A 57,671-nucleotide genomic window follows, 5' to 3' on the forward strand; every position below is an offset into this window, starting at 1 on the left:
GAACAGCGCCGCTCCGGCGAGGAGGAATATCAGGAGTTCCTTCATGCCCACTTCGTATTCCTCGATGATGAAGTTGAAGAGGAACACGGCGAGCCACACCGCGCCGAGAGTGCCCAGGTGGATTCCGGGGACGAAGGAGAGACCGAAGAAGAGCAGCGAGAGGATGACCGTCGGAGCATAGATGATCTTGCTGGTCCAGCCGAATATGACGAGCCACTCGCTTATCTCGGAGTCCTTCTTTAGCTGCGAGTCCATCTCGATGCGGGTCCGCATGGTCCTGCGCATCAGAAGCCAGGCCCCCGCGAGCAGGGCCAGCATCAACGCCGGTGCCAGGATCACTATCAGTCTGACGATGTCCATCCGATCCTCCAGACGGTTCTTTCCGAGTCCTGCCTGCGTTCCGTGATCCGCGGCCCGATCATGACCCGGGCGCCGGGGACATGGCCGGCTCGTCTTCGATCAGAGCCTTCTTGACCGCTTCGAAGAGCTTCGCGGCAGAGAAGGGCTTCTGAAGGAAACCCGCGCTCCTGCCCCTGCCGGCTTCCTGGGCCAGCTCCCCCGGGTACCCGGAGATGAAGAGTATCCTGATCGACGGATCGATCCGGCAGACCGCATCCGCGACCGCCTCACCGTTCATGCCGGGCATCACCATGTCAGTGACCAGAAGGTCGACCCTGCCGGCGGCCGAAACCTCGACCGCGGCCCGCAGGGGATCCTCCACCTCGATCACCCTGTATCCGGCATGCCTCAGGAGCCCGCAGACAAGCCCCCGTACGGCCCGGTCGTCCTCGACCACCATCACGACGGGGGCGGTCCCGGCCACATCGCCGGCGGGCTCGGGAGCTCCGGAGACATCGCCGCCCTTCCCGGCCGTTTCGGGGAGTGAAACCGTGAACATGGCCCCTTCACCGGGCCGGCTTTCCACCCTGATCTGGCCGCCATGCTGGTTCACGATCCCGTAGACCGTGGAAAGGCCCAGACCGGTGCCCTTGCCCGTCTCCTTCGTGGTGAAGAAGGGCTCGAAGAGATGGGCGAGTGTCTCCTCGTCCATCCCGGTGCCGGTGTCGGATATCGACAGCTCGATGAAGCGGTCGCCGTTTCCGCTCCCGGCGGAGCGGCGCGTGGAGATGCCGATCGTACCGCCATAGGGCATCGCATCCCTCGCATTCACGGCCAGATTCATTATCACCTGCTCGATCTGGCCGGGATCCGCCATCACGCTCCCGATGGACGGGTCGAGATCCGTCTCTATCCTCACATCCTCGCCTATCAGCCTCGTCATGATGCTCGAGAAACCGCGGATGACCTCGTTGAGGTCGACCTCCTTCATGACGAGGACCTGCCTGCGGCCGAAGGCAAGGAGCTGCCATGTCAGGTCCCTCGCCCTCTCGCCGGCCTTCCGTATCTCGACAAGGGAGGAGCGGATGGGGTGCGGGCCCGGGGGGGAGCTCTCGAGGGCCAGCTCTACGTGGCCGAGGATGACCGTGAGCAGGTTGTTGAAGTCGTGCGCGACCCCTCCCGCCAGGCGGCCCACCGACTCCATGCGCTGGGAGAGGTTGAGCTGCTCACGGAGGCTGGCCTCCCGCCTCTCGGATTCCACCCTCTCGCTGATGTCCCTCGAAACTCCGAGGATTCCAGGCACTCCCCCGCCCGAGTCCTCGAGCGGCGTGAGCCAGGTGCCGATCCAGCGCATGCCGGTCGGGAATCCCGTCTCGCCCTCGAAGTATGCGGGTCTGCCCTGGGACAGGACTCCCCTCAGGGATGCCTGCTGCTGCGAGGAGATGCCTATAGAGAAGAACTCCTCCCTTTTCCTGCCGATGATTTCATCCGGACGACTTCCGAGCGCTCTGGCCGCCGCTCCATTGACGTATCGCACGATGTCTTCCTTGTCGATCACGAAGATCAGGTCGTTGGAGGACTCGGCGAGCGTCCTGTACCGGCCCTCGCTCTCCTTCAACGATGCCTCGGCCGCCTTCCGCTCGCTCACGTCCTCGGTGAGGATCACGACCTTGTCGACGCTTCCGTTCTCGCCGAGGATCGCATAGAAGTGCTGCGACACCCATGAAGCCGAGCCGGGCCTGCTCCTGTTGGTCCTCATGTCGGGGATGTGGAGCGAGCCGCCCTTCTCGTAGATCCTCCTCAGCTCGGAGGTCCATTCGCCTAGATAGCTGTCCTTGTCGTCGAGGGTGAGGGCCTCCCTCTCGGTCTCGAAATCCTTCTGGACCTCCTCGCGCGACATCCCCCAGATGTTCTGCCACGCGCGGTTGCATGAGAGGAGCCTGCCCGTGCGGCTGCGAACCGATATGCCGATGGGGGATTCGGAGATGATGGCGTTCGAGAACTGCTCGTTGCTCAGGATGCTGTCCCCGTTCTTCAGCCTGCCGGTGATGTCGCGCGAGTGTTCGACGACGCCCGTGATCTCGCCCGTCCGGTCGTCCCTGAGGGGATGGCAGGTGACCTCGATCCAGGAACCCGGAGGACAGCCGGGGAAGGACTCCTGGAAGACCCCGGACTGCATGAGACCGGTTTCGATGGCCTTCCGTGAGGGGCAGTCCCTGCAGGCCTCAGGATGAACCCGGAATACTTCGCGGCAGGGCTTCCCCAGGGCTTCGTCGGTGAGCCCGAACCATCTCCTGATCGTTTCGTTGAGTCCGGTGACCCTGAGATCCCTGTCGAGGATCGTCACGCCGTCGTCAAGGGTTGAGAAGAGGCCTTCCAGGAGCCTTTCGGATTCGCTCTCCGCGGCACCCGGATTCGTGGAGAACTCCGCCCGGGCCGGAGAATCCCCATCCGCCGTTCCGCCGGTCCTCCTGCTCGTGCCCATGCTGCACCGTCCCGCGAGTGGTTGGAGTCCGGTAAGCATACAGGTTCGATTATTGCAGAACGGGATGCCGGGGTCTATCTCGGATGGGCGCCGCACATGCGGGCGCGCCGGCGCTCCGGGGATCGACATGCACCGCATTCGTACGTACTATCGCCCGGGCGGCGCTCCATGCCGCCGTTTCGTCGGAGGACGGCCGTGTCGTTCCTTTCGGGCCTGATCGGGGCCAGGGGCAGGCTTTCGGGATTCTCGCTCATGTCGGCCGGAAACGTGCTGACGGCCCTTCTCACGTACCTGAGGCAGGCCGAGATAGCGCGCGTCTTCGGCACCAGCGGCATGACGGACGCCTACGCCGTCGCCCTCGTGTTCCCGATCCTCGCCCAGCAGGTGATAGCACACGCCTTCGGCTCGAGCTTCGTCCCTGTCTACACCGAGGTCCTGTACAGAAAGGGCCGGGCGGCCGCCGCCGGCCTGGTGAACCGGATCCTCTGCTGGATCGGTATTTCCGGAGGCCTGCTGATACTCGCCCTGCTCGGAGGCAGCAGGGGTCTGGTCACGATAGCGGGACCCGGGCTCGGGGCAGGGAATCTCGACCTCTCCGCAGGCATGCTGAGGATCATGCTGCCCATGCTGGTACTCGTGGCATCCACCGGGATCCTCACAGGGCTCCTGAGCGCCCAGCGGCGGTTTGGTGTCGTTAGCGCGGTCAGCGTCGCGAACATCGCCGTATCGTTCGCGACGGTCGCCCTCTTCCACGCGAGGCTGGGGATCATGGTCCTGCCGGTATCGGGCCTGGCCGGATCGGTGGCGGGATTCGCTGTCTCCGCCGCCTTTGCGGTCGGATCGGGGCATGTCCCGCGGTTCGAGCCCGACCCTCGGGATGCCGACTTTTCACGCCTCCTCCGCCTTTCCGCCCCCGTCATGACCGGGGCCGTACTTGGCTTCCTCGGCCCCATGGCGGACAGGGCGCTCGCGTCGGTGCTGGCAGAGAGCTCCGTCACGGCGATGGACTACGCCGCCAGGATCAGGGACATGGCTCTGGCCGTGCTCTTCCTGCCCATGTCCGCGCTTGCCGACGTGGGACTATCGGAGAAGTCGGCGAGGAAAGACATGCCTGCATTCGGGGAGGAGCTCCGTTCCCTGCTGAACTGGACTTCGTTCCTCATGCTGCCTGCGGCGGCCCTGCTGTCGATGTTCGCCACGCCTGCGGTCTCGGTCCTGTTCATGCGGGGAAGCTTCGACAGGGAGAGCGCGGAGCTGGTGGGGAGGGCGCTGGCGTTCTACGCCCCGTGGCTGGCCCAGTTCGGATTCGGGGCTGTGGTCTCCAGGGGCTTCTACGCGATGAAGGACACCGGGACGCCCGTGCTGATAGGCATCTGGGGCATGGCCGCGAACGTGCTGCTGAACGTGATCCTGATGGAATCCATGGGGATAGCGGGGCTGGCGCTGTCATCCACCCTGACCTCTACCGCGAAGACCATCCTGCTGGTTCACTTCTTCAGGAGGAAGTCGCCGGAGATCTCGTTCCGGCCGGTGCTGATCGAGCATGCCAGGCTCCTGGCCGCGGTTGCCGCCATGGTTCCGGCGGGGCTCCTGCTGAGCACGGCGCTCCCGGTCGGCCTGGATGCCGATTTCGCTCACAGGGCTGCCAACCTGACCCTGGTCACCACCCTGTCGGCGGGTGTCTACTGTCTTGTCTGCCTCCTGCTGGGGGCCGCCCCGGCGAGGCTCGCCGCAGGCCGCCTCAGGCGCGCCCGGTCATCGGGGTAGCGAGGCCAGGATCTCCTCGAACAGCCTCCTCGCGTCCCTGACGTGATGGCGGGCGTATGCGTACTCGCGGTTCCGTCGCCTCACCTCGAGGGTCGAGGCCCAGTCCCCGGCCAGGTCGTCGAGCAGCATGGCCAGCTCGGCGGGGGTGCGGAAGGTCCTCGTGAGCCCGGGGGCGGTCATGGCGAGCTCGGACCAGGGCTGGACCGCCGGGAAGAGGCCGGCGGCCTGGTACTCTGCAACCTTCATCTGGTAGGTGGTGTGCCAGCCCTCCTCGAGGCATGCGACTCCGATCTGGTGGCCGGACAGAAGGCCGGGGAGCTCCAGTCTGGGGACCGGGGGGATCAGCCGCACCCTTCCGCCCGTCCTCCTGCACATCTCCGAGATCTCGTCGCGAAGAGGCCCGTCACCCGCCACGGTCCCCCTCAATCCCGACATCGAGACGCCTTCCACGAAGATGTCGGGCCGCTCGGCCTCCACGAGGCTCGTCGTCAGGAGAGCGGCTTCGGCGTCCGGGGGCTCGGCATACGTGAACCTGTCGAGATCGATGGAGTGTGGCAGGTGGATCGCTCCGGGGAATCCGGGCTGGGCTCCGGTCACGAACAGGGCCGAGGCTGCAAGACTGTCGCGGGTGCCCGAAGGCAGCAGGCCGGGTCTGGAGTGATACCGGATGGCGTACGGGAGGCCTGCGTCGGAGGCTCCCAGCGCGGCCCTCTCGTCCGTGCACAGCACGATGTCGGCCCCCCAGGCGGCGAATGCACCCCTCGTCTCGCGGGCATGGGCCTTCCTCTGGAGGGATTCCTTGACCCTGTTGAGCGCCGGCCATCTGCGGATCATCCGTGCTCCGGCCGACAGGCCCTTGACCTGCACTCCCTCGCACGACCGCATCCCGGCGGGCACGGATGCCCCGATGAAGGCCATCCCGTGGGCCGGGAGCAGCAGGTCGGCGACTGTCGTCCATCCCCCCGAGACGCCCGGGCGGATGAACCAGGAGGACACGAGGAATCTCATGCCCCGGTGCCTCCGGTGATCTCGCGGAAAGCGCCTTCGGTGAGCCTGGCGCAGTTCTCCCAGGTCAGGACCTTCATGGCATGACACTCTCGATCGACCGGTGTGGAACCACGGCCCATGGCGAGAGCAACTGCCGCGGCCTCGGCCGCCGATTCGGCGGAACCAGTCTCGAAACCGACGAACAGCCCGTCGAACAGCTCGACTATCGCGCTGTTCCTGGCAGCCGCGACCGGCAGGCCCTGCCGGATGGCCTCGGCGACAGTGAGGCCGAAGCCCTCGTGGAGGGAGGAGTGGATGTATGCCGAGGCATGGGCGTACAGGGTGGAGAGGGCGTCTTCTCCGACATATCCCGTGAAGTGCACCATGCCGCCCATACCGAGTTCATGCACGAGTGCCCTGGTCTCCTGTGCGCGGTAACCGTCTCCCCCTGCGATCACCAGACCCGGGAACGAGGAGGCGCCGAACCTCTCCGACAGCAGCTTCGATGCCCGGATGGCCGTCGCATAATCCTTCCTGGGTTCCACGGTGCCCACGCTCAGCAGATAGCCGGGGATGACGCCAGGAGGCAGGTCGTCGGGCCCCCCGGGCGGGACGAGCTCGTGGTCGCATCCCAGAGGAGTCGGGTGGCAGCGGCTTCGCGCCTCGGGGAACACCTCGAGGAGATGGTCGAGCGTGGTCATCGAGTTGACGGTGATCGCGGCGCACTCCCTCACCACCCGGGCGGTCCTCCGGCGGTAGAAGTCGCTCATGCCGGGGTCGAGGATGCCATCGAAGAGGAAGGGCGCCATGTCGTGGATCATGGCCGTCCGGGGGGCGCGGCTGGGGAGCAGGTCGCCGTTCGGGAAATGATGCACGTCGATGCGGGCGGTCATGCTCGTGAGCCAGGGCATGACCGCCGGGCCGATCCCGTGGATGTGCGGGAATGTCCTGACCACGGGGCCTGGCCCGAGCCGTTCGCGGAGGCTCGAGCGGAAGCGGTTCCACGTCCAGTACTCGACCTCGTGCCCGAGGCCTGAGAGAGCGCGCCCGAGCTCGAAAGCGTAGCGTGCAACCCCGGTGAGGGGATGTGCCATCACCGCCGCATTCACCGCCACCCTCACGGTCGATCCCTGGTTTCAGATGCTTCAGATGCATTCATTTCTTGTTGCCCTGCTTGCAGATGACAGTCAAGCGCGATATCATGATAGCACATTTATAGGATTGTCAGGCACTACTAGAGACGTTATCCTGCAATCATTGATCCACACCGAGGAGTCTGGTGATCGATGATGGCGCAAGATTCAATTTCCGCGAGATGTCTGCCTTGGATATACCTGCTTCGAACAGAAGCCGGGCAGCAGTTATCCTGGCTGTACTTACGGATCCCCCCTTGGACCGTCCTTTCAACCGATTGCAGTCGATACCGTACAGCTCGCAGACTCGTTCGATGATGGCCTCTACTTCCTCGTGCTCATGGCCTCTGCTCCTGGTCTGCCTTCTTCGATCATCGAGAATGAGTGCTGATTCGACAGCGAATTCCCTGCTTCCCAGAACCGTCCCGACGTAATCATAACGGCGCTGATCCGAACGAGAACCCTTCTCGACAACCACTCCGCTCCTGCCGATTCTGAGGTTGCCCGATTCCAGCAGATCCGATTCTCCGTCCGCGATTCCTGATGACAGATAAGAGAGGTATGCACCCCTGGATATGTCATCATCCATCCCGAAGGCTCCCAGGACGGCATTCACGTCATGCCAGAGATGCTCGGCACCATGGATCATCGCCCTGTGGCTGGTCCAGGGGTAGTCGGCAAGATTCGAGATGCTATCCACCAATCCGGCCCTCAAAGGGTTCAGGTTGATGTATCTGATGAGTTCATAAAGGTATTCGTCTCTACACACAAGGATCGACTTGAAGCGTGACATGAAGACATGCCCCCTGTGACCATGCCGCCGGTTGTAGGATTTACTGAACCCACCGAGAAGACGGTGCATGATCTCATGAAGCTTGTGTGACCCGACCTCGATGAGGAGATGGTAATGATTGGGCATCAGGGCCCATGCGTAGACCCTGAAATCCATCGATGGACCGAGGAAATCCATACGAGCAAGGAAGCTTCCCTTGTCCGCATCGGTTCCAAGCACATACTCGTCCCCCGCACCATGCCCCATCACATGGTGCAACGAACCAGGATGATCCAGCCGCGATCCGACTCTCATACACAGGAGTTTTATCCATTGCGGGATATAATGCAAGAGCAGATACCGGAATTGACGCTATCAACATGCAACAGTTGAAGTTATGGCTGCATCTGAAGCATCTGAAACCAGGGATCGACCGGGCTAGAGGAAGTAGCGGAGCCAGATGTAGAGGGTTGCGACAACGACGGTCAGGAGCATGTACGGGAACCCCGTCTTCGTGAAGCGCATGAACGAAATCGGAGTGTCGTTACCCTCGCCGATCCTCGCGGTCACCACATTCGCCGAAGCTCCGATCAGCGTCCCGTTGCCGCCCAGACAGGCCCCCAGCGCAAGCGACCACCAGAGCGGCATCGCAACTGTATTCCGTATCGCGGCTGCATCCGCGAGACCCATCGCTGTTCCATAGTGCGAGATCATTACCTCGACCATCGGTATCAGCGCCATGACGATCGGGATGTTGTCCAGTATCGACGAAGCCAGCGCGCTGCCCCAGAGCAGGAGCATGCAGGCATAGAAGAGGTTGTCGCCGGACAGGCTGATGAGCTGCTGAGCGAGGAACTCGATAACTCCGGTGTGTTCCAGCGCACCCACCAGGATGAAGAGCCCTATGAAGAAGAACAGCACACCCCATTCGACTTCCTTGAAGAATCCCTCGACATCCACCCTGTTCACGAGCAGGACTATCATGGCTCCGACCAAGGCGATGACCCCCGCCTCTATGCCGAGGACTCCGTGCAGCAGGAAGCCTATCATGGTGAGGCAGACAACGGAGAGAGTCCTGACCATCATACGGCTGTCCACTATCGCCAGGTGTGGTATGGCCTCGCGTATCCTCAGCCTGATGTGCTCCTCGACTGAGAATCTGCTCCGGTTCCTGAAGTAGAGCACCGTGAGGAACACCACCATTATCAGGGTAGTGGCGGGAGTGAGGTGGATCAGGAAATCCAGGAATGTGAGCCCTGCCGCCGATCCGATGATCACGTTCGGAGGGTCGCCGATGAGGGTCGCTGTTCCGCCGATGTTCGACGCGATAGCCTCGAGGATAAGGAACGGTACCGCATCGACTTCGAGGATCTTCGTCACGAGGATCGTCACCGGGATGACGAGGATCACGGTCGTCACGTTGTCGAGGAAGGCGGACAGAAGAGCCGTCGTGCCGACCAGGATGATGAGTATCCTGATCGGCCGCCCGTCGGCGCGCCTCGCAATCGAGATGGCAACCCATTCGAAGAAACCCGTCTGAGCTAGGACGTTCACCTCGATCATCATTCCTACGAGCAGGAAGATCACGTTCAGGTCGACGCAGGCCACGGCTTCGTGGTAGGGCATTATGTGGAAGAGGAGGATCAGTCCTGCGCCGACGAGCGCGGCGATCGTCTTGTGGATCTTCTCCGACGCTATGAAGAGGTAGACGATCGCGAAGATCAGTATCGCAGGAAGCATCAGGCCCCTCCTAGAGCGTCAGGACTCGGTCGATGAGCCTGAAGTTGTCGATGACACCCAGCAGTTTCGAGCCATCCAGGACATAGATCTCGGAGTAGCCCTTCACCGCCATCTGGAAGACCACCTCGATCAGCGTGGAGTCCCTGTCTATGGACCCGCCTGATTCCTGGATGTCGCTGACCTTTATGGTGTGCCTGGATGCGAAGTATTTCTCGAAGGGATCGAGGTTGCGGACGAAGGATACCGTCTTGAGGTTCTGGAAGAACTGAGGCACGCCTACTCGGAACAGGTGTACCGAGGATATGAAGCCCTTGTAATCGCCATTCCCATCGATCACAGGCAGGTTCGAGAGGTCGTTGGAATGCATCAGGTGGGCGGCTTCGCCTATAGACATCCCGGGCGAGGCGGTCACCTTGACCCTGCGCATCAGGTCGTGAGCGAATACCTGGTCTGAGATCTCCAGGCCCGACCGGTCGATGGCCTCCCAGATTTCCTGCGGAGAGGCATTCCTCATGAAATCGATGTTGTCGTCCTTCTCCAGGAACTGGATGAGCACCCGCATGGCCCGGAGCTGTACGTAAGGCTTGGACAGGGAGGAGATCAGGAGGATCACTATGTGAACGAGATCGCCGTCGTGGCTCTCGAACGGGATGCCGTCACGGGAGATACCGATGGCGACCGTGAATCCTTCGAAACCCGCTATCCTTGTGTGGGGACAGGCGACTCCCTTGCCGAGGGCCGTCGTATGCTGCCTTTCCCTGTCCAGAAGAGAGTCCAGGATCGTTTTACACGGGATCCCGGCCTTCGAACCCGCTCCGTTCGGGAACAGCCTGGTCACCATGGACCTTATGGCCTCTTCGCTCGAGGAGGCCTCCAGTCCCGTCAGGATGTGGTCTGATGCGAGACAATCGCTGAGTTTCATCAGCTTTTCCGTACCGCCATGTTGGATTGGATTCGGTGAATGCCTGCCTGAAAAGGGAAGATCGATTATAACATTCTGCGGGCGATGCGAGGCAAGCCCTGTTTCATCGTGTTGTTCTGCTGTTCTATGCCAGCATGCCGCTGCCCGGGGCGGGCCTTCGTCCGGGGAGCTCGACAGGGCCCGGCAGTCCTGGCATCATCACACGCAAGGGGGTTCTTCGGACAAGGAGTGAGACATGTCCGGTTCGGCTTCTCTCGAATCGCTCTCGATATTCATCCCGGTGCTGCTCCTGATCCTCATCGGCGGGGTGCCGATGGCGGTCAGGCTCCTGAAGAGCATGAGAAGGGCCGAGGGGACCATAGTATCGAGCGAGGCCAGGCAGGCAGAAGCCGACACCGGCGGTTCGACGTTCATCCCCGTGATCGAGTACACCTACAGGTTCAACGGGATCGACTACACAGGCTCCACGCTGAACGGCCCGTACAGGGACCAGTACGCCCGGGGCCTGGATCCGTGGAAGACCCCGATGTCATACGAAAGGGCCCTGGCTGTCGTGGCGCAGTTCCCGCCGGGCGGCAGATGCACGGTCTACCCTGACCTCGAGGATCACTCGAGGTCGATTCTGCCCATGCGGTCGGCATCGTCAAGGAAGCTCGCCCTCATCTTGTCGGCCGCCATAGGATTCGCGGCCCTGCTCATCGCCCTTCTGTTCATCCTGGAATCGTCGAAGGGCATGAAGGGCAAGTGACCCTCATCAAGGGAGGATGACTCTCGTCTGACGAGCCCCGGGTCAGCGAAGCAGGACCAGGCTCCCGGTTTCGAGATTCCCCTCCGATGTGATGCAGATCACCCGGTACATCCCCGCGGGAGCAGGCCTGCCGCCGGACGAACATCCGTCCCAGAGCGCCGAGATGCTCTCATCCGTCGAACAGACAGCAGGAACCTCGGCGACGATCCTGCCCGACAGGTCCTCTATCAGGAAGGCTCCCTGAATCCCGGCGCAGCCGTCGAGGCTTATCAGGAACGGCCCATCGTCGGGGTTCGGCGAGATCGACAACCCGACAGCGTCTACCGGGCCAGTCCCGGGCTCGGATACTCCTCCCGGGGTCTGTGCGCTGAACCAGTTCCATGATGCGAGCAGTTCGTCTCCCGTGGCTAGCCCGCACATGCCGCTGACCGGGGATGGATCGACCGCCTCGAGCTGCCAGTACTGCATCGTCGACGGAACGATGATCTCGAGGTAGAGCTGGCTCCCCGTGCATGTCAGGTTGAGCTCGTAGTCGACATAGCCGGGAAAATCGGCCGACAGCGAGTTCAGGATCGTGGACGTGGAGCCGGCGCTCACAAGCCTGATGCGGGCCACGTCGTAGTCCGGGGATACGTATGCATAGATTCCGGTGTCGGGATCGCTCATCCTGGCCACCAGGCCGAATACGTGGGTGGCTGTGCCCGATGTCGACACGAGCACATCCATCGACTCGGGCGTCCACGGGCTGAGCAGCGCACTGCAGGAGTAGCCGGTCGACGCTCTGGCCTGCCCGCCGACGGCATACCATGCGGTCGGCCCGCATGACGGGATCCAGTCGCTTATGTCGTTGTCCTCGAAGTCGTCCATGAAGTAGGAGGCGTGGACCCGGGCACAGAGACCGCACGCGGCGAGAATGCACAACAACCTGCACATGCGCCTCACCTCCGATCCAGTATGTTCTGCCATACTTCGTCCGGCGCGTCAATCGAACCGATTCCACCCGATCCGGGAGCGGCGTAATGTCGGAGAGCAGGAGATCAGGAGAGAAGGGCCGCGGCATGATGCAGGAGGTCTTCGGCGACATGCCCCTGCCCCGCGCGGGCAAGGCCTTCGATACGGGATACGAGGACTACTGGAAGGAGAGGATCGAGACGGGCGTCCTCACCCTGCCGGCCGTCAGGAGGGCCGCCGGGGTGCTGCCGTTCATCTCCGACGGCGACACGGTTCTGGATGTGGGCTGCGGCACCGGAGACACGCTCTCGTTCCTTGCGCAGAGCAGGAACATCAGGGGCACGGGGCTCGACATATCGGAGACGGCTCTCGATGAGGTCAGATCGAAGGGCTTCAGCGCCGTTCACGCCGATCTGACGAGGGATGGAGCCTCGCTGGACGGGCAGTACGACCACATCATCCTCTTCGAGGTCATCGAGCACGTGATCGATGCGGAGACTCTGGCCGGCGCCCTGTCCGGACACTTCCGCAAGGGGCTCTACATCACCACGCCGAACCTCGGCTACATCGCACACCGCCTCAGGCTGCTCGCCGGACGGTTCCCAGTCACGTACATCTCCGACCCGCGCGAGCACCTCAGATACTGGTCGACTCGCGACTTCCGCGTCTGGTGCGAATGGACGGGTCTCGGACGCCCTCAGGTGATCGGGTTGAAGGGTAAGGCGGGATTCCTTGCCAGGATGCATCCGTCGCTGTTCGCGAGCGAGGTCCTCTACAGGATTCTACCCTGATCATCCGCAAGGTTGATGCAGAGGGAGTCTGCACGGTTACGGCTTCCTTCAGACTGCTGAGATGTTGTGGTCCGTCAGGCCGATCGCTTTCTCGTCCTCCCAAGTGGGATCCCTCAGCGTCGGCCCCGCAGCCTCTCCAGAACCTTGTCCGATGCGAGTTCCCGCAGTGCGTCGGTTGCCACCCAGCGGGCGGCCCTCGCGCCGGCATCGCCGCCGCGCTCCCCGCCAGCCCTCGCGTTCGCGGTGTCGAGGATCCTTCCGGCGCACGCAATCGCGGCAGAGTTGAGAGCGGCATTCCGCTTGCCGATGTTCCGGAGTGCCCAGTTCACGGCCTTCTTCACGAAGTTCCGGTCGTCGGAGGCGCCACGCTCGATATGGTCCAGGAGCGTCACGAAATCGTCGTCCGATGCCTTTTTGTCATGCACGGCAAGGCCTGCCATCATCGCGAAGCCCGCCCGCTTCACCCATTCCTCGTCCCGTCCGGCCCACTCCACCGCCTTCCCCCAGGCATTCGGAGTCAGGTCGAACAGGCTGGTGGTCGCCTGGTCGCAGACGTCCCACGAGTCGAATCCCGCCGCCCAGGCCTCCATCTGCGAGGCGGTCACGGAGGCGGGATCGTCGACGAAGCAGGCCAGCAGCCGGGCTTCGTGATTCCCAGTCTCCCAGAGCGCGAGGGCTAGTTCGTGATCGGTTCCGATGCGCGCCGCCATCCGGCGGAGTTCATAGACCGAGACACCGAAGGCATCAGCGGTGTTGATCCCGTATCTCGACATCCCTGCCCGGGCTTCCTCGCTGCCCATGCCCCGAAGTTCCTCGAGAATGCCCTCCGTTCCGCCTTCGCCGGACCGGGCATCCCCAGAGCCTGATCTTCTGTCGTTCTTCATCCCGGACTCCGATCCCATCGGTTCCGAACCGCCCTGCAAGCTTCCGGACGTGCAGCAGTTCACTCCGGCACGAACCGAAGCACCTGAATTCCGATGGACAATATAGGTCTGCCGGACGGAGAGCCGGTCGACTGCACGGCAGATGCCAGCCGGCGACGCCTCCCTGGATAGCGACGCTGCAGCGGCAGTGGTCGAGTCAGGACCGAAAGTCAAAAAGCGGGCTCGTTGCAGCGGTCTTGATGTCGACCGGATTGCCTTTCTGCCGCCGGGTTCGTATCGTGATCCAACATTCCCAGGAGGTGGTGGAGCATGACCGTGAACCGGACTCTTGGATATGTCATCCCGATCCTCGCCGCATTGCTCTCCGGATGCAACGACGATGACTATGGTTACGAAGACCGGACCGAGGTGTTCACCACCGTCCTGCCCCGCAATGTCCAGCAGCTCTTCGACAACGGATACATGACGAGCTTCGACGTCCTGCTCGTACCCTGCGCATCGTCCCCTGACCACTTCTACTTCGTCGAATCCCCGGAGATGCTCGACTCCGTGTTCCATCACATCTACTATCCGGATGAGTATTCCGGCCCGCCTCTGGATTCCCTGTTCCCCGAGGGCGGTTCGCTTCTCGTCCTCGACTTTTCTGCTCTCTGCGAGGATGAAGTCATGGACTACGGACTCAGCTTCTCCGGAGATACCGTAAGGGTGGCGGTCGATATCAGGAACCACGATGGGCTCGTCATGCCTGGAATCCAGGAGGTAGTCTTCCCCATCGGTGTCGTGCTCCAGGACTCAGTCCGCTGATCCCTTCGGACACACCGACCTGAATCGCCGTCCAGCAAGATGGGTTGTCCGCCCTGGACGCTGCGGAAGTGGGTCCGGCAGGTCGAGGATGACAGGCGATCCGGCGAAAATTTCTCGATCTGCTGCAATTTGCCTGTATTCCAGAGGCATTCTGACGCAGTCTCGAGTGGCCATGTTCACGGCTGCGGGGTTCCAGTTCAGGTACTCTCACAGGTTCGGCATGCATAGACGGTGATCGCGACTCCTGTGCATGCCTTTGACATGTCGGTATGTTCTTTCCGCCGGGAGTTCCGGGAGTCATGTCCAAAATGCGCATCAGCGCAGGACAGGAGGCTTGCCATGAGCCCGAGGAATTCATCATCGGCAGCACATGGGCATACACCATTACCTGATAGACGCGGCCGGGGGCGCAGCGACGGCCCTGCCGGCGCCTCGCCCAGCCTGATGCTCCTTCTTCTGCCTGCCTTGTTTCTCTGCGGAACCGCCCGTGCCGTTCCGACACACTTCTCCTCGCTGTCCGAGCCCTGCGGGCAGAGCGGCCTGCTCCCCGATTCGGCGAGCCTCCGCGCGATGCTCGAAATGGCCGAGTCCCTCGGCGAATCCGGGCTGCTGCACGGTGAAGGCTTCCCGCAGCTGCCCGGAGACACCGGGAATCCAGGCCGGGAGAAGGCCTGGACCCTGATGTTCTACGACGATGCCGACTTCTATGGAGCCTTCGACCCGTTCGACGACTTCTGCAGCGAGGCGGCCTCCTCCCCCTGTCTCGACGTGGTCATACTCCGTGATGTCGAGAACGGCCCCGCCGCTCTGTGGTACGTCGATCCCTCGCACGAACCGGTCATGCTACTGAAGCTCGGCGAACTCGACATGGGCGACGGGGCGACCCTCTCAGACTTCATACAGTGGGCAAAGCAGAACTATCCGGCCGACCGGTACATCATGACGATGTACGACCACGGCGGCGGCTGGTGGGGAGCGTGCATCGACGAGACGAGCGGCGGCGACCTGCTCTTCATGGAGGAGATCCACCAGGCCATCTCCGAAAGCGGAGGGCTCGACATCCTCTGCTTCACCGCACCCTGTCTGATGGGCGCTCTCGAGTCGGTGTACGAGCTGCGCGACTGTGTGGATGTCTACATCGGGAGCGAGAACGTCAGCGGCTATCAGTACTGGTTCGATACGATCGTCGATCTCTGTGAAGCGCTGAACAGCCCGGACCCCCTCTCCAACGAGGAGATCGCGTCGATCGTAGTCCAGGCCGTCCTGGACAACGCGCCTCCCGAGTACGAGTCGTTCATGACCATGAGCGCGACGGATCCATCATCCACGGAGGATCTCGTCGCCCACATCGACGAACTGGCCGTATACATGACCGCCCATATCGAGGAACTCGGTGCCGGTGTCCAGACTGTCCGCAACTCGACCTGGGAGATGGGCTCCATCTATTCCGGGGATCTCAACGAAGTCGATCTGATAGACTTTCTTGTGATGTACTACTCCGTGGAAACCGACCCGTTCGTCCTCGGCAAGATAGGAGAGATCCTCTCGGCCTTCTTCCCGGTCGTGACCTGCGAGGTGCACGGCTCGGGCCAGAGCAGGAGCCACGGGCTCTCGATCTCGTTCCCGGAGGACCGGTCGGTCTACCAGGACTATTACACCCTCCTCGATCTGGATTTCGCCGACGACACGTCCTGGGACGAGTTCCTGAACGCCTTCTACGACTTCCAGGAGACAGGCATCCAGGGGAGTGCCGGCCTTGACCGCATCAGGCTTTCCGTCAGCCCCAACCCGTTCACGTCCGTTGCATCCTTCGGGTTCTCGTGCCCGACCGCAGGATCGGTGACGATGAGGGTCCACGACTGTGCGGGCAGGGTTGTCGCGGTTCCGTTCGAAGGCAGCCTCGAGAGTGGTGGACACAGCCTCGTATGGGACGGCACGGGCGGAGACGGAGAACCTCTCCCCTCCGGCATCTATGTCTGCACTCTGGATTCCGGCGGACTGACAGCAGCGGCGGAGGTGCTCATCCTCCGTTGACGTTACGGGTTCTCAGGAGAGTGCATCGCATGCGGCACAGGAGTCGCCGAGGTTGCATATCCGCCTGCACGATGCTTTTGCGTCGTGGGGCCGGACCTTCCTGAATCCGAGGTAACGCAGCCAGGCCCGGTGTGGCGGAATGGGAGCAGCGCATCCGGACCGGGTCAGCTAGAGTTTCACCACCCTGACGGCCGCGATCTCCCCGTCGACCGCGCCCCGCACGAGGTAGGTGCCTGCCGGGACGACGGATCCCGACCCATCCCTGCCATCCCACAGAAACACCGACCCCTGGCGTTCAGTGAGATTCCGGACCAGCCTTCCGGTGAGGTCGAACACTTCCAGTTCGGACGGAATGGATGATCCGGCGCAGGTGACGGCGATCGTCGAGACGAACGGATTCGACGAGGGTCGGAGCAGCAGACCCCCCGATTCGGGACTGGAGCCTTCGATCCCCACCACGCTCGATCTCGGGACGTAGACGATGGTTGGATCAGCGCTTCCATCCTCGAGCCACGCCACGTAATACCCATCCTGAGCGCTGCACGCACCGAGGAACCCGGCACCGATATCGACAGGCTCCTCCGGTGACAGCAGATGGCACCAGTCATTCCACTGCCCGTCGAAGTACCTGCACCAGACATGATCTCCATCGTACCAGGCAAGGAGAGCCCCAGGATCACTTCGGACATCGCTCATGGCCGCGAACAGCGGAGGCTGCCCGTCCGGCCAGGGAGGCATGGCGAGGGTCGTGTCGGGAACCGGCGACGCAGTGGAGCAGATGAACGAATACTGATCCACTCCCTCGTAGTTCTTCCAGATGAATACGGCGCCGGCGGCGCAGCTACCGGCGCAGAAGGCTGTAGCATCAGTAGGACCGCCGTTCCAGAATTCATCCAGGGTGTAGCTGTCGAGTTCTCCGGAGCCGCTGGATCCGCCATATCCGGTCGTCTGAGCTTTGAAGACCGAACCAAAGGGGAGGTAGCTGAACTGAACCCAGCCGGAAACCCAGTAGGAGGAACTCGTCTGTACCGGGGGAATCAAGGGAGAACAATCAATCATCTGGATCGCTGCCGGTTCGCGGAAGACCATCTGCCCGGAGTCTTCGGTGTCCAGAATCGCAGCGCACTGCCAGATGTAGTTCTCGGTCAGGTTTTCACAGTCGGAAAGCGTGTAATTGGTTCTGACGGCGGCAAAGACAATGCAGTCGGTGTCCCCGTCGATGACGCTCTGGGCTTCGAGCTGGAAGACAACTGAATAAGGGTGATTCCTGGCAGGAGGACAGATGGATGCGGAAGGAACGTGTACCGAGCCGAGCGTGGCAAGCGTGGCAGGATCGAGCGAGTAGATCGTCGAGGAGTCATCTCCATAGTATTCAGATCTCGTAACGATCAGATTCCCGGGAACGCCGGGAGTGCTTTCCACTATGGTCAGGCTCGTAGAAGAGCAAGCATTTGGAATGTCCACCTCGGCACCGGAGGATGCACGAACCTCGAGTTCCCAGTCGGAAGTACGCCATGCAACCCAGTAGTCGAGGCCCGATGCCGTGATGTCCAGCGTCGGACAACTTGCACAGAGCACTACGCCGAGCAGGATAGCGGCCATCTCCCCACCCTCCGTTCGTTCGACGACAATAGGATGGGTATCGACCTGTGCTGCGTCAATGCAAATGTGTATGCAGCAATGCCCGGCCGTCGGATCTACAAGTACGAACCGTCGACATCATGAAGACACGGCGCCCCCAACCAGGATCAGGTAGGCCTGCCGCAATCCGGTGATCTGCGCGACGGAGCCGGGAGACGGGATGGGTACGGGCTTGCGGCAGGAATGCGGGTTCATCATCGAGATCCTATTGTTTCGTTATCGAGGCCTGCTGCTACTCCGGGAGGGTTGTCATGATGAGGACCGACCGGCTCGAACTCGGAGCTGTCGCGCTTGGCACCGCCTTGTCGCTTGCAGGCTGTGGCCAGGACGAAGGGCCTCTCTACGAGGAGCAAACCCTGGAGAAGTTGACGATCCTGCCCGGAACCGTACTCGGGGTAATCGACAACGGATATCTGACAGATCCTTACATCGAATACTGCGAGTATTCTCCTGAAGGCTGGTACTTCATCAGCACACCCAGTGCGATAGATACGGTCTTCCCGGGAGCACGATCCCTGCTCGAGTCATACTTCCCGGAAGGTGGCTCCCTTCTGTGCCTTGACCTCTTGCTAGAAAGCGAGGACCACCTGCTCGGATACTCCGTAGGGTTCGCCGGTGATACGGTACGGGTACTGGCCGAGATCAATCACTACGTAGGATCAGGACCGTATATTCCCGGATTCAACGAGTATTTCTTCCCCTTCGGAGTCATCCTGCAGTCCCCGGCCCGGCCGGAGCGATAGACCGGACCGCCTACCTCACCAGCACCAGGCGCGTGGTAGCCTCGAGATCGGCACTGGAGAGCCTCAGGAAGTACACCCCCTGGGCCAGGGCACTCCCGTTCCCGTCGAGGCCGTCCCAGTAGTGGGCCTGTGAGCCCATGGGCAGGGTTCCCAGCTCCTGCGTCCTCACGAGGTGCCCTGCGGCGTCGAAGATATCGAGTTTCAGAGGGGAAGGCCCGGTGCTCCGGAAGGAGAGCTCGATCCCGGATGCCTTGGGGTTGGGAGAAGCATGGAGCGCGCTCGATTCCATTTCCGGAAACGGTTCGATCCCTGTCGTGTCGGGTTCCCATCGGGCGACGTAATCGGCTGGATTGCCCCCGGCCTGGGTGAACCGTCCCCCCGCATACACGTCAGAGCCGTTCACGGCGATGGTACAGACACCATTATTGTCCACACCGTATCCCAGCGCTGACCAGCTGCTGCCGTCCCAGCGGGCGATGTGGTTGGCCAAGTTCCCTCCGGCCTGGTGGAACCCCCCTCCCACATAAACGTCCGAACCGCTCACGGCGATGGTACAGACACCATTATTGTCCACACCGTATCCCAGCGCTGACCAGCTGCTGCCGTCCCAACGGGCGATATAGTTGGCGGGATTCCCTCCGGCCTGCTGTAAATACCCCCCCACATACACTTCAGAGCTGTTCACTGAGATAGCCCAGACAACGCCATCCATGCCGCCCAGTCCAGACCACGAACTGCCATTCCAACTGGCCATTCCATCCACTACCGCCTCACCGGCCCGGCGGAAGTCTCCCCCCACATACAAAACGCCAGAATCGCTGTATTCGATGGCACGGACAACCGCATCCACACCGGTTCCCAGCGGGTACCAGGTGCCATCCAGGTCCTGCCCGACAGGAGGGAGAACTGGTGCGAGGGGTGAGGATTCCTCCTCTACGAATAACGGCTCTCCGTCAGGACCATATTCCATGCTGAATCACGTGGGATCGAAACTCCCAGAAGCCCCCTCCATGATTGCACCATCGGAGCAAAGCACGGTTCCCAGGGAGGGCATCGTCTCGGAAAACGCCATGGAGGAGATCAGCAGAAGAGCAGCTGAAAGATTCCACGCTCTCATGTAATCCTCCTTCGCTGAGACAGGGAGGTATTTGCATGTGCAATATACAGGAACACATGCAGGTCAATGAGCGGTCGAACACCACCGGAGATCGCGAGTTGTTTCCGCGTGGGAGTACACCGACTCTAGGGGGAAGTGGCTCGCTTCGCGAACAAGACTTGAGCTTTCCTGGCGCTCGAGGTTACGCCCGGGATATCGGCGGAGCTGGAAGCTCATGAGCAGGATGCGTTGCGGAAGGGATCGCGGATCAGAGGGAGGCCGACAAAGCCTCCAGGCTGTTCTTCAGTGCAGGCAGGCCTGCTTCGACGACCTGCCAGACCAGTTCGACATCGACACCGAGATAGTCGTGGACCAGGATGTTGCGAAGCCCCGTGATGCCCCGCCACTCTATCTCGGGGTGTCCAGAACGGATATCCTCGGGGACTCTGGAAACAGACTCGCACATGACCTGGAGATTCCGAATCACGGCATCCTGTATCAGCATGGACGACATGAACTCGTCCCTGCCGCTGCTCGTATAGATCAATATACGCTCGATGCAGTCCAACGCATGTCTGATGAACACTCCCGGATCCTTCAAAGGATGACCGCCTCCCGGAGAGCATGCGATCTGATCTCCGGATGCATGGAGTTCTCGGTCAGTACCTGCACCGGCCTTCCGAGCAGATCCTGAAGGTCGAGCAGAAAGGCGCCCAGGTCGAACAGTGTTCCTGTCCCATCGAGATCGGCGATGAGGTCGACGTCGCTATCGGGACCGGCGGAATCCCTGCTCATGGAACCGAACAGCCGCACCCGGCGGACATGATGCTTGCGAGCAAGATCGAGTATCCGAGAACGGTTTCTGACGATGAGCTGGTCCATCAGGCACTCCCCTTCTCAATATCAAGATAGCGCCGGAAGAAGAGGATTTCAAGTAAGGCGCCTGACGGATCGCAGGCCGGTGGCCGGAAACGAACGAGTTCACCGGATATGCATGTCTAGGTGGCAGTTATGTCGATGATAAGTGGCTCCCCGTATCGCTATCAAGGCGAACTTTCCGTGGGCCCGTCCTGAGGATCCCGATCAGCCTCGTTATCCGGCACCACGAACCCGGGATCAGGAAGACCTATCGCAACCCCATGATCTACGCGATCGAGCTTAGGGACAGGATGGCGGCCGAGGGCATCAGCCGTGCCGAGCTGGCCCGGAGGCTGGGGGTGTCGAGAACACGGGTGACCCAGTGGTTCGATCTGCTCGAGTTGCCGGAGCAAGTCATCAAGGACGCCCTGGCGACTGGCGATAACTGGAAGCACCGGCTGGTGACGGAGAGGAAACTGCGAGGATCGAGCAGATAACAGCGCCAGGGTTGCGCTATCTGATCAGAACGACCCTTGCGGTAGCAGATGAAGCCCCGGCCTGGAGCCGGCATAGGTAGACGCTGGAAGGAAGGTCGGATGCATAGAAGACTATTGCCTGAGGATCCGTGTCGAACTCCCCGTCGGCGAGTGTCTCGACGAGCCTGCCTGCTGCATCGAAGACCTGCAACTCGGCAATGCCGGGCTCGGGAAGCTGGAAGATCACCGCAGTCATTGACGAGAATGGATTCGGGAAGGACGCAAGAGTGGCATCTCCGACTGGAGGGGCTGGCTCCTCGGTTACGCCTACCCAGTAGAAGGCTCCCTGGCCACCGTACGCACCCATGTCGTTACGTACTGTTCCAAGGGCAGGCCAGAGAGCATAGCCGGGATTGGCCGGGTCCTCTGGATCGTAGTACGCCGGGGATGGATCTCCGGCATCGATGCAGGGAGACGTCTCCGTATCGAGGTGGTAGTCGCTCATGGGGCCGGCGAAGAACAGAGGATTGGCGTCTATGTTGCCTTCACCCCATACAAGCTGCCCTCCACCCCAGACGTCGATCGAATCCTGGCCTCCTCCGATATCGGACCAGGCGATATCCAAAGTACCTTCCTCTACTGTGGCCTCGTCGTAGAGGTTGCCCCAGAGGATGCAGTTGCGGACTGTGACATAGGTGTCGGAATCGTAGTACAGGTGGAACGCCCCGCCCCACAGGTCGACGATCGTGTTGTAGACGATGGTGTCATTGGTGAAGACAGGATGACCACCTCCGCTACATGTCACCCCGGCCCCACAAAATGACACGTTGCACGCAATGACGTTGTTGTGTATCTGAGCAGATCCGTAGTTGCAGAAGATGCCCCCTCCGAAGGCCGAGTAGGACCCACCGATAGCGTTGTTGTTCAGAATCAGGTTGTTCTCGATGACCGGAGACGGGCCTGACACGTAGATGCCAGCGCCGTAGATGGCTCCCGAGTTATCTATGATGACATTGCCTCTGACGATGGGTGAGCAGTTTTCTATGTAGACACCCCTGCCACCATCGGAGATTTCAAAACCCTCGAGGACTGCACTGGAGGTCTCTCCATTCATGATCTGCACATTTCCATAAGATGAATAGAGGGGACCCCGTCCGATCGAAGTGCAGCCAGGTCCCTGCTCACTAGTGACAACAATGCCCTTCCCAAGGAAATCGATGCCATGGTAGCTGCCCGGGCCTACGAGAACGGTATCGCCATCTACGGCGGAGTCGATCGCATCCTGTATCGATGGATACTCGGCCGGCACATGGAGAGTTGTTGCGATCGCAGCAGATGCGATCAGCAGGCAGGCAGCGGCAAACCTCACGGCAGCCTCCAAGCGGAGGCAGTTCATGCCATCCGCTTATCAAGGATGCCCACGTTACAGACCGGCGTCAATGTGAATGAACATCGGGTTTCATCGCAGTGCGCAGCATCGGCATAATCTGTTGGTTGACAGTGGATAGGACGTGGCTCCCCGGCGAGGACTTGAACCTCGAACCTAGTGGTTAACAGCCACCCGCTCTGCCGATTGAGCTACCGGGGAACCGTGAGGCCCGGCGAAGATAGGACCCGCCGGGCCTCCCGTCAACCAGAAGAACGCCGATTGGTCAGTCCAGCCGCACGATCCTGCAGCTCCCGGAGAGACCTCCCGCCAGGACCCTGACGATGTATGCGCCGTCCGGCACATCACGGCCCCCGGAATCCCTTCCGTCCCAGCAGCACGAGCCCCCTTCGGCCGTCGCGATTCGACGGACGAGCCTGCCGCTGGTGTCGTAGATCTCGAAGAGGGCGGGCGCCGGCACGCCCGATACCGACAGGAGCACCGGCCCGTCGAAGGGATTCTCCGATGGCGAGATGTGGATCACTCCATCGGGCGGGAGCTGTCCATCCCCGATCCCTTGCGGTAAGGGTACGGCCAGAGTGGCGACCGAGCCGGCGGCCAGCCTCACGGCATTCGTCCCGAACGGGAAGTAGGGCATGTAGTTGAGGAGGACGTCCTCGAAGGAGTGTATGTAGATGGATGTCTCCTTCTCGATGAGGAGGACGGCAGGGTATCCCAGCTCGGTGAACGACGAATGATCGGAAGAGCCGCACATGTAGGTCACCTTGAGCAACTCCATGTCAGGGACATAGTTCGAGGCGCAATCCACGACAGTCGCAGCAAGGCCGTTGCAGAAGCTCGAATCGGCGCCTATCAGCAGCGTGTCCTCCAGCCAGAGCGGGGAATAGAGAACCATGTCGAGATCGATGACACCCACGATCTGGTCCCCGGCCTGGAGGCATTGCTGCGCGTAGTACTCGCTGCCCTGATGCCCGAGCTCCTCGGCTCCGTAGAAGACGAACCTGATCGTCTTCTCGAAGCCCGTCTGGGACAGCACCCTGGCAACCTCGAGCACGGCAGCGCAGCCGCTTGCATCGTCATCCGCACCGGGGGCATAGGCGAGAGGGAGATCGGAGTCGCTGTCGAGATGTGCGCAGACGATCAGGATCTGCTCCGGATCGAACTGGCCCGGATACTCGCCTATCACGTTCCAGCAGGACAGGCGGGGATCCGAGTCCTGCAGCTGGAACTCCTGGAGATATGCGGCATAGCCATACGACTCCAGGACGGCCTCGACATGCTGGCAAGCCTCGAGGTACCCGGGCGCCTCGGAGAATCTGGTTCCGAAGTCCTCCAGATCCTGGACAGCGGCCTTGAACTGCTCCTCGTCGACCGCATCGACGAGTGCGGCAACGGCAGGATCCCATTCCAGGCCCTCGACCGCCGACGACAGCAGAGCGACGATCAGTGCAGGCAGTATGCGGTTCACAGTGTCACCAGCCTGCTGCTGAGGATGCTGCCGTCGGGGAGCGAGATCCGGAGCAGATAGATCCCCGGAGGTCCCGTCTCGATCGTCCTGGTCAGGACGGCCCCCTCGAACTGCACGGGCTCGGCGCTGACCACCCTGCCGCAGATGTCCAGGATCCTCACTTCCCCTGCCCCGATGCCCGGGGTATCGATGGATATCTGCCTGAAGCACCCGCGGGAGGGATTGGGGAAAGTACAGGAGGAGCCTTCGCCCTCCGGGCCGGACACACCCAGGGGATTTCATGTCAGATATCTCTTCCATCACCGGCTGGATCCCCGGTTGATCCGATGTCATGCAGAACCGGTACTGGACGTACCTGCATCCGTCCGGGACAGCTCCACCGATCTCCCCCGGCGCGATGAACGGCTCCGACCACGATCCCATCTCTTCGGGATCATTCGACGCACGCAGCTGGACCGCCAGGAAGGCACCCGAAGGGACCTCCGCGGTCCAGCTTACGCTGCCCCATTCCGCCTGGCACTGCGTATCGAGCACCCTCGAAGTCAGATAGCTCTCTTCGAGAGGCGACGGGCTCGCACAGGAACCGACGATCGCGAATTCCTGCGTCTCGGAAGTCGCCAGGAAGTCGGCAATGCCATCTCCGTCGATATCCGAGACATCCAGGCATGATGCCCCATAGAAGCCGGTGAGCAATTCCTGCGAGGTCCAGACCTGGCCAGTCCTCTCGAGCCAGAGGATCGTGCCCGTGGACATGCACGATACGAGCGCGTCGAAGAATGGATCGCCGTCTACATCCGAGATCCGCACGAAGGAAGGCATCGGAAGTGAAGTGCAGATCGCCGTCTCGCTCCACGACAGGCCCGATCCGTCGTTGTTCTCGAGGAGCAGGACGGACGCTCCGCCGGTCGCGGCCACGAGGATGTCCATGTCGCCGTCCCCGTCTACATCACCGGCATCGCAGCACCTGGGCGACTTGATCGGGAATGGGATCTCGTGCAGCTGCCATCCGGTTCCGGAACCGCCGACGTTGTCCCACCAGCAGATCCGGTCCTGGAGGTAATTGACGCATACCAAGTCGATCGAGCCGTCTCCATCGACATCCGAGGCACGGGGGTTCCTGAATCCGATAACGCCGACACAGACATCGACCGGGTTCCATGAACCGCCCTCCCCGTCGGTGTTGAGGCATGCCATCACCAGCCCGGGGGCGTAGTTGCAGGCCACCACGTCAGCGTCGCCGTCGGCGTCGATGTCGGCCGGCAGCACGCCGCTCAGTGAGGGGAAGAGGTCCGGAACGATGGTGCTCTTCTGCCAGTTCATTCCCGATCCGTCAGAGTTCCTGCTGAGCTCCAGTTCATCATCCAAGTTGCCGGTTACGAGGTCCGTGTCGCCATCGCCATCCATGTCGGCAAGACCCGACAGTCTGCTCTTCGCTCCGCACGTACTGCCGTACGAGAATCCCTCCGGGGAGGAGAGATTGCGGAACCACCGTACGGGAGCGTTTGTGCTCATGATGACGGCGTCGGGATACCCATTGCCATCGATGTCGGCCAGCCCTCCGGACGGGTGTGGCGATCCAGTGAAGTTGCTCGAGAGATATGTCACCGGAGAGATCCCCACCTCTCCCGGGGCCGAGATGAAGTTCATGCCGCATGCGCCGAGAAACGTGTTGGTCCAGCTCGTGACGGTGCTCGACTGCATGCCCCCGGACCAGTCGGTCTGCATTGCAGTGTCGGCGGAGACGGCCTGCGTGACCAGCAGAGCGATCACGTAAATCCTCAAGGGCACCTCCTCGTGGGAGTACCTGCATGCATAGAACAATACTCCCTGGATCGGGATGCGCCAATCGACATCCATGCGATGTGATCAGGAATGCAGGACACAAGCTGACACGATCCCGATCGGGCAGGGATGTGCCCTTTCCGGATGTTCGAGGATCGATGCCGGCGTACCGGCCGCCCCGGAATCCCCGGAGCAGGCGACTACAGGAAAGGGTACCGGCTCGTCATACCGAGGCCTGTTCTGCGCCCGCCAGCGGCAGTCGCACCGTCATCACGGAACCATGACCCTCTTCGCTCTCGGCGGAGATGGTTCCTCCGTGTCGCTCGACGATCTGGCGCACGAGAGACAGGCCCAGACCGAGCCCGCCGTCGGGATTCCGGCGCGCCTGCCTGCCCCGGTAGAGGAAGTCGAAGATGTGGGGCAGGTCATCGGCGGGTATCCCGATGCCGTCGTCGGCCACGGTAACGACGGCCATGCCGTCGGTCCCGGCGACAGTCAGATCGATCCTGCCGCCCTCCGATCCGTACTTGAAGGCGTTCATCACGAGATTTGTAACGACGCGCCTGAGGAAGCTAGGAGAGCCCATGACGGTCACGGGTTCGGACGGGATCGTACCCGTCAGGGTCCTGCCCTTCTGGGTGACGAGGGGTTCCCAGAGATGGATGATCCCGCTGCAGAGAGCAGCCAGGTCGATCTTCTCGGACTGCACCTCGTAGAGCTTCGATGCCAGCGTGCCCAGATCCAGGATGTCGTCCACGAGGGGAAGAAGCTCCTCCGCCCTCAGCCGTGCCTTCTGCACCATCTCCCGCGCGCGCACCGGCTCGGAGTCGAGATAGCTGTCGCTCACCGTGGACAGGAGCGCGATCATCGCCGAAAGAGGGCTCTTCAGCTCATGGCCGAGTATCCTGAGTATGTCGGCCGGGGACGGCTCGTCGCTCGACAGGAACTCGTCGAGCATGCCCCGCACCTCGGCGATCCCGGGCACCGAACCGCCGCAGCCCGCCTCGGCTTCTGCCAGCCTGTCCCGAGCCTGACCAAGGAGTTCCCATGGGTCGTCTCTCATCATAGCCTCCCGACCTTGCACAATGGACTCATGGAGCTATTATCGTCATCGGAGGAGCAGATGAGGATTCTCCTGATATCGACTTCCTTCCCCTCGCCCGATGCTGACGGCTCGGAAGCCGCCGGTTCGTTCGCCCTGGACTTCTCGACCTCCCTGTCCAGGAAGGCGGATGTTTCGGTGGTATGCCCTGCCCTGTCGCGGTCTCTGGAGAAAGGGCCGCCCGAAATACGGCGCTTCGCAGTGCCCCGGCTCCCGCTCGGCGACATCAAACCCTCTTCTCCGGCCTCCTGGCCGCGCATCGCCTCGGTTCTGTCGTCGGGTCAGAAGGCGGTCGATGCCGCAGTCGACGAATTCCAGCCGGACCACATCCTCGCACTCTGGGCACTCCCTTCGGGCTGGTGGGCAAGGAAGGCTGCCGGGCGCAGACGGATCGGATACAGCACCTGGTCGCTGGGCAGCGACATATGGTCACTCGGCCGCATCCCGTTCGTGAAGTCGGCCTTGAGATCAGTACTGGCCGGCTCGCAGTGCAGGTTCGCCGACGGGATCAGGCTTTGCTCCGATGTCGAGAAGATCTGCGGCAGGAAGTGCCTGTTCCTACCCAGCAGCAGAGATCTCGGCATCGATACCCCTCCCGCGAAGCGTTCCTCTCCGCCCTACAGGCTCGCATTCCTCGGTCGCTGGCACAGGAACAAGGGCATCGACATCCTCATGGAAGTGCTTGATATGCTTACCGATGCAGATTGGCAGATGATCGAGGAGGTTCGTCTCTTCGGTGGCGGCCCGCTGTGTGATCTGGTGAACTCAAGCGCAGCCGGATTGCAGAGAGCGGGCAGACCTGTCAGAACCGGGGGTTACATCGGGAGGGCGGAGGCAGCCGACCTTCTCTGCTGGGCTGACTTTATCCTCATACCTTCGCGGATAGAGAGCATCCCTGTGATCTTGTCGGATGCACTGCAGTCACGCACGCCGCTGATAGTGAGTACAGCCGGCGATCTCGCCGAGCTGGTCGGCTCATCCCTGCTGGGAGTGGCGGCACACGGTGTCCCATCGCCAGAATCGTTCATCACAGCTGTGCGAGAGGCGCTAGCTCTAGGTCCATCTACTTTCAGAGACGGGATCGAGAGGACTTCGGCATCGTTCGACCCCGACGGGGCATCGGCCATGTTTCTTGAGGAGATTGCTACTTCCGGGCGATGAAGAGGTGTCCGATCGTGCTCTCTGAATAGCTCCTGCCGAGTGACCGCTTCCTGGATGCAGTCCTGAAAAGTGACCTTATCGGGCTCGAAACGATTCCTGTAACAGGTCTGAGAGCCCTCAGCAGCCTCATGTCGAACCCCGTCATGAAACCGATCAGAACCAGTAGATAGTCGCCCCATGGAGCGCAATGCACATCACGGAACCGGGACAAGAGTGCCATGAGTCCTGTCGAGGTGTACCTGGAATGATCGGACGGGCTGCCGTGGAAAGGATAGAGAAAAGGGACATACCCGATGAAGGCGCCTTTCGCCGACAGAGCCCCATGGATTTCTCTCACGGCCGCATGTGGATCCTCCAGATGCTCCAGGACGGAGAAGCAGAGTATCGCATCGATCGAACCCGGCCTGAACGGCAGGAAATGGGCGTCGGCGACAATATCCGGATGCATGTCTGAACACCTGTCCAGCGATAGAACGTTCCTGCATGCGTTACCGCCGATATTACCGGCAAGCCCGGATCCGTCCCCTCCCCCGACGTCCACTGCGATCGGTGCCGAACCGACCAGCCGGGCTGCTTCGTTCAGCAACCTTCGGTAATCGTCCTGCCATCCGGCAACCATCCCGTCAGGCCCTTCGGAAAACGAACATGACGTTGCTGTATCTCCATCTCGAAGCGCCTGATGAGCGGCTGCTCCTCTCCAGTTCGCGGGCAGCCATGCCGGCCGCCAGCCGCCGCGGGACCAGGCCGAGCTGCATCAGATAGTCCGTGAGTCGCCGGGATACTCTCAGCGTGATCCTTTTCTGCAGACTGAGACCTTCCGCGGCAAAGATCCCCGAAACGACCTCCTCCGACACATAGTCTCCGTGTCCGGTTCTGATATTGTCCACGACAACGACATGCCCACCTGGCCGCATGTACCGGCCGATGCCCCTGATCGATTCGAGCTTCCCTACGAGGTGAAGAGGTCTCAGCAGGTTCTGGAGTACTGCGAGATCCGCCGAGCCGAACCTGACCGGGATGTCAGGCAGGGCAGCAGCGCAGTAGAGACCATCCCCCCTGGAGCTGGCGAACTTCAACAGGTCGAGATCGGGGTCGAAACCGACCGCCCGGTAACCGATGTTCTCGAAGATCTTCGACATCCTCCCCCAGCCGCACCCGATATCGATAGCCAAACCCCCGGAGCCACGTGGGATATGCCTCAGGTAGGCTAGCTCCTGCACCATTGTGATGTAGTCGGTCTTCACGCCGAACACGTCGAAGGGATCGGCAAGATTCAGCCCGTTCTTGTCAAACCTTGGTCTTCGCAGCCCGAAACCTCCCCAGGCCCAGAAACACCAGGAACAGAAGGACGTCCACACACATCAGCCACAATCTCACTATCACCGAGACGAGGACCAGTTCGTTGCGATTCGAGACGAAGCCTGCGGTCTCGAGGAACACCAGTTCCCTGATGCCTATTCCTCCCGGAGTTATCAGCGCAAGATAACCAGCAAGCCACGAAACCGTATAGGTAGCACACATCTGCAACGCGTCCAGCCCGCTGGTATGAGCCCAGGACTTTAGCAGGAAATGCCAGGCCAGGATGTAGAAAGCCCATCCGCTGACAGTCACGATGAACAGCAGCAGGCATTTCCCAGCCGGGAGACTTCTTCCGCTTACCCCGTCGATTGCGGACCTTATTCTGGAGCCCTCGTGCAGGAGTTTTTCCGAGACCTTTCGGACAGGGAGGAGATAGTCGTTCCTGAACAGTACCAGGATGATCAGAAAGAGAACCATAAGCAAACCCGGAACTGCGATCCCGGACCAGATAGGTGCCAGGATCAGGGCTGCGGACACCAGGAGGGCGGCCGTAGTGCTGAGGACCATCAGATCGATGTTGGACCTGACGAGCGGACCTGCTCCGACAGTTTCCTTCGCGGCATTGTACTGGTAGACGACACCCCAGAACCGGCCGGGAAGGTAGCGGACGATTTGCCCGGTAAAGAACAGCTCGAAGACGACGGGGAACGGTACTGCCTTCCCCTTCTGTGCCGACAGGAGTATCTGGAAGGATGCGGCGTTGTGAAGGGAGCCCACAGCGCAAAACAGGAATGAAAGCAGGAACATCACCGGCGATCCAGGAACAAGGGAGGCTTCAGTATCATCGACCGCATTCACGAAGAGCACACAGATCCAGGCAACAGCCATCAAGGCGAGAACAAGACCGGTGATCCGCCTCAACCTTCCGAGATTCATCCCGAACCCTTCAGGAGCCGAAGCATCATCCTCGCGACCCAACGGCTCCTGAGCCCCGGTAACCTGAAATCATACATCGCTACGCAGTCGGCATTCTTCAGAAACCCGACAGCGTCACGGATGCGGACGGACCTGTCATGCCCCGCGGCCGCCATCAGAAGGCGCTCGGCGTTGACCCATGTGCATCCCGCCGCTGCGTGTGAAGAGGAGGCAGGCTCCGCTCCCAGAAGAGCCCTGTAAGCCTCGCGGCCCATGGCAAGACCTGCTCGGAACGGCAGCAGCACCTGGAGCCAGGGTCTCGGATTCATCTCGATCAGCCGGAGCCGCCCCTCCTTGTCTGCTAGAAAAGGAAGCTCTGCCAGCCCTATCAGACCCGTCTCCTCTGCTATCCTGCCGGCGATGACGTCGTGAGCTGAAGGATCGAGTGTCTCGACCACGCAGGCCGTGCCACCGTTCAGAGGGTATTTGACTCGTTCTGCCGCTCTTGTTACGAGGAGCCCTCCAAGCGGACCCCTGACGCAGTGGAGCAGCTCCTCGCCATCCGCTGATCTTTCGAGCCGCTGCTGGATGATCCAGTTCCTGCACAGACTCCAGCTCCCAGAGATACGGGTCTCGAAGGCGGAAGGGCTCTCCTCCGGCGGAGAGACGAAGAGCTTTGCTCCCCGCAGTCCGAGCTCCATCGAATAGGGTTTGAGGGATGGCTTTGCCACGATGTCGCCTCCGAGCGAACGCTTCGCCTCGGAAGCCTTGGCGGGGCTGTCGGCCCTCGCCCACGGAGCGAGGATGTCATCGAGGCCTCTGCTCCTGAGAAACTCGAAGAGCTCGCACTTGTCCAGTCCACCCATTTTCAGATGCCTGCACCTGCCTGTTTCGACGAGATCATCGAAGAGAGGCAGGAACTCCAGCAGGAGCCGGAGACCGCCATCCTCGGTCGCGAAAACCGGCAGAGGAGATCCATACCTGCTGCACAGCCCCTCGAGGATTCTGCGGAGCTGCCCGGCCGTCTCCTCGGGTTCCACTGGCGGCCATTGCAGGATGGTGTGCGAGATGCAGCCGCTCTGGTTCGCGAGGATGCTTCTTCTGCCGAGGGAAACAATCGCGTACTCGAGACCGAAGTGAGCAAACTCCTCCGCAAGGGATGCCGCGACTATCTCGCTGCCGCCGGATATCAGGACTGCAGGCCTGATATGCATCTGCGACGTATCGGCGATATGCATGTCGTCTCTCATGGCCGACTCCGGGAGAATGCGCCGAAGACTGTGCACGACACCGTGACCCTGCCATCGGAGTGTCCCATCGCCATGCTGTTCCAAGATTTACTGCCGGAGATGCTGCGAAGGAAATCGTGCATGCTCAGAATCATCATCCTTTTCAACGGGCGACTCACTTCTCGGTCACAATCGGAATCCGGATGACAGCCCTCTATTCCAGGGTATCTATCAACAACTGCAAGTACGCCTTCGTGCGGCCGCTACGAGTGAGCTGCCCGCCGGAAACCGGAAGCCGGCACGGAGCAGACCGGCCTCCACGCAAAGATAGGCCCCGAGCACCGAGCTGACAAAACGGCCCGGTCTGAACTCCCTCTCGTCGATTGAAACATTTCTGCCGGCCCCGTGAAGGTTTCTCGAAACAGCCAGGAATGGAACAGGTGCCATCATGAAGTGGCTGCAGAAGACCGCCTCGAAACCGCTGTCTCCTAGCAGGTTCAGCAGAGAACGCCTCGTGTAGCGCTTGAAGTGCCCGCAAGCCGTGTCATATCTGCTCCAGAGCGACGGCATGGCTGGCACGGTGACTATCAGCAGCCCATCGGGCGCAAGGGCCTGCGATGCCGACACCAGTACACCGCGGTCGTCACCGAAGTGCTCCAGGACATCCAGAATCAGCAGGGCGTCGAAGTACTCTCGGAACGGCGGAGCGGTAATGTCCGAGCGAACCAGCACAACGCCCCGAGGACGGGCCGAAGCTGCTTCGGCCAAGGTGATGTCCGTGCCCACAACCAGAGACGAGCCTGCGGATCGTGCGATCGCCGCGGAGGACCAGCCGGTGCCGCATCCTTCGTCGAGCACTGATGCGGATGTTTTCGCGAGCTTCCGCAGGAGATGCGCGACGAGTCCGGCCCGCGCACGGAACCAGGGATGCGTCTCTTCGGCCCTCTTGAGTAGTCCGTGCAGGGCGGGGTCGTAGCCCAACAATCAGGTCCCGGAGTCCAGGACCGCTCCTATGACGTCATCCTGCTCGGCATCGGACATCGACGGGAAGAACGGGAGTCTGAGGAGACGCACGCCGGCCGACTCGGCCACCGGGCACTGACCCGGCCTTCCACCAAACGAAACGCCCATTCTCGACAGGTGAAGGGGCTGATAGTGGAACACCGCGAGTATGCCCCTCGCCGCGAGATGTGCGATGAGTCCGTCGCGGGAGGCCTTGTCGGGCATGACGAGCGGAAAGAGGTGCCAGGCCGGGTCGCAGTGGGCCGGCACTTCCTGGAAGCGGACCCCCCTGGTCGAGACCCACCCGGCCAGGCCTTCGGTGTACCTCCTCCAGATGGCCTCCCTGCGCCGCTGGATCTCCCCTGCAGCCTCGAGCTGGGCCAGCAGGAACGCGGCCAGCATGTCCGACAGCACGTAGCTGGAACCCAGGTCCACCCACGTGTAGCGGTCCACCTGGCCGTCGAGGAACCGCGCGCGATCGGTTCCCTTGTCGCGCAGGATCCGCGCCCGCTCGAAGTAGCGCGGATCGTTGACCAGGAGGGCTCCGCCCTCGCCGCAGGTGATGTTCTTCGTCTCGTGGAAGCTCAGTGTCGAGAGGGGCGCCATCGAGCCCAGACCCATCCCCCGGTACCTGCCGAACAGGCCGTGCGCGGCATCCTCGATCAGCACGGCACCGCATCCGCCTGCGATCTCCGAGAGCCTGTCCATCTCGCAGCCCACGCCGCCGTAGTGCACCGCCACGATCGCACGGGTGCGGGGCGTGACCAGGTCTTCGACGAGCGATTCATCGATGTTGAGCGTGTCGGGCCTGATGTCGGCGAAGACGGGGACCGCCCCCCGCGAGGCGAAGGCCAGCGCGGTGGAAACGAAAGTGTACGAGGGGACGATGACCTCGTCACCCGGTGAGAGGTCGAGGAGGTAGGCGCACATCTCGAGGGCGTGGGTGCAGGAGGGGGTCAGGAGGGCGTGCGGGGCTCCCGTCACAGCCTCGAGTTCACTCTCGCACCTCCGGCAGAACGGGCCGTTGCCGGCCACGAAACCGTTCTCGACGGCCTGACGGATGTATTCGAGCTCCCGGCCGCCCAGCCCGGCCCTGTTGAATGGAATCCTGTAGGTCGTCACGTCTTCGGCCCGAGCGAAGGCCAGTAGTGGAACCAGATCCCCATCCTGTCGGTGACGAACCCGAGACGCTCGTAGAATCCCATGGCCCCGGCGGTGCCGGCCTGTGTCACCACGGAGACATGCGCGACGCCGGCATCACCCAGGATCCTGGAAGCCGCCGAAACGAGCGCCTTCCCGAGCCCCGCGCTCCTGTTCCCGGGAGCCACGCCGAGGAGCTCGATCACACCTTCTCCAGCCCGATCCCGCACCGCACAGTACCCCCCGGGTCTGCCGGCATCCCCGGCGACCAGCAGCGTACAGCGGGGATCGGAGAAGCACTTCCGCATCCAGTACGAGAACATGGCCGACGCTCTCTTCCTGCCGAAACCCGGATCGACGAAGAATCGCGAGGAAGTGTGGTTTTCCGTCGCGAGGTCCTCGAGCAGGGGGATGTCTGACGGGATAGCTCTCCTGACCGGTCCGGCGGTCTCTGAGGCAGGGATCCTGGCAGTTTCGACCCTCATCTCCGCACGGATCCCCGCCGCGCGCATGCCTAGCCCGTGAGCCGACCCGAGGCTCGGGCCGTCTCCGGGGTCGGCCAGGAAGTAGAGGCAGTCGACCGCGTTCGACGAGCACCATGACTTCACGCTGGCTGCCTGGGCCGGCGTCATCCCCACACGCGCATATCTGGCGATGCGGAGCCCGAAGAAGGACGAATCCCATTCCAGCATCGAGCAGAGCCGCGTCACTCCGCGGACCATCCCTCTCCGCCGGTATCCTCGACGGCCGTGTACCCGGGAATGCCCATCAGCCTGAAGTGCATCCTCGCTATGTACTCGCCTATCACGCCGAGAGAGAAGAGCTGGACTCCCGAGAAGATGGAGATGATGGACGCGAGGAACGGGAAGCCCGGAACGCTGCCGCCGTTCTCGAAGTACCGGAAGAGCACGTACAGAAGCACTCCCACGCCGAAGATCATGAAGGCGAACCCCGCCATGCTGGCTACCTCGAGCGGGATGGTGGAGAAGCCCGTAATCATGTTGAAGGCGTGCGTGAAGAGCCTTCCGAAGGTGTAGTGCGACCTGCCGATCCGCCGGGGCTCGTGCCTCACGGTGACGGCGCCGAAGCTCCTGGTGCCCCATGTCAGGAGCACGTCGATCGAGCAGTAGGGCCCGCCGTGGGATACGAACGAGTCGCGCAGGGCTGTGCGGAAGGCCCTGAAGGCGCTGACGCGGGAGGCTGTGGCTACGCCCATCGACCTCTGGAGTACGGCCTTAGTGAGCTTCGAGGCCATGTCGCGCGGGAGGCCGTGCCTCTCCCTGTCGGGCGAGCCGTAGACGACGTCGAAACCCTCCTCGAGTTTCGCGAGGAGCCTGGGGATCTCGGAAGGAGGATTCTGCAGATCGTCGTCGAGCGTGACTGTCACGGAGAAATGCGCCGCCCTGATGCCGCAGAGGAGGGCGTTGTGCTGGCCGCTGTTGCGCGCCAGGCGTATGCCCCTGATCCGCGGGCCGGCTTCGGAGAGCTTCCGGATCGCGCCCCAGCTCCCGTCGGTGCTAGCGTCGTCCACGAGCACCAGTTCCCAGGGAACGCCGATGGAGGACATCGCCTCCGACACGGCACGGGCGAGGCTCCCGAGCGAGTCGCGGCTCTCGTAGACCGGGACGACAACGGAGATCCCAGGCGGCAGACCGGTCATCCCTCCCCCTTGCATACGGGTCTCGACTGGAGTCGAACCTCCAATTGATGACTCCACCGCACTGTCTGCGCAAGTACCCTCTGGCTTGCGGGGACGGCGCGGGACAGCCATAGTGCGGAAGGCGGTCCCGTTGCCGCCAGGATCCGGCGGGAGGGCGGGATGCGCGTTCCCAGAGTCTTTTCTTCCGTTCTCGTAGTTCTGGCAGGCACTCTCGTCGCCCTTGCAGCGGCCGAGGCCTTCCTCAGGCTGGCCTGCTCCCCGCCTGTCGTCACCAGCGGATGGGTGTGCTCCTCGTCCGTGCCCCGGCAGGAGAGGAACCAGCTCGGATTCCGCGGGCATCCGATCGGGTATTCGGACAGCACGACGGTTCTCGTGCTTGTCGGCGACTCGCAGGTGGAGGCGACTCACCTCGCATGGGACTGGATGCCGGAGTCACGCCTCGAGCACCATCTGGAAGAGATCCTGGGCCGCGATGTGGAGGTGGCATCGGTTGCGGCCCAGGGCTACGGACAGGATCAGGAGCTTCTGGCCCTGGAGTACTACTTCGAGGATTTCAGGGCCGACATGGTGGTGGTCTGGGAGACGCCGGCCAACGATTTGTGGAACAACACCTTCCCGACGCACTGGCCCGCGGATGGCTGGGCCAAGCCCACATTCTGGCTCGAGTCAGGGGAACTGGCCGGTCCGTGCGAGAATCCGGGCGATGCTCTGCCGGTCCCTCCTCTGAGGATTGTCGCCCTTCTCGAATCGGCTCTCGGCAGGCCTTCGAGGGACGGCGCGTGGGAGGCGAGGCTCCCTGCCCCCTACGGTCCGGATTCGACATGGCAGGGTCCGGCGAGGCAGGAATGGCAGGAGAGGTGGAACACGGATCTCGGTCTGATGAGATTCGAGAACCTCGCCACGGAGAAGAGCCATCTGGCCGTGTACCTCACCCCGAGGAGCCCCAGGATGCAGTATTCGGTGGATCTGACCAGGCTCCTGCTGGATCGGATCGACTCGCTCTCCCGATCCAGCGGAGCCTCGGCGGTCTTCTTCGCGGCCGAAGGTCCGCCGGACCCGACGGGAGACGTCGAGGAGGCCACGTATGTTCTCAACGGCCTCTACTATCACGTCGCCAGATCCCAGTATGAGCGGAACGTGCACGACTCCAACTCGGACGTGTCCTTCCTGGAACTGCCGATACGCATCGAGGACTGGAAGATGGGGCCTCTCAACAGCCATCTGAACGAGCATGCAACGGATCTCATGATGGAGGATCTGGCGCTGCGCCTGGCGCCGATGCTCGCGGACTCCAGCCCGCCGGATACCGAATGATGCTGTGAAGGAGACGGCCGGAAGGCCGCCGGGTCACTCCGGTCCGGCGGGGGATCCCGAGAGGATACGCATCTCCTCGGCCAGTTCCCCGACGAGAGCAGGCGCGGCGGGATCCTGCGCGGCTTTTGTGAAATAGCCTGCTGCGAGAGCGTACTCCATCCTGTGCTCCGCCAGGACTCCCCTGTAGTAATCCATCTTGCCGCCCCAGCCCTGCGAGGCACTGCGGGATGAAAGCGCGGGCGAGAGCAGCATGGGGATGGACAGGAGAGCGGCGGGCGCGAATCTGCTTCCCCTGAAGAGCGTTGCGACGACAAGAGTGGTTGCTGCAACGAGCAGCACGACGCCGGGCAGGTCCGCGATCCATGTCGAATGGTGCCCGTCGAGGAGCATGCGCAGGCTGATCGTGACCTGCGGGAGCGGGACGGCCTGCTCGACCGGGTGCACGGGAAGGTGCATCTCGCCCAGCAGCCCCAGAAACGTCTGTATGACGCCGGGGATCAGGAGGAATGCAGCCGCCCATCGCGCCCGGCTGCCCCGCTCCGCGAAGCGCGAGAGGCCGAGTGCGGCGAAAGGGATCACCGGGATGAGGTATCGCGGCCCGAAGGCCCATCCCTGCGTGCGGGTGTGGAGTGCCGAATAGAGGACGACGTAGACCGCCGTCATGACGAGGCCCGGGTCGATCCTGATCCTGCCGGCCCCGGTTCTCGAGACGAGACCGGCGATGCCCGCGGCGATCCAGGGCATGTAGAAGAGCAGCCCCCTCTCGGGGCTCGCGAGCAGGAACAGGAACCGCCCGGCATCCGGGGCGGTGAAGCCGAAGAAGCCGGTGTGAAGAGCGGCGAAGGCTTCGCTGGCCTCGAGGGCGTAGCCCATGCGGAAGGGACTTCCGAAGCAGGTCGAATTGTACGCCATCTGGGGGGCGAAGGCGGCCGCGGTCATCAGAACGGCGGCGAGGATGCCGGAAGGCTTCCACCAGGAACGGGGGCGGAACAGGACGAGGACTGTGTACAGCAGGAGAACGGTGTAGTCCATGGCGGAGGCCAGCGCACAGCACGCGTCGGAGGCCCTGAACCGCCCCTCCTGCTGGAGCGAGTATCCCGCGAACAGCATGGCCGCCGCCGGGACATGGGAGTAGAGGACGGTCGAATAGGGCAGCATGATGCTGCCCAGTCCCGCGGCCGCGACGGCGGGGAGAGGATCGATCCCCTCGCGGGATGTCCTGCGCGCCAGCAGGAGGAGCAGGAGGAGGAGCGAACCCGAGACCAGGAGTCTCTCGCAGACGTACCTGGCCGGGTCGAAGAGCCCCAGCGGGATCGTATGGGCCCTGCCGATCCCCAGGCTTTCGAGGACCAGTGCAGGCGGGACGCAGGCAAGAGACAGCAGGGCCGACTTGTCGGAATAGGAGTGGCCCTCCCACACGGCCCTGTCGGAGGTAAATGCAGAGTACCGGTCTATGACGGTCGTTCCATCGTCGACGACGCTCCTCACGAGCGCCCAGCGCGAGACGACGTGGTCGTAGGGATATGGGTTGAACGTGAGGAGAGAGGCCAGCACCGCCGCCAGCACGGCAACCGGCGCGGGCCGCCTGCCCGGGAGAAGAGCTCCGACTGTGAGGGATCGACGATTCATGGCATCAGGATATAAAAGCCGGGCCCGACGGGCAACGGGGCCGCAAAAGGGAGCGGCGGGCCCGGAGGCCCGCCGCAGGCGACAGTCAAGCGGAAGCTACTGCCAGCTCTGGATACCGTCGACGACCGAGCCGTGATCCTGCGGAAGCCCAGCACCACCCGTAGGGCAGTCGATGGTGTAGACACCGGCGGCGACGGTGTAGCCGTAGTCACTGCCGGCTGGATCCTGCGGGCACTCCATCAGTGTGGCGTTCTCCATCAGGTCGGACGACACGAAGACGGCCAGCGAGCCCCAGCTGTTGTAGGTGCCGTAGTACATGGAGGCGCCGGTTGCAAGGCTCCTCATGTTGCTGCGGCAGGAGGCCATCTCGGCGGTCTGCTTGACGCTGCCGAACTTGGGGATGGCGATGGCGGCGAGGATGCCGATGATCACGACGACGATCATGAGCTCGATGAGTGTGAAGCCTCTCTTCATCTCGAAACCCCTTTCACGGTTGGGAAACACTGACGAACAAAGAGCAACAAAGGCACCATCGGCATATTACCGGGAGAATCGTCTGTAAAAGTACGCGTTTCTTCCCTCGTCGGACACGATTCCCCTCACGAGATGCAATCTGCAACCCGGAGGGCCTGTTGTCCAGCATCGGATCACCAGCTCGAGATGCCCGAGACGAACGAGCCGTGGTCCATGCCGGGGACGGGACAGGCGACCAGGTACTGCTCCGCCGCCGGCAGTTGCAGCGTGTAGATGCCGATGGCCGGGCGCGCGGGGCAGCGGACCTGCCCGGCGTTCTCCTGGACGGCGAGCAGGCTGGTCATGTCGGCGGTATAGCTCCCGTAGACGCCGAAGTAGATGGACTCGGCGGTCGCCAGCGTGCGGATGTTGCTGCGGCACGACGATCGCCTGGCCGACTCCTGCACGTTGTTGTAACCCGGAATGGCGATGGCGGACAATATCCCGATGATCACCACCACGATCATGAGCTCGATCAGCGTGAAACCCCTCTGCATGCCTCACCCCCTATGGCAGTATATGAAGCATAAAACATTCCTGATTATTGAATCACTCTCGCAGCCGCTGTTTCCAAGACTGCCGGAAAAACCGGAGGCCGTTCGTCCACCTGCGGCTTGCGCTATGCAAGCCTATCGGTCGGAGAAGAACTCCCTCTGCGGGTTGTTCCGGATCGTCATCTCGACGAGCCTTGCGACGACCACCTCGCGGGGCGTGCCGGGCCCGCCCGCTTCGTTCAGGCCTCCGGACGTGTCGAGATCGGGGTTGTAGCGCATCGCCAGATGCTCGAACCACGGCGAGAAGTTGCCCGTGGAAAGCAGAACGGCATCGGGGCGGAGGTCCCTGCCGTACTTCTCCATCCAGCAGCCGTAGAGCATGTCGTTGTCGGAGATGAACAGGCCTGCGTCCAGCGGAGCTGATGACACGAAGGCCTCGACATCACCGCTCTGATCAGGCAGCGGATCGCCGGGAGAGACGAGCGGCGGCAGGGCCACGGCAGCGGCGAGCGCCAGCGAGGCGGCCCGCGGCAGTGCTTCGCAGGCCGCCGCGGCGAGGGCGCACAGCACGAGGAGGGACAGCCACCCCGTCTGGGAGGTCCCCGAGGCCATCGGGTTCACCAGCAGTATGAATGCGGCATCCAGCGCAAGCAGGATACCGAGACGGAGCAGTTTCCTGCGGGAGGAAAGGGCGAGCAGGACTGCTCCGGCGGCGGCAGGCAGCATGAACGCCGGCCACAGCATGCCGCGGAGCACGGACAGATGTCCGAGGAGAGCCGCTGCACCCGGGCTCCCCATGGAGGCTCCGTAGACCTCACGATAGCCCGCCGCGCTCACCTGTGCGATGAACTTCGAAAGCACGCCGGGCGAGCCCCAGTCGACCGCGCAGCCCGCTGCCGACATCACCGGCAGTGCAAGATAGATGCTCGCGCCGATCAGTAGCCCGCACAGGGCGGCGAGGATGCTCCCGCGGCGCCATGAGAGGGCCGCGGGCATGAGCACGCCGGCCGGGTGGACCGCTATTGAAAGGCCCGTGAGATAGCCGGACGAGAGCCCTGAGAGGCCCTCGGACGCCAGAGCGACCGTGAAGAGAAGGAAAAGAAGCCCGTAGGCGTCCCAGGCCAGCACTCTCTCGCGGAAGGACGGCATCGCCATGACCGCGAGAGCCATGGCGAGCCCTGTCACGCCCGACCGCCTGAAGAGCAGCAGGAGGGAGACGGATGCGCACAGCGCGGCCAGTACGGCCGGCCCCCTCTCCCCCGGGATCCACGACACTCGGAGCAGAAGTGCCAGGAGGGGCATGCCCGGGGGGTGCATGGTCCCGCCCAGGCGCGCTACGGTGATGACCTCGCCACCGTCCTCGACGGGTATGCCGGTCTGACCGAGCAGGAATCCCGCGACGAACAGGATCGTGAAGGTGAGGAGCGGATGCGGGATACGCCGGAAGAGCGGCCTAGTCAACCTTTCCGCCGCCCCCCCTGCGGGAGTACCTCTCGAGCTTCCTGTGGAGGGTGCTCTCATCGATCCCGAGCATCTTCGCGGCCAGCTTCTTCTGCCCCCCCGCCCTGTAGTCGAGCACGAAGCGGATCCAGGCCTCCTCGACCTCGTGCAGGGCCGGGATCGAGCCCGAACCCTGGAATGCGGATGCCTGGCCGGTCTCTTCCGTCGTGCCGTCGTCCTGCGAAGCATCCGCGAAAGCGGCCGGGGGTTTCTGCTGCGCCCCGGAAGCCGTGAATGTGTCGGGCAGGTCGCGCAGGGCCACGCTGTCGCCGCGAACCATCACGCAGAGGCGCTCGACGAGGTTCTCGAGCTCGCGGACGTTACCCGGCCACGGGTACTGCTGGAGGGCCTTCATCGCATCGGGGGCGAACTTCTTCACGGGGGCCCCGAACTTGGACGCATAAAGCCTGTTGAAACGCTCGACGAGCAGGGGTATGTCGGCCGCCCTCTCCCTGAGTGCGGGGACGTGCAGGGGTATTACGTTCAGCCTGTAGAAGAGGTCGGCCCTGTACTCCCCCGCGTCCACCCTGCTCTTGAGGTCTACATTGGTGGCTGCGATGAGCCTCACGTCGAAGGGGACGGGCTTGGTGCCGCCGACCGGGAGCACCTGCCTCTCCTGGAGGGCACGGAGCAGCTTCACCTGCAGGTCGCGGTCGAGCTCGCTCACCTCGTCGAGCAGGAAGCTGCCGCCGGACGCCGCCACCAGCAGCCCGTCCTTGTCGCGGTGTGCGCCGGTGAACGATCCCTTCACATGGCCGAACAGTTCGCTCTCGAGGAGGGTGCTGGTGAAGCTGCCGCAGTTCACGGCGAGGAAGGGGCCCGAGGATCTGCGGCTGTTGTAGTGGATGGCCCGCGCCACCAGCTCCTTGCCCGTGCCGCTCTCGCCCGTGATGATGACGGTGCTCTCCTTGTCGGCCACGATGCGGATCTGCTCGAGGAGCTGGAGCATCACGTCGGTCTTGCCCGCTATCTCGCTGAAGTCGAAGCTCGTCCTCACCTGCCGGCGGAGGATGCGGTTCTCGGTGAGCACCTCGCGCACCTTGAGCGAGCGTTCGAGCGAGAGCATCAGCTGGTCCACCTCGAAGGGCTTGATGAGGTAGTCGCTGGCGCCCTGGCGCATGGCCTTCACAGCGCTGTCGATGCTGGAGTAGGCGGTCATCACGATGCCCACGAGTTCGGGGTTCAGCTTGCGCAGGGCGGCCAGGAGCTCTATGCCGTCCATGCCCGGCATCCTGAGGTCGACGAGCGCTATGTCGGGCGAGCGCCCGGCGGCGTGCTCCAGGGCCTTGAGCGGCGAGGTGAAGCACTGCACCTCGAAGCCCTTGCGCGACAGCAGGACGCTGAGCCATTCCAGCATCGAGGGCTCGTCGTCCACTATCATCAGCCTGAGCTGCGGCGTCATGCCGTGGCTCCCGTCACCGGGAGGTCCACCGTCACCATGAGGCCTCCTCCTTCCGGTGATTCGAAGGTGATCGACCCGTCGTGCTCCTCGGCCACCCGCCTGGCCACGTACAGGCCCAGCCCCGTGCCGAACTCCTTCGTGGTGAAGAAGGGTTCCGAAGCGCGGGCGAGCTCCTCGGGCGGCATGCCCGGGCCGTTGTCCCGGAGCGTGATCAGCACCCTGTCCTCCTCGCGGGAGAGGCCGATCTCGACCCTGCCGCCCTTTACAGTGTCGAGCGCCTCGGCCGCGTTGCGCAGGAGGTTGTCGAAGATCTGCGCGAGCCTCTGCTCCTTGCCCCTTATCGTTATCTCCGGCATCGAACCCATGGCTACGGTGATGCTGGCGGCGTAGCTGTTCCTGGCGCCTTCCACCACGCCCTTCAGCAGCATGTCGAGGCGCAGCTCGGTCTCCTCGCGCATCCTGCCGCCGCGCGCCACCTCGAGATAGCCCTCGATGATGTCGGAGGCGCGCTTCGCCTGGTCGATGATCATGTTCACCATGCGTGCCTCGCCCTGCTCGTCCATGTCGCGCGACCGGATGACCTGGGCCGCTCCGCTGATGGACGCGAGGGGATTTCGGATCTCGTGGGCCATGGTGGCCGAGAGCCTGCCGACGACCGCCAGCTTCTCGCGCTCCTCGAGCCTGCTCCGGAGGTTCCTCACCTCGGTCACGTCGCTGAGGACGGCCATCGAGCCGGGCTTCTCGGAGTATGAGTCGTGGAAGACCCCCATCCTGCATTCCAGGATCTTGTCGTCTGTCACCAGGTCGATGTTGTCGGGGAAGGTGCCGGCCCTCTGGTAGCCCGCGAGAAGCCTGTACAGCTGCGTCTTCCTGACGGCGTGCTCCCAGGGGTCGCCGAGAGAGAGCATCTGCCTGAGAGACGAGTTGCCGCCTATCGGGTCGCCGGATGCATCGAGCACCAGTATCCCGTCTGCGAGGTTCTCGAGTATCTCCCTCGATCCGGCACGGTTCGCCCTCACGGCCTCCAGCACGTCCTGGAGCCTTCCCGACTGCTTCCGGAGCAGCTCGGTCAGGTACCCCGAGACGATGCCGATCGAGAGCAGCAGGAGCGCGTGCAGGAAGACCCTGAGCGCGATGTACTGCCCCGACAGGTCGGCGGAGGCCTCGAGCCCCAGCCGGGCGATCATGGCGCTGCCGTCCGAGGGGCCCATCCCGGCCAGCGACAGCATGCCTGACGTGGAGAGGATCAGCGTATCTATCATGGCCATCCAGGCACCGCCCCGGACTCCCAGCAGGTAGCCGGCGAGAAGGGTGTGGAGCAGGAAGACCATGGCGAACGGGCCGTCCATGCCGCCGGCGAAGTGCATCACTATCCCGATCACCACAGCGTCCAGGCAGCAGAGGATCCACACCGGGAGGGCATGCCCCGGCCTCCTGGCCGAGGCGAGGGAGAAGAGGACGCTGTTGCCGACGAGTATCGCCGCGGCGACGAGATAGGCGCTGCGCACCTGCTCGGAACCGAGCACCGCGATGCCGAACACGCAGAGCGAGCCCAGCACGGAGAGGCGCCCCACCTGGAGCCAGGTGAAGCGCCTCACTCTTCCGCCGTTCCCGCCCACGGGATCAGGACGCTCCGCTACTGCGCCCCCACCGCGCCGATGAGATCGAAGATGGGCAGGTACATCGCGATGACCATGCCGCCGACCACCGCACCGAGGACGACGATCATGATGGGCTCGAGGATCGATGTGAGGCCGGCGACCGCGACGTCGACCTCCTCCTCGTAGAAGTCGGCTATCTTGAGCAGCATCTCGTCGAGGCCGCCCGTCTCCTCGCCGACCGCGATCATCGATGTGACCATGGTCGGGAACACGCCCGACGCCTCGAGCGGGTTGGAGATGTTCTCGCCGCCGGAGATGCTGGTGCGCGCCTGCATGATGGCGTCGGCCACCACCCTGTTGCCCGCGGTCTTGGACGTGATGCTCAGGCCGTCGAGGATGGCGACGCCGCTCGACACCAGCGTTCCGAGGGTCCTGGTGAACCTCGCGATGGCCATCTTGCTCTGGAGCTGGCCGAAGACCGGCATGGACAGCTTGATCTTGTCGATCACCTTCTGCCCGGAGTCCGTCTTGTACCACGCCTTGTAGCCGACGATCAGGGCGATCACGCCGATGATGATGAAGACGATGTTTCCTATGAAGAACTTGGACAGGGCGATGACCAGCTTCGTGGGACCCGGCAGGTCGCCGCCGAGGTCGGCGAACATGTTCTCGAAGATCGGGATGATGAAGATGAGCATGACGGATATGACCAGGGCCAGCACTATCATGACCACCATCGGGTAGAGCATTGCGGTCTTGATCTTGGACCTCAGGCTGGCCGACTTCTCGAGGTGGGTCGCGAGCCTTGCCAGGATGGTGTCGAGGATGCCGCCCTGCTCGCCTGCCGACACCATGTTGACGTAGAGCTCGTTGAAGATGGAGGAGTGCCTGCCCATGGCCTCCGCTAGCGTCCCGCCCTTCTCGACGTCGGAGGTCAGCTCGCCGATCACGGAGGCGAATGCCTTGTTGTCCTGCTGGCGCCCGAGGATCTGGAGGCAGTTCACCAGCGGGAGGCCCGCGTTGATCATGGTCGCGAACTGCCTCGTGAAGGTGGCGAGCTGCTTGTCGGTGATGTTGTTGCCGAACTTGCCCAGCTTGCTGAGGTCCATCCCCTTCGAACGGACCTTCGCGTTCGACACCCCCCTCTTCTCGAGGAGATCGGCCGCGTCCTTGCGGGTTGCCGCCGTTATCGTCCCGGAGAGGGTGCGGCCCTGCTTGTTGGATCCGGACCACAGGAATTCAGGCATCGCAATCTCCCGTCATCTATAGGACCTCGCGACCCGTTATCATCATCTGTTCCAGCTCCACCGGGTCCGGCGACCGCTCCAGGGCCACCTCCTTCGAGATATCCCTCTTGGCGTAGAGCTTGTACAGAGCCTGGTTCATGGTCTGCATCCCGAACTTCTGCCCGGCCTGCATCATGCCGTAGATCTGGTGGAGCTTGTCCTCGCGGATCGCCGAGCGGACCGCGGGCGTGCAGACCAGGACCTCGGCCGCGAGCGACCTCCCCGTACCCCTCATGCGCGGCACGAGCTGCTGGGTCATCACGCCGAGCATGACGAACGAGAGCTGGCTCCTGACCTGCTCCTGGCTCTGGGGCGGGAAGGTGTCGATGATCCTGTTGATCGACTCGTAGGTGGAGTTGGTGTGCAGCGTTGCGAGAGTCAGGTGGCCCGTTTCGGAGATGTTGAGCGCCACCTGCATGGTTTCCTGGTCGCGCATCTCGCCTATCAGCACCACGTCGGGGTCCTGCCTGAGCACGTAGCGGAGGGCGTGGGAGAAGCCCTTTGTGTCCTCGCCTATCTCCCTCTGGTTGACTATGCCCTTGTCGTGGTGGTGGACGTACTCGATCGGGTCCTCCACGGTGACGATGTGGCAGGGGCGCGTCGCGTTCACCTTGCGGAGAATGGATGCCAGCGTGGTGCTCTTGCCGCAGCCCGTGGGGCCGGTGACTAGCACCAGACCCTGCCTCTTCTCGGCCAGGGTGCCCACGACGGGCGGCAGCCCCAGCTCCTCGAAACCGAGGATCTCGTACGGGATCACCCTGATGGCGCAGGCCACGCATCCCCGCTGGTTGAAGACGTTGGCCCTGAACCTCGACAGACCCTTGATCCCGAAGGCGAAGTCGAGCTCCTTCTCCATCTCGAAGCGCTTCTTCTGTTCGTCGCGGAGGAGGCTGTAGACAAGATCCTGCGTGTCCTGCGGGGTGAGCGGGTCGTACTCCATGCGCAGGAGGTCGCCATCCACCCTGATGACCGGAGGTGCGCCCACCGTGATGTGGAGGTCCGTGGCCCGCCTCTCCATCATCTCCTTCAGGAGCTGCTTGATGTTCATGCCAGCCGGCCTTTCTTCTCTTGTGCGCCCGGAACGACCTTGGGCTTGATCTCCCCGCTCTCCACCCTCGCAAGATACCGCTTCCTGGCCTCCTTGACCTCCGTCTCGTCGTCCGCCGTGACGCGGTTGATCTCGTCGAGGGTGGAATTGCCGTTGCGCATCTTGTCCACGGCGTCCATCCTGAGGGTCCTCATGCCGTTCTCCACGCCGATCACCCTCAGCGCTCCCGTGGCCACCTTGTCTATCACGGCCTGTCTCACGAACTTGTCGATGGTCATGACCTCGTAGATGCCCGTGCGGCCCTTGTACCCGGAGCCGTTGCAGGCCTTGCAGCCCTTGGCGATGAAGGTGTTGGCGCCCCTCAGCTCCTCGGGGTCGATGCCCGACTCGATCAGCTCCTCCGGGGTGTGCGTGTGCGGCTCCCTGCACTTGGAGCAGACCTTCCGCAGGAGGCGCTGGGCCATGATGGTCCTGACCGCGGACGCCACGAGGAACGGCTTGATCCCGATGTCCACGAGCCTGTTGATGGTGCTTGGGGCGTCGTTCGTGTGGATGGTGGAGAAGACGAGGTGCCCCGTGAGCGCCGCCTTGATGGCGATCGAGGCGGTTTCGAGGTCCCTTATCTCGCCGACCATGATGATGTTCGGATCCTGCCTGAGGATGGCACGCAGGGCCGACGCGAAGTCGTATCCCATCGCGAAGTCGATCTGGGTCTGCAGGATGCCGTCGATGTTGTACTCGACCGGGTCCTCGGCGGTGATGATGTTGACCCTGGGCGTGTTGAGCGTGCTCAGGGCGGAGTACAGGGTCGTGGTCTTGCCGCTGCCCGTGGGCCCCGTGACGAGCACGATGCCGTACGGCGAGTTGACGCCCCTGAGGAAGTCGCCCAGGGCGTCCTCCGGGAAGCCGAGCTGCCTCAGGTCGAACTCGAGGTTCCCCCTGTCGAGGATTCGGAGCACGATCTTCTCACCGTTGACGGTAGGGACGGCGTTCACCCGGAAGTCGATCCAGCGGTTGTCGACCTTGGCCTTTATCCTGCCGTCCTGGGTCTTCCTCTTCTCGGCTATGTCCATCCTCGCCATGATCTTGAGACGACTGAGGATGGACGGCTGGATGTCCTTGGGCAGCCTGCGGACCTCGAAGCAGGTGCCGTCCCTCCGGTACCTGATCCTGAGGTACTTCTCGTACGGCTCGATGTGTATGTCGCTGGCCTCTATCTTGACGGCGCGGCTGATGACCTGCTCGACGAACTTGACCACGGGGGCGTCTCCCATGGCCGAATCGTCCTCCGTCAGGGCCTCCTCGTCCTCGTCGACGACCTCCAGGCTCTCGACGGTCTCGAGTTCGCTTTCCTTCTCGTCGTAGGTCTCGAGCTTCTCCTCCACGGTGACCAGGTCGTCCACCTTGCCGTAGAGCTCGTCGAGGCAACGCCTGACGGCCGACGGAGCGGAGGCGAAGACCAGTATCTCGCGGCCCACGGCGAACTTGACCTCGTCGACCGCGAAGAGGTTGCCGGGGTTGGCCATGGCGACGTGGACGTAGTTCCCCTCGTCGGCGATCGGGATGATGATGAACTTCCGGGCGGTCTCCTCGGGGATGACCTTGGCGAGCGAGGGATCGAGCGGGGTCTCGTTGAGATAGATCGGCTCGACGCTGTAGATCTCGGCCAGGAACTCGGTGACTATCTCCTCGGGCACCTTGCCGAGCGCCACGAGGCTCTCGGCCAGGTCGGTCTCCCCGGGCCCGAATTCGGCTATGACCGCCTCGACCTCGTCCGAGGTGACGATGCCGGCCTCGACCAGCATCATCCCCAGGCGGCTAAGCAAGGCTCGTCCAGCCCGGAGCGCCGGTGCGGCCTTCGTCAGGCCCGCTATTCGCCACCGACCGTACCCCTTATGACTTCCTCGAACGTGGTCATGCCGCGCTCGAGCTTCCTCAGGGCGGCCTCGCGCAGGTTGACCATGCCGGCGGCGAGGGCGGCCTTCTCTATCTGGATGCTGTTGGCGTCGCTCTCGATGAGCTGCCTGATCTCCTCGGTGACGGGCATCACCTCGAAGATCCCCTCCCGGCCCCTGTACCCGGTGTTGTTGCAGAAGTCGCACCCGGTGCCCTCGTGGAAGGTGAAGTTCGCGAACCGGGCGGGGTCGATGCCGGCCTCCACCAGGGCCTCGTCGGGCACGTGGACCTGCGCCTTGCACTTGGGGCAGATCCTCCGGATCAGCCTCTGGGAGCAGATGGCGATGAGCGAGGTGCTGAGCATGAACGGCTCGGTGCCCATGTCGATCAGCCTGTTGATCGTGCTGGGCGCGTCGTTGGTATGCGTGGTGGAGAGCACGAGGTGGCCGGTCAGCGCCGCCCTGATTGCGATCTGCGAGGTTTCCTGGTCCCTTATCTCGCCGACCATGATGATGTCGGGGTCCTGCCTCAGATAGGCCCTGAGCGCGGATGCGAACGTGAGGCCGATCTCCTCGTTCATCTGGACCTGGTTGATGCCCTTCAGGTTGAACTCGACCGGGTTCTCGGCGGTCATGATGTTGACGCCTATGTCGTTCAGCTCGGTGAGAGCGGAGTAGAGCGTGGTGGTCTTGCCGCAGCCCGTGGGCCCGGTGACAAGCACGATACCGTACGGGCGCTTGATGGCGCGGCGCAGCTCCTTCAGGCTCTCGTCCTCCATGCCGAGCTTCTCGAGGTCGAGTATGACCTTGCTGCGGTCGAGCAGGCGGACCTCGACCTTCTCGCCGAAAAGGGTGGGCAGGGTGGCGAGACGCATGTCGACGAAGCGGTCGCCCACGCGGATCTTCTGCCGGCCGTCCTGCGGGAGGTGCCTCTCGGCGATGTTCATCCCGCCCAGGATCTTGAGCCTGCTGACTATGGCGGACCGGTACTTGCGGCTGGGGCGCATAACCTCGTGGAGCACGCCGTCGATCCTGAACCTGATCCTGATGTACTTCTCGAAGGGCTCGAAGTGGATGTCGCTCGCGCCCCGCTTGACCGCGTCGGCGATGATGCTGTTGACGAGCTTGACCACGGGCGAATCGGCCACGAGGCTGGAGATGTCCTCCTCCTCGACCGTCGTCCCGTCGTCCTCGTCCATGACCATCGACTCGAAGACCTCGTCGCCGACGAGGATGTTCTCGGACGCGATCGCGTCGCCGGGATCGTCCTTCTTCTCGACGATCGACTTCTGATCCAGCGACACGAGGGCCTCGGTCTCGGGGTAGAAGCGCCTTATGGCCCTGATGATCATGCTGGATGCGCAGATATGGGGCTCTATCTCGAGCCCGATGGAGAATCTGAGGTCGTCTATGGCGAAGAGGTTGTCGGGATCGGTCATGGCGACGACGAGGACCTTGCCGTCCTTGCGGATGGGCACCACCTCGTACCGCCTGGCGACCTCCGGGGGGACGAGCTTGATGATGGCGTTGTCGACATCGACGTCGTCGAGGTTGACGCTCTCGACCCTGTGCTGTTTCGCGAGGTTCTCGTTCAGGTCGCTCTCGGCGATGGCCTTTATCTTGACGAGGTTGAAGCCCAGCCGGCCGCCCTCGGCACGCTGCTGCTTGAGTGCCTGCTCGAGCTGATCGCGGGTGATCAGACCGGCTTCGAGAAGCATCTGGCCGAGTTTCAAGCTGGTCCAGCCCCTCTCTGTGGATGCTGCGGCGAGCGCATGACCGAAACGTGCGCGCCGCGGACGGGCTACCCCTGCACCGCCGGCAACAACGGTCTCGTTCCATGAATTTTCGCTGTCTGGAGGGGCTCTGTCAATGAACGGGAGGGCTGCGGCTAGAAGTTGATCGTCACCCAGACGTCCAGGCCGACGTCCTTCTGGTCGTAGACCGAGTTGACCCTGTCCGTCTTCCAGCCGTAGATGGCGGTCATCCCAGCGGTCACGGTGCCGAAGTCGTAGTTCGCCGAAGGCTCGATCCTCCATTCCACCCTGTCGCTCTGCGTCTGGTCCTCGTAGCCGGGGATCTCTATGAAGGAGGACGTCCTCGACCTCGTGATCTTCAGGGCGGTCGTGAGATCGCTCTGGAAGCTGACCCTCAGGCGGTCGAGGAGCGGCAGCGGGATGGCGATGCCGCCGGGGGCGCTGAAGGCGTACTGCACGTTGAGCTGGAAGCTGTTGCTGTTGCTCCTGGTGCGCGCGTTGGTGCCCGTGAAGTTGCGGGTCGAGGTGGTGGTGAGGTTGTTCGAGAACGTGACCTGGACCTCGTTCTTCAGCGTGCCCGTGACGCTGAACAGCGGCGCCCACCTGACCGACTCTGTCCTGCTCGTCGGTATGTACTCGTCCTCCTCGAAGCGCCCGCTCTCGCTGGTCTCGAACCTGTAGCCCGTGCTGAGGCTGCCCGAGCGCAGCAGGCCGGCCAGGGGCCTGAAGCGCTCGAGACCCGTCCACGACAGGGACACGGATGGCCAGGTCTTCGAGATCTGCCTGTTCCAGTAGCCGGAGTAGTAGTGGCGGGTGTCCGTGCGCGAGTATTCCGACCGGAACGCCATCGTCGTGAAGAAGCGCACCCCGCTCGAGACCTGCAGGTTGTCGCTGGTCGTCCTGTCGTATGGATCGATCCCGTCGAGCAGAGGCTCGAGGCCGAACCTGTAGGAGTATCCCGGATAGTAGCCGAGCTCGTTGTACTCGGTCCCCACCGTTCTCGAGAACACGATCGTCGGATCCGTCACGTTCCCCGCCCACCTGTCGAGCTTCGAGAGGATCCAGCGCGGGCTCCCCGGGGCTGCCTGCTCGTCGAAACGCTCGTCCCGCAGCCTGGCCAGGGATCTAAGGGCCTGGACGAGGCCGAGGCGGAGGTTCAGCCGCCTCGTCGCGGAGACGGCGACGTCGGGGCTCCCCAGCGAGTCGCTCCCGGAGGCGGTATGGGGCGCGAGCCTGCTCGAGTTGTACACCGCGTCGTAGCTCAGCCTGGGTATGACGAGGCGGAAGAAGTCGAAATCCTGGGAGAGGCTCAGGCTCTGGTTGCGGTTCGTCTCCCTGCCCGTGTTCATCGAGAGGTCGCCCTCCCACGGATACAGGAGGTCCCTGCCGACGCCCAGGGAGAAGGAGGAGCTCTGCCCCTTCCAGAACCCGAAGGAGAGCGAGAAGCTCGTCCCGAGGGTCCTGGCCCTGGTGTTCCGTGTCTGGACCGTGTCCTCGTCGCCCAGCTCCCACCTCGTATCCCACGAGTTCTGCCTCACCACGTCCCATGCGATCCTCGTGGGCCACGGGCTGAAGAACTCCGCCACGGGGAGGCTGAAGAGGCGCATCTGCGGAAGCGGAAGGTCGTACTGCACCTCGCCGCGGGCCGACTGGAGCGAATCCATGTAGGTCGGTGACCTGCCGTTCGAGACGCCATAGGAATGGCTGAACTGCCATGGGTCGAGGATGTACCGCGAGAGCCCCGTGGACCCCGACCTGTTGCGCCGCAGCGTCAGGCCCGTGTCCCACTCGTCGGTCTGGGTGCGGTTCTCCCAGGCCTCTTCGCCCTCGAGCCTCCTGTCGGAGCTCGACTCGAACCGGGGTTCCGAGATCTGCCTGCTGATGGCGAAGGTTGCAGGCATGGAGAGATACCAGGTTCTCGGGGTGAACTTCTCGGCGTAGAGGGTGACATCGGAGGCATAGCGGGTCGTGGTGCTCCCCTGACCGCTGGATGCGCCCAGGCCGTGGAAGTCGGCTCCCATGCGCCTGTAGTCACCGGTGAGACGCACCAGGTCGGCCATCTCGACGGTCGTGCTCAGCCTCCTGGCCAGATCGGGCTCGCTGTAGGGCCCGAGGAGGACGATGTCGTCCATCCAGGCCTCCGTGGAGAGGACGAGGCCGGTGTCGTTCCTGATGCCGGCACTCAGGACCATCACGTCGGAGAGGCTGGGGTTGCCCCTCACCGCGATGTCGCCCAGCCTCAGGTAGGGGAGCCCCCGCTGCTGCTTGAGCTCCCTCACCGCCGTCAGGTCGTCCAGGTCGACCTGGACCTCCTGCCAGCCCGGCTGGAGCTGCGTGCTGACCTCGTAGTAGTTCAGGGTGTCCCTGCCCAGCCTGAAGAAGAACTCGCCGGCGGCCGCGAGGTCGCCGTGGACCGGGTATCTCACCGTCCGGTAGGAGGTGTAGTCCTCGGAAGAGTAGTAGTACTGGGTCGCCATGGCCTCGTGCCCCGGCAGGATGCCGGCCACCTCGATCGCGATCGACTGCTCCAGCTTGATGTCGCCGTTGTCGTCGCGCCCGGGGCTGACTCCGGGGGGCGGGTCGTCGTGGTACTCCTGGTTGTCCTGGTTGTTGACGGTGGAGACGACCAGTTCCTCGCCGGGCATCGCGGGGACTCCGATGCTGTCGAACGGGACCACGGCGCAGGGCTCCCAGCGGTTCCCGACTATCTCGAACTCGTATACGTCGATCGTGTCCTGCTGTGTGAATCCGTCCATCCAGAGCCGCGCATAGCAGATCTTCTCCCAGGTGGGTTCCGACCCGGAGGCCTGAGGGACAGTAACAAGGGTGGAATCCGAGAGCGGCACCTCGATCAGGACCCATCCGTTCTCGTTCGGCCCCGAGATGAAGTAGTCGGGATCGTCGAGCGGGATGGTGATCCTGAAGAACGAGCTGGTCCTGTCGAGCATGCCGTTCCTGTTCAGGTCCTCGGTGTCGAGCTTCGTGTTCCCCTGGGTTCCGTTTCTCCCGGCGTATCCGTTTGTATTGTAGTTGTCGCGGTTGGGGTCTCCCCCTGCCGGCGGGAACTCCTCGTCGTCCATGAGTCCGTCGAGGCCGGTATCCTCGCTCGAACCGGTCGTGATGTTCAGGATCCCGTCGCCGTTGGCGTCCTCGGTGTCCAGCTCTCCGTTGGAGCGAAGCTCGAGGACGTCCCCGCTCCTCTCGAGCCAGTACGAGTCCTCGTCGATCCTCTCGCCCAGGTCGAGGTAGAGGTTCGCGTTCTGCGCCGACCCCGTCGCCCTGACGTACAGCCTGACGTGGGTCTTGGAGGAGAAGTCGAGCCCGTAGGGATCGAGACATCTCATCACGCCGCCCCATGACGCGGGGTTGTCCGCAGCCGGCGTGAAGGTCATCTCCATCACGGTGCTGACCCTCTCGCCCTCCTGGGCCTCGGGGGGGTTCTCCATTATCTCGCCCAGCGTGGGCTGGTCGATTCTCTCGAAGTTGTACCACGAGAGCCCGCCCGGCGGGTTGATGAGCGGGGAGAAGCCGCCGGGGGCGCTGGAGAAGTGCCAGTCGGGTCTGGAGGTGCTCAGGGGCAGGGAGGATTCGGTGCCCTCCATGTCGTCGATGTAGGCCTTGTTCCTGGTATTGGCGTCGGGGAAGCTGGCGGCAACCTCGCCCGAGATGACGAACCTGCTCCCGGCGTCGGTGCTGATGCCCGGCAGCAGGTTGACCGCATCGGTCAGGAACACCGGCTGGGCCTCGAACCTCGCGTCCAGGTCGGTTACGAGGGTGCGCGTCGGCTCCTCGCCCACCCTGGGCCGGTCGTCGGGTGTCGAGGAGTTCTCGAACATCGCCGTGGCTCCGATCCATGTGCCGTCGTCGATCCCGTAGACGGCCCTGGTGCCGAAGAGGGTCTTCTGCTGGACGGCCATGAAGGGGAGGTACTCGAACCTCACGGTGAGCACGTTGTCGGGATTCTGCGCGAGTTCGGCGTACTCGCCCATGAGCGTCAGGATGCCCACCTCGTAGACGATCGTGTAGTCGACGTCGCGGGTTAGCGGCTGGGCGATGCCGTCGACGGTGAGGGTGACGACCTCGCTGCCCGAGACGATGCCCATCCTGCCGAGCGAGAACGTCGTGGAGGCCGCCCTGTACTCGACCGCGATGAAGTACCTGCTGTCGGCTGGTTCGGGGTTCCTCTCGGAATAGACGAGGGGGTTCTCCACTTCGAGCGAATCGCTCTCGAAGGGCCTGTAGTCAGGGAACACGAGGTATCCGTTGTCCCAGTCGACGGCGTTGTCCTCGTCGATCAGGCTTCCGTCGCCGTTGGTGTCGAGGCCCAGCAGCTCGATGAAGGGCACCCCGTTCTGGGTCGAGACCGGGTCCTGGCCGGGTTCGGTCAGGCAGATCGAGCAGTCGAAGCTCTCGGGCACTATGTTGTTGGAACCCAGGAAGTACCTGTTCCTGAGCTCGTAATGCCACGTTGCGTAGCTGGGCAGCGGGTTGCTCTCCTTGATCAGCTTCAGATCGAGCTCGCCCGGCGCCATGCTGCCGTAGGTCACGCCGTCGGCGACCATGCAGACCGCGAGCATGTGGTTCTCGTTCACGGGCGAGTTGAACATCAGCGCGGTGCCGCCGTCTACAAGGACGTAGTCCTCGTCGGGCCCGGGGTTGAGCTGGTCCCACCAGCCCGATCCGGAGGAGTCGGGGAGGAACCAGGTGCCCTCCAGGGCGCCGGTCTCGTCGTTGTTGGTGCCGTCGAGGTCGTCCCTGAAGACGGTGATGCTAGTGATGACGGGCTGGTAGGCCGAGTCGGGGAAGGTCAGATAGAACACGTTCTCGGCGGGATGGATGTCGAGGATCGAGTCGGTGACCATCTGGGCCTGGCCCACGAACTCGGCGGACTCCGTGGAGCTCGCCTCCTTGCTGGCGATGGTGGTGATGTCCACGGGGCCGACCTGCGAGACGACCTTCGCCCCGAAGAGGCCCTCGTGCGGGATGCTGTAGGAGACGAACTCCGGTCCGGTGATCGAGAGGCTGACGTCGCCCATCTCGATCGACTGGATGATCTCGTCCTCCCAGCCCTCGTAAGCCAGGCGGATCCTGTTCTCGGGCTCGTATTCGCGCTCGGAGTTGTGGTCGACCTCGACGTGGATCTTCTCGCCGATGGTGCCGTTGAGCTGGACGGCCAGCTCCTGCTCCATCCTCAGGTCGGGGAAGAGCGAGCGGCTCTCCCCCTCGACCTCGACGGCATTGGGCCTGTAGTGGGTGATCCCCGACAGCGTGATCTTCTGATGGCCCGAGATGTCGAGCTGGCCGCCCTCTCCGATGGTTCGGGCGAGTATGGGCGGCATGTCGATGGGCAGATAGATGGTCGGCAGGAGGGAACCCTCCTCCCGCGAGCCGAGTACGCTGGATTCGCGGAAGGAATCGCGCAGGGTTAGCCTTGTCGACCCCAGCACCGACCTGTCGAGAACGGACGTGATCCGGCCGGACGACATCCTGGTGCAGGGAGTCGAACCGATGTATGCGCGCCAGGACATGAGCCCGTTCGAGACCGAGGGGTAGAACCGGATCGAGACACCCTGGATGGTGTAGAGCCTGGGCAGGGTGTCGGCGTAGACCGAGTACGGATCGACCGGGAAGAGGGACGGTGCGGAGATGGAGGCCCCGGCCGCCTCGCGGGGGAGCGAGAGCAGGGCGATGCCGCACACGAGGATCCGGCCGATGCGTTTCACAAGCACAGATACTCCAACGCCGGCAGCCTGTTCCACGAATGCCGCCGGGATTGAGGAGGACGTTGTCCACGGGGTTTCGAGAGCGTATCATGGAGGCACCATGAAGAAGCTGCAAGCTTACGCCGTCGCGGAGTTCACGCCGCCGTTCATCCTGTCGGTGGCCGTGTTCACCTTCGTGATGCTCCTCGACAAGCTGCTCGACCTGCTGGACATGATCGTCACCAAGGGCGTGCCCATGCGGACGGTGCTGGAGGTCTTCGTCCTCCTGCTGCCCTCGATGATCGCCGTGGTGGTGCCCATGGCCGTGCTCGCCGCGGTGCTCATGGCCTTCGGCAGGATGGCCGGCGACCTGGAGATCACGGCGATGAAGGCGTCGGGAGTAGGCATCATGACCACGATGTGGCCCGTGCTCGTCGTGGCTGCCCTCATGGCCGGCGCCCTGGTGTACTTCGGGAACAGCGTGCTGCCGGACGCGAACCACCTGGCGCGCAACCTGCTGCTCGACATCGGCACACTGAAGCCGTCGGCCCGGATCCTGCCCGGGATGTACGTCGACGACATAGAGGGCTTCACGATCTTCGTCGACTCGAAAGACGACCTGACCGGCGAACTCGGGGGCATATACATCGAGCAGGTCCCGTCGGACGCGCCCTCCCGGATCATCACGGCCATGCACGGCCGCATGGAGCCCATGTCCGCCAACCGCATGCGGATAGTGCTGTGGGACGGCCAGATGCACGAGCTCGACGATGGCGACTACCGCATACTCGACTTCGAGAACTACACCATCGAGCTCGACCGCTCGGAGGAACTGGTGCGGAGGGAGCGGGAGAACCGCGGCGACAGGGAGATGTCGGCGCTGATGATGCGCTACGCCATCGATTCGCTGTCGACCGAGAGCGCCATGCTGAGGGACTCCATGAGGATCCTGGGCAGGGCTCCGCTCCTCGCGCTGGTTTCGGGCGAGCCGCCCTTCGCCGATCTGGCGGGGGACTCCACGGAAGATGGCGGGGGCGCGCTCGAGCCGCGGGCTTGGTACAACGTGTCCCGCAACAATATCATGATGCGGGCATCCCAGCTCAGGATACTCGACGACAGATCGGCCTCGGCCGTGCGCACCATGAACAAGCTGGGGGTCGAGATCCACAAGAAGTATTCCATTCCTGTGGCCTGCATCATCTTCGTCCTGCTCGGCGTACCGCTGGGGTTGTCCACCAGGCAGGGCAACGCCGGCATCGCTCTCGGAGTGAGCCTCCTGTTCATACTCGTCTACTATCTCTTCCTGCTCGGAGGCGAACAGCTCGCCGACAGGGGCCTGCTGCCGGCATGGCTCGCCATGTGGTCGGCCGACATCCTCATGGGTGCGCTCGGTGTCTATCTGACGATCCGGAGCATCAACGAGGGCAACCCGGTGCCCATCCCCGACCTGAAGCCCCTCGCCCGCAGGCTCGGCCTGATGCGGGAGGAGTGATGCTGGTCAGGAAGCTCGACATGTACGTCGGATCGAGGTTCGCGGGGATGATAGCGTCCACCGTGGGCGCCTTCGTCGTGATCTTCATATGCGTCGACGCATTCGAGCACTTCAGCAGGTGGGTGGACAAGGACGTGGGCCTGCCCACCTTCGCGAGGTATTACTTCTACGGCCTCCCCTACATCGTCACGCTGGTGATGCCGGTGGCGATACTCCTCTCGTCGCTGTTCCTCGTGCATTCGCTGGCCAGGAGGAGCGAACTGACGGCCATGACCTGCGCCGGCATAAGCGTGCCGCGCACCTTCCTGCCCATGATCGTCACGGGTTTCGCGGCTTCGCTGCTGGTGATGTTCCTGGGCGACTCCATCGTCTCCGAGGGGCAGTACAGGCAGTCGGTCGTGAAGAGGGTGGAGATCGACAGGAGGGATCCCGTGGACTTCACCCGCAGGAGCATGTTCTCCTACCACACGCTCGGCGGGCTGTTCATGGAGATCGGCTACTTCGACGGAAGCACGGCCACCATGACCGACGTGACGATCCTCGATCTCGACGACAGTTCCAGGGTCGTCTCCAGACTGGATGCCGGGCGGATGCGGTACGAAGGCGGGGTCTGGCGGGCATCCGACGCCACGAGGAGGGATTTCGGACCGGGCGGCGAGGTCGTGGTGGAGCAGGCCGGGAACCTGATCATCGAGGGGCTCCCGGAGACGCCCGGGGACTTCATG

General features: G+C 63.0%; 45 protein-coding genes, 1 tRNA gene and 1 pseudogene (2 of these 47 cut by a window edge). 11 read left to right on the forward strand and 36 right to left on the reverse strand.

Features of this window, described 5'->3' with window-relative positions; translation table 11 throughout:
• Together QUS11_01465 and QUS11_01470 are read right to left on the reverse strand one after the other, a co-directional pair.
• A protein-coding gene (locus tag QUS11_01465) for a hypothetical protein (GenBank protein ID MDM7991960.1) crosses the window boundary here: on the reverse strand, positions 1–360 show its start. The gene continues 435 nt to the left of window position 1, outside the view; the window shows 360 of its 795 coding nt (coding positions 1–360); the start codon lies at positions 358–360; its stop codon lies beyond the left edge, outside the window.
• A gap of 58 nt (positions 361–418) precedes the next feature.
• Positions 419–2,824, reverse strand: coding sequence for a PAS domain-containing protein (locus QUS11_01470; GenBank protein ID MDM7991961.1), 2,406 nt, complete (start codon positions 2,822–2,824; stop codon positions 419–421).
• Between the two features lie 195 nt (positions 2,825–3,019).
• On the opposite strand from QUS11_01470, the gene QUS11_01475 reads away from it, so the two are divergent.
• The gene (locus QUS11_01475) at positions 3,020–4,591 is read left to right on the forward strand and encodes a lipid II flippase MurJ (protein MDM7991962.1); all 1,572 of its coding nucleotides are present in this window, start codon (positions 3,020–3,022) and stop codon (positions 4,589–4,591) included.
• On the opposite strand, the gene QUS11_01480 is transcribed toward QUS11_01475, so the two are convergent.
• The 5 genes from QUS11_01480 to QUS11_01500 all read right to left on the reverse strand — a co-directional run bounded on the left by QUS11_01480 (position 4,580) and on the right by QUS11_01500 (position 10,145).
• Entirely contained in the window at positions 4,580–5,599 is a 1,020-nt protein-coding gene (locus QUS11_01480; GenBank protein MDM7991963.1) for a hypothetical protein, read from the reverse strand. The genes QUS11_01475 and QUS11_01480 overlap by 12 nt on opposite strands.
• Positions 5,596–6,699: a glycosyltransferase family 1 protein gene (locus QUS11_01485; protein MDM7991964.1), complete on the reverse strand. Its 1,104-nt coding sequence runs from the start codon at positions 6,697–6,699 to the stop codon at positions 5,596–5,598. The genes QUS11_01480 and QUS11_01485 overlap by 4 nt, the downstream gene beginning before the upstream one ends.
• Before the next feature lie 133 nt (positions 6,700–6,832).
• Complete coding sequence (locus QUS11_01490; protein MDM7991965.1) at positions 6,833–7,723, reverse strand: transposase; 891 nt, start codon at positions 7,721–7,723, stop codon at positions 6,833–6,835.
• A 198-nt stretch (positions 7,724–7,921) separates the two neighbouring features.
• Entirely contained in the window at positions 7,922–9,223 is a 1,302-nt protein-coding gene (locus tag QUS11_01495) for an ArsB/NhaD family transporter (protein MDM7991966.1), read from the reverse strand.
• A gap of 10 nt (positions 9,224–9,233) precedes the next feature.
• Positions 9,234–10,145, reverse strand: a complete 912-nt coding sequence (locus QUS11_01500; protein ID MDM7991967.1) for a PTS sugar transporter subunit IIA — start codon at positions 10,143–10,145, stop codon at positions 9,234–9,236.
• 235 nt (positions 10,146–10,380) lie between these two features.
• Here QUS11_01500 and QUS11_01505 point away from each other — a divergent pair, with 235 nt between their 5' ends.
• Complete coding sequence (locus QUS11_01505) at positions 10,381–10,893, forward strand: DUF3592 domain-containing protein (protein ID MDM7991968.1); 513 nt, start codon at positions 10,381–10,383, stop codon at positions 10,891–10,893.
• A gap of 42 nt (positions 10,894–10,935) precedes the next feature.
• Here QUS11_01505 and QUS11_01510 read toward each other — a convergent pair whose 3' ends face one another.
• The gene (locus tag QUS11_01510) at positions 10,936–11,826 is read right to left on the reverse strand and encodes a hypothetical protein (protein ID MDM7991969.1); all 891 of its coding nucleotides are present in this window, start codon (positions 11,824–11,826) and stop codon (positions 10,936–10,938) included.
• A gap of 86 nt (positions 11,827–11,912) precedes the next feature.
• Between QUS11_01510 and QUS11_01515 the strand changes: the two genes are divergently transcribed.
• Positions 11,913–12,635, forward strand: a complete 723-nt coding sequence (locus QUS11_01515) for a methionine biosynthesis protein MetW (GenBank protein ID MDM7991970.1) — start codon at positions 11,913–11,915, stop codon at positions 12,633–12,635.
• Between the two features lie 113 nt (positions 12,636–12,748).
• Here QUS11_01515 and QUS11_01520 read toward each other — a convergent pair whose 3' ends face one another.
• The gene (locus QUS11_01520) at positions 12,749–13,519 is read right to left on the reverse strand and encodes a DNA alkylation repair protein (GenBank protein MDM7991971.1); all 771 of its coding nucleotides are present in this window, start codon (positions 13,517–13,519) and stop codon (positions 12,749–12,751) included.
• A 309-nt stretch (positions 13,520–13,828) separates the two neighbouring features.
• Here QUS11_01520 and QUS11_01525 point away from each other — a divergent pair, with 309 nt between their 5' ends.
• Both QUS11_01525 and QUS11_01530 read left to right on the forward strand, forming a co-directional pair.
• Complete coding sequence (locus QUS11_01525) at positions 13,829–14,323, forward strand: hypothetical protein (GenBank protein ID MDM7991972.1); 495 nt, start codon at positions 13,829–13,831, stop codon at positions 14,321–14,323.
• Positions 14,324–14,767: 444 nt separating this feature from the next.
• Entirely contained in the window at positions 14,768–16,357 is a 1,590-nt protein-coding gene (locus QUS11_01530; GenBank protein MDM7991973.1) for a clostripain-related cysteine peptidase, read from the forward strand.
• A gap of 168 nt (positions 16,358–16,525) precedes the next feature.
• On the opposite strand, the gene QUS11_01535 is transcribed toward QUS11_01530, so the two are convergent.
• The gene (locus QUS11_01535) at positions 16,526–17,959 is read right to left on the reverse strand and encodes a T9SS type A sorting domain-containing protein (GenBank protein MDM7991974.1); all 1,434 of its coding nucleotides are present in this window, start codon (positions 17,957–17,959) and stop codon (positions 16,526–16,528) included.
• A 290-nt stretch (positions 17,960–18,249) separates the two neighbouring features.
• Between QUS11_01535 and QUS11_01540 the strand changes: the two genes are divergently transcribed.
• The gene (locus tag QUS11_01540) at positions 18,250–18,741 is read left to right on the forward strand and encodes a lipoprotein (protein ID MDM7991975.1); all 492 of its coding nucleotides are present in this window, start codon (positions 18,250–18,252) and stop codon (positions 18,739–18,741) included.
• A gap of 10 nt (positions 18,742–18,751) precedes the next feature.
• Here the strand turns inward: QUS11_01540 and QUS11_01545 are convergent, their stop codons facing one another.
• The 3 genes from QUS11_01545 to QUS11_01555 all read right to left on the reverse strand — a co-directional run bounded on the left by QUS11_01545 (position 18,752) and on the right by QUS11_01555 (position 20,719).
• Positions 18,752–19,231: a FlgD immunoglobulin-like domain containing protein gene (locus QUS11_01545; protein ID MDM7991976.1), complete on the reverse strand. Its 480-nt coding sequence runs from the start codon at positions 19,229–19,231 to the stop codon at positions 18,752–18,754.
• An 874-nt stretch (positions 19,232–20,105) separates the two neighbouring features.
• Positions 20,106–20,423, reverse strand: coding sequence for a DUF86 domain-containing protein (locus QUS11_01550; GenBank protein MDM7991977.1), 318 nt, complete (start codon positions 20,421–20,423; stop codon positions 20,106–20,108).
• Between the two features lie 11 nt (positions 20,424–20,434).
• Positions 20,435–20,719 (reverse strand): nucleotidyltransferase family protein, encoded by a 285-nt coding sequence (locus QUS11_01555; protein MDM7991978.1) that lies wholly within the window; start codon positions 20,717–20,719, stop codon positions 20,435–20,437.
• A gap of 257 nt (positions 20,720–20,976) precedes the next feature.
• Between QUS11_01555 and QUS11_01560 the strand changes: the two genes are divergently transcribed.
• A complete protein-coding gene (locus QUS11_01560) occupies positions 20,977–21,192 on the forward strand; it encodes a helix-turn-helix transcriptional regulator (GenBank protein ID MDM7991979.1) in 216 nt (71 codons plus the stop codon).
• Between the two features lie 16 nt (positions 21,193–21,208).
• Here QUS11_01560 and QUS11_01565 read toward each other — a convergent pair whose 3' ends face one another.
• From QUS11_01565 to QUS11_01580, 4 genes are all read right to left on the reverse strand, one after another.
• A complete protein-coding gene (locus QUS11_01565; protein MDM7991980.1) occupies positions 21,209–22,552 on the reverse strand; it encodes a T9SS type A sorting domain-containing protein in 1,344 nt (447 codons plus the stop codon).
• 131 nt (positions 22,553–22,683) lie between these two features.
• Positions 22,684–22,759, reverse strand: a tRNA-Asn gene (locus tag QUS11_01570).
• 64 nt (positions 22,760–22,823) lie between these two features.
• The gene (locus QUS11_01575; GenBank protein MDM7991981.1) at positions 22,824–25,808 is read right to left on the reverse strand and encodes a M20/M25/M40 family metallo-hydrolase; all 2,985 of its coding nucleotides are present in this window, start codon (positions 25,806–25,808) and stop codon (positions 22,824–22,826) included.
• A 223-nt stretch (positions 25,809–26,031) separates the two neighbouring features.
• Positions 26,032–26,871 carry a HAMP domain-containing sensor histidine kinase gene (locus QUS11_01580; GenBank protein MDM7991982.1) on the reverse strand — a complete coding sequence of 280 codons (840 nt, stop codon included), beginning with the start codon at positions 26,869–26,871 and terminating at the stop codon, positions 26,032–26,034.
• Positions 26,872–26,931: 60 nt separating this feature from the next.
• Between QUS11_01580 and QUS11_01585 the strand changes: the two genes are divergently transcribed.
• Complete coding sequence (locus QUS11_01585; protein MDM7991983.1) at positions 26,932–28,071, forward strand: glycosyltransferase family 4 protein; 1,140 nt, start codon at positions 26,932–26,934, stop codon at positions 28,069–28,071.
• Here the strand turns inward: QUS11_01585 and QUS11_01590 are convergent.
• From QUS11_01590 to QUS11_01625, 8 genes are all read right to left on the reverse strand, one after another.
• Positions 28,055–28,690 carry a class I SAM-dependent methyltransferase gene (locus QUS11_01590; protein MDM7991984.1) on the reverse strand — a complete coding sequence of 212 codons (636 nt, stop codon included), beginning with the start codon at positions 28,688–28,690 and terminating at the stop codon, positions 28,055–28,057. The genes QUS11_01585 and QUS11_01590 overlap by 17 nt on opposite strands.
• A gap of 4 nt (positions 28,691–28,694) precedes the next feature.
• Positions 28,695–29,324: a methyltransferase domain-containing protein gene (locus tag QUS11_01595; GenBank protein ID MDM7991985.1), complete on the reverse strand. Its 630-nt coding sequence runs from the start codon at positions 29,322–29,324 to the stop codon at positions 28,695–28,697.
• 34 nt (positions 29,325–29,358) lie between these two features.
• Positions 29,359–30,306 (reverse strand): hypothetical protein, encoded by a 948-nt coding sequence (locus QUS11_01600; protein MDM7991986.1) that lies wholly within the window; start codon positions 30,304–30,306, stop codon positions 29,359–29,361.
• Positions 30,303–31,535 (reverse strand): hypothetical protein, encoded by a 1,233-nt coding sequence (locus tag QUS11_01605; GenBank protein ID MDM7991987.1) that lies wholly within the window; start codon positions 31,533–31,535, stop codon positions 30,303–30,305. The genes QUS11_01600 and QUS11_01605 overlap by 4 nt, the downstream gene beginning before the upstream one ends.
• Before the next feature lie 210 nt (positions 31,536–31,745).
• A complete protein-coding gene (locus QUS11_01610) occupies positions 31,746–32,495 on the reverse strand; it encodes a class I SAM-dependent methyltransferase (GenBank protein MDM7991988.1) in 750 nt (249 codons plus the stop codon).
• 3 nt (positions 32,496–32,498) lie between these two features.
• Positions 32,499–33,638, reverse strand: coding sequence for a dTDP-4-amino-4,6-dideoxygalactose transaminase (gene rffA, locus QUS11_01615; protein ID MDM7991989.1), 1,140 nt, complete (start codon positions 33,636–33,638; stop codon positions 32,499–32,501).
• Positions 33,635–34,378 (reverse strand): GNAT family N-acetyltransferase, encoded by a 744-nt coding sequence (locus tag QUS11_01620; protein ID MDM7991990.1) that lies wholly within the window; start codon positions 34,376–34,378, stop codon positions 33,635–33,637. Before QUS11_01620 ends, rffA begins: the two co-directional genes overlap by 4 nt.
• Positions 34,363–35,316, reverse strand: coding sequence for a glycosyltransferase family 2 protein (locus QUS11_01625; GenBank protein MDM7991991.1), 954 nt, complete (start codon positions 35,314–35,316; stop codon positions 34,363–34,365). Before QUS11_01625 ends, QUS11_01620 begins: the two co-directional genes overlap by 16 nt.
• 159 nt (positions 35,317–35,475) lie before the next feature.
• Between QUS11_01625 and QUS11_01630 the strand changes: the two genes are divergently transcribed.
• The gene (locus tag QUS11_01630) at positions 35,476–36,630 is read left to right on the forward strand and encodes a hypothetical protein (GenBank protein ID MDM7991992.1); all 1,155 of its coding nucleotides are present in this window, start codon (positions 35,476–35,478) and stop codon (positions 36,628–36,630) included.
• Positions 36,631–36,663: 33 nt separating this feature from the next.
• Here QUS11_01630 and QUS11_01635 read toward each other — a convergent pair whose 3' ends face one another.
• The 11 genes and pseudogenes from QUS11_01635 to QUS11_01685 form a co-directional block, all read right to left on the reverse strand.
• The gene (locus QUS11_01635) at positions 36,664–38,259 is read right to left on the reverse strand and encodes a hypothetical protein (protein ID MDM7991993.1); all 1,596 of its coding nucleotides are present in this window, start codon (positions 38,257–38,259) and stop codon (positions 36,664–36,666) included.
• Between the two features lie 96 nt (positions 38,260–38,355).
• A complete protein-coding gene (locus tag QUS11_01640; protein MDM7991994.1) occupies positions 38,356–38,733 on the reverse strand; it encodes a prepilin-type N-terminal cleavage/methylation domain-containing protein in 378 nt (125 codons plus the stop codon).
• Positions 38,734–39,179: 446 nt separating this feature from the next.
• A pseudogene (locus QUS11_01645) lies at positions 39,180–39,269 on the reverse strand (prepilin-type N-terminal cleavage/methylation domain-containing protein).
• Positions 39,270–39,401: 132 nt separating this feature from the next.
• Positions 39,402–40,727, reverse strand: a complete 1,326-nt coding sequence (locus QUS11_01650; protein MDM7991995.1) for a hypothetical protein — start codon at positions 40,725–40,727, stop codon at positions 39,402–39,404.
• Entirely contained in the window at positions 40,720–42,168 is a 1,449-nt protein-coding gene (locus tag QUS11_01655) for a sigma-54 dependent transcriptional regulator (GenBank protein MDM7991996.1), read from the reverse strand. The genes QUS11_01650 and QUS11_01655 overlap by 8 nt, the downstream gene beginning before the upstream one ends.
• Positions 42,165–43,787, reverse strand: a complete 1,623-nt coding sequence (locus QUS11_01660) for an ATP-binding protein (GenBank protein ID MDM7991997.1) — start codon at positions 43,785–43,787, stop codon at positions 42,165–42,167. The genes QUS11_01655 and QUS11_01660 overlap by 4 nt, the downstream gene beginning before the upstream one ends.
• Positions 43,788–43,804: 17 nt before the next feature.
• A complete protein-coding gene (locus QUS11_01665; GenBank protein MDM7991998.1) occupies positions 43,805–45,016 on the reverse strand; it encodes a type II secretion system F family protein in 1,212 nt (403 codons plus the stop codon).
• A gap of 16 nt (positions 45,017–45,032) precedes the next feature.
• Positions 45,033–46,103 carry a type IV pilus twitching motility protein PilT gene (locus QUS11_01670; GenBank protein ID MDM7991999.1) on the reverse strand — a complete coding sequence of 357 codons (1,071 nt, stop codon included), beginning with the start codon at positions 46,101–46,103 and terminating at the stop codon, positions 45,033–45,035.
• A complete protein-coding gene (locus tag QUS11_01675) occupies positions 46,100–47,929 on the reverse strand; it encodes an ATPase, T2SS/T4P/T4SS family (GenBank protein MDM7992000.1) in 1,830 nt (609 codons plus the stop codon). Before QUS11_01675 ends, QUS11_01670 begins: the two co-directional genes overlap by 4 nt.
• A 44-nt stretch (positions 47,930–47,973) precedes the next feature.
• Complete coding sequence (gene pilB, locus QUS11_01680; protein MDM7992001.1) at positions 47,974–49,716, reverse strand: type IV-A pilus assembly ATPase PilB; 1,743 nt, start codon at positions 49,714–49,716, stop codon at positions 47,974–47,976.
• A gap of 170 nt (positions 49,717–49,886) precedes the next feature.
• Positions 49,887–55,481, reverse strand: coding sequence for a hypothetical protein (locus tag QUS11_01685; GenBank protein MDM7992002.1), 5,595 nt, complete (start codon positions 55,479–55,481; stop codon positions 49,887–49,889).
• 94 nt (positions 55,482–55,575) lie between these two features.
• Between QUS11_01685 and QUS11_01690 the strand changes: the two genes are divergently transcribed.
• Together QUS11_01690 and QUS11_01695 are read left to right on the forward strand one after the other, a co-directional pair.
• Complete coding sequence (locus QUS11_01690) at positions 55,576–56,946, forward strand: LptF/LptG family permease (GenBank protein MDM7992003.1); 1,371 nt, start codon at positions 55,576–55,578, stop codon at positions 56,944–56,946.
• On the forward strand, positions 56,946–57,671 hold the 5' portion of the coding sequence (locus tag QUS11_01695) for an LptF/LptG family permease (protein MDM7992004.1). Its footprint extends 366 nt past the window's final position; only the first 726 of its 1,092 coding nucleotides appear in the window; its start codon is at positions 56,946–56,948; the stop codon falls past the right edge of the window. Before QUS11_01690 ends, QUS11_01695 begins: the two co-directional genes overlap by 1 nt.

Source organism: Candidatus Fermentibacter sp. (assembly GCA_030373045.1).
Classification (GTDB): domain Bacteria; phylum Fermentibacterota; class Fermentibacteria; order Fermentibacterales; family Fermentibacteraceae; genus Fermentibacter.

Excerpts from the sequence above, each read along its gene's own strand:
- QUS11_01470 (MDM7991961.1), bottom strand. The coding sequence starts at position 2,824 with ATGGGCACGAGCAGGAGGACCGGCGGAACGGCGGATGGGGATTCTCCG.
- QUS11_01480 (MDM7991963.1), bottom strand. The coding sequence starts at position 5,599 with ATGAGATTCCTCGTGTCCTCCTGGTTCATCCGCCCGGGCGTCTCGGGG.
- QUS11_01495 (MDM7991966.1), bottom strand. The coding sequence starts at position 9,223 with ATGCTTCCTGCGATACTGATCTTCGCGATCGTCTACCTCTTCATAGCG.
- QUS11_01500 (MDM7991967.1), bottom strand. The coding sequence starts at position 10,145 with ATGAAACTCAGCGATTGTCTCGCATCAGACCACATCCTGACGGGACTG.
- QUS11_01505 (MDM7991968.1), top strand. The coding sequence starts at position 10,381 with ATGTCCGGTTCGGCTTCTCTCGAATCGCTCTCGATATTCATCCCGGTG.
- QUS11_01510 (MDM7991969.1), bottom strand. The coding sequence starts at position 11,826 with ATGTGCAGGTTGTTGTGCATTCTCGCCGCGTGCGGTCTCTGTGCCCGG.
- QUS11_01515 (MDM7991970.1), top strand. The coding sequence starts at position 11,913 with ATGTCGGAGAGCAGGAGATCAGGAGAGAAGGGCCGCGGCATGATGCAG.
- QUS11_01520 (MDM7991971.1), bottom strand. The coding sequence starts at position 13,519 with ATGAAGAACGACAGAAGATCAGGCTCTGGGGATGCCCGGTCCGGCGAA.
- QUS11_01525 (MDM7991972.1), top strand. The coding sequence starts at position 13,829 with ATGACCGTGAACCGGACTCTTGGATATGTCATCCCGATCCTCGCCGCA.
- QUS11_01530 (MDM7991973.1), top strand. The coding sequence starts at position 14,768 with ATGCTCCTTCTTCTGCCTGCCTTGTTTCTCTGCGGAACCGCCCGTGCC.
- QUS11_01535 (MDM7991974.1), bottom strand. The coding sequence starts at position 17,959 with ATGGCCGCTATCCTGCTCGGCGTAGTGCTCTGTGCAAGTTGTCCGACG.
- QUS11_01540 (MDM7991975.1), top strand. The coding sequence starts at position 18,250 with ATGATGAGGACCGACCGGCTCGAACTCGGAGCTGTCGCGCTTGGCACC.
- QUS11_01555 (MDM7991978.1), bottom strand. The coding sequence starts at position 20,719 with ATGGACCAGCTCATCGTCAGAAACCGTTCTCGGATACTCGATCTTGCT.
- QUS11_01560 (MDM7991979.1), top strand. The coding sequence starts at position 20,977 with ATGATCTACGCGATCGAGCTTAGGGACAGGATGGCGGCCGAGGGCATC.
- QUS11_01580 (MDM7991982.1), bottom strand. The coding sequence starts at position 26,871 with ATGAGAGACGACCCATGGGAACTCCTTGGTCAGGCTCGGGACAGGCTG.
- QUS11_01585 (MDM7991983.1), top strand. The coding sequence starts at position 26,932 with ATGAGGATTCTCCTGATATCGACTTCCTTCCCCTCGCCCGATGCTGAC.
- QUS11_01590 (MDM7991984.1), bottom strand. The coding sequence starts at position 28,690 with ATGGTTGCCGGATGGCAGGACGATTACCGAAGGTTGCTGAACGAAGCA.
- QUS11_01600 (MDM7991986.1), bottom strand. The coding sequence starts at position 30,306 with ATGAATCTCGGAAGGTTGAGGCGGATCACCGGTCTTGTTCTCGCCTTG.
- QUS11_01605 (MDM7991987.1), bottom strand. The coding sequence starts at position 31,535 with ATGAGAGACGACATGCATATCGCCGATACGTCGCAGATGCATATCAGG.
- QUS11_01620 (MDM7991990.1), bottom strand. The coding sequence starts at position 34,378 with ATGGTCCGCGGAGTGACGCGGCTCTGCTCGATGCTGGAATGGGATTCG.
- QUS11_01625 (MDM7991991.1), bottom strand. The coding sequence starts at position 35,316 with ATGACCGGTCTGCCGCCTGGGATCTCCGTTGTCGTCCCGGTCTACGAG.
- QUS11_01630 (MDM7991992.1), top strand. The coding sequence starts at position 35,476 with ATGCGCGTTCCCAGAGTCTTTTCTTCCGTTCTCGTAGTTCTGGCAGGC.
- QUS11_01635 (MDM7991993.1), bottom strand. The coding sequence starts at position 38,259 with ATGAATCGTCGATCCCTCACAGTCGGAGCTCTTCTCCCGGGCAGGCGG.
- QUS11_01640 (MDM7991994.1), bottom strand. The coding sequence starts at position 38,733 with ATGAAGAGAGGCTTCACACTCATCGAGCTCATGATCGTCGTCGTGATC.
- QUS11_01655 (MDM7991996.1), bottom strand. The coding sequence starts at position 42,168 with ATGACGCCGCAGCTCAGGCTGATGATAGTGGACGACGAGCCCTCGATG.
- QUS11_01665 (MDM7991998.1), bottom strand. The coding sequence starts at position 45,016 with ATGCCTGAATTCCTGTGGTCCGGATCCAACAAGCAGGGCCGCACCCTC.
- QUS11_01670 (MDM7991999.1), bottom strand. The coding sequence starts at position 46,103 with ATGAACATCAAGCAGCTCCTGAAGGAGATGATGGAGAGGCGGGCCACG.
- pilB (MDM7992001.1), bottom strand. The coding sequence starts at position 49,716 with ATGCTTCTCGAAGCCGGTCTGATCACCCGCGATCAGCTCGAGCAGGCA.
- QUS11_01690 (MDM7992003.1), top strand. The coding sequence starts at position 55,576 with ATGAAGAAGCTGCAAGCTTACGCCGTCGCGGAGTTCACGCCGCCGTTC.